The 55,651-nt window shown below is 61.1% G+C and carries 56 protein-coding genes and 1 pseudogene (1 of these 57 cut by a window edge); 37 read left to right on the top strand and 20 right to left on the bottom strand.

Features of this window, described 5'->3' with window-relative positions:
• The 6 genes from rph to BMZ42_RS11995 all read left to right on the top strand — a co-directional run.
• Positions 1-615: the 3' portion of a ribonuclease PH gene (rph, locus tag BMZ42_RS12020; RefSeq protein ID WP_091522661.1), read on the top strand. It extends 102 nt beyond the left edge of the window; only the last 615 of its 717 coding nucleotides appear in the window; its start codon lies beyond the left edge, outside the window; the stop codon is at positions 613-615.
• Positions 616-683: 68 nt separating this feature from the next.
• The gene (locus tag BMZ42_RS12015; RefSeq protein WP_091522659.1) at positions 684-1,094 is read left to right on the top strand and encodes a VOC family protein; all 411 of its coding nucleotides are present in this window, start codon (positions 684-686) and stop codon (positions 1,092-1,094) included.
• Positions 1,095-1,730 (top strand): non-canonical purine NTP pyrophosphatase, encoded by a 636-nt coding sequence (locus BMZ42_RS12010; protein WP_091522656.1) that lies wholly within the window; start codon positions 1,095-1,097, stop codon positions 1,728-1,730.
• The gene (gene hemW / locus BMZ42_RS12005; RefSeq protein WP_091522654.1) at positions 1,727-2,887 is read left to right on the top strand and encodes a radical SAM family heme chaperone HemW; all 1,161 of its coding nucleotides are present in this window, start codon (positions 1,727-1,729) and stop codon (positions 2,885-2,887) included. Before BMZ42_RS12010 ends, hemW begins: the two co-directional genes overlap by 4 nt.
• A 60-nt stretch (positions 2,888-2,947) precedes the next feature.
• Positions 2,948-3,847, top strand: a complete 900-nt coding sequence (gene rsmI / locus BMZ42_RS12000; RefSeq protein WP_091522812.1) for a 16S rRNA (cytidine(1402)-2'-O)-methyltransferase — start codon at positions 2,948-2,950, stop codon at positions 3,845-3,847.
• Positions 3,837-4,214, top strand: a complete 378-nt coding sequence (locus BMZ42_RS11995; RefSeq protein WP_091522652.1) for a YraN family protein — start codon at positions 3,837-3,839, stop codon at positions 4,212-4,214. Before rsmI ends, BMZ42_RS11995 begins: the two co-directional genes overlap by 11 nt.
• A 26-nt stretch (positions 4,215-4,240) precedes the next feature.
• Here the strand turns inward: BMZ42_RS11995 and BMZ42_RS11990 are convergent, their stop codons facing one another.
• Positions 4,241-5,611: a cytochrome P450 gene (locus BMZ42_RS11990; protein WP_091522809.1), complete on the bottom strand. Its 1,371-nt coding sequence runs from the start codon at positions 5,609-5,611 to the stop codon at positions 4,241-4,243.
• 205 nt (positions 5,612-5,816) lie between these two features.
• Between BMZ42_RS11990 and gyrB the strand changes: the two genes are divergently transcribed.
• The 4 genes from gyrB to BMZ42_RS11970 all read left to right on the top strand — a co-directional run bounded on the left by gyrB (position 5,817) and on the right by BMZ42_RS11970 (position 13,149).
• Entirely contained in the window at positions 5,817-8,267 is a 2,451-nt protein-coding gene (gyrB, locus tag BMZ42_RS11985; protein ID WP_091522650.1) for a DNA topoisomerase (ATP-hydrolyzing) subunit B, read from the top strand.
• Between the two features lie 333 nt (positions 8,268-8,600).
• Positions 8,601-9,866 carry a Glu/Leu/Phe/Val family dehydrogenase gene (locus tag BMZ42_RS11980; protein WP_091522807.1) on the top strand — a complete coding sequence of 422 codons (1,266 nt, stop codon included), beginning with the start codon at positions 8,601-8,603 and terminating at the stop codon, positions 9,864-9,866.
• A 274-nt stretch (positions 9,867-10,140) separates the two neighbouring features.
• Positions 10,141-12,336 carry a transglycosylase domain-containing protein gene (locus BMZ42_RS11975; protein ID WP_091522648.1) on the top strand — a complete coding sequence of 732 codons (2,196 nt, stop codon included), beginning with the start codon at positions 10,141-10,143 and terminating at the stop codon, positions 12,334-12,336.
• A gap of 63 nt (positions 12,337-12,399) precedes the next feature.
• Positions 12,400-13,149 carry an SDR family NAD(P)-dependent oxidoreductase gene (locus BMZ42_RS11970; protein ID WP_091522646.1) on the top strand — a complete coding sequence of 250 codons (750 nt, stop codon included), beginning with the start codon at positions 12,400-12,402 and terminating at the stop codon, positions 13,147-13,149.
• A gap of 34 nt (positions 13,150-13,183) precedes the next feature.
• Here the strand turns inward: BMZ42_RS11970 and BMZ42_RS18245 are convergent, their stop codons facing one another.
• Positions 13,184-13,741: a PAS and helix-turn-helix domain-containing protein gene (locus BMZ42_RS18245; RefSeq protein WP_091522644.1), complete on the bottom strand. Its 558-nt coding sequence runs from the start codon at positions 13,739-13,741 to the stop codon at positions 13,184-13,186.
• Between the two features lie 121 nt (positions 13,742-13,862).
• Between BMZ42_RS18245 and BMZ42_RS11960 the strand changes: the two genes are divergently transcribed.
• From BMZ42_RS11960 to rpsU, 7 genes are all read left to right on the top strand, one after another.
• Positions 13,863-15,059: a substrate-binding domain-containing protein gene (locus tag BMZ42_RS11960; protein WP_091522641.1), complete on the top strand. Its 1,197-nt coding sequence runs from the start codon at positions 13,863-13,865 to the stop codon at positions 15,057-15,059.
• Positions 15,060-15,147: 88 nt separating this feature from the next.
• Positions 15,148-15,915: an ABC transporter ATP-binding protein gene (locus tag BMZ42_RS11955; protein ID WP_091522639.1), complete on the top strand. Its 768-nt coding sequence runs from the start codon at positions 15,148-15,150 to the stop codon at positions 15,913-15,915.
• Positions 15,912-16,631: an ABC transporter ATP-binding protein gene (locus BMZ42_RS11950; protein ID WP_091522637.1), complete on the top strand. Its 720-nt coding sequence runs from the start codon at positions 15,912-15,914 to the stop codon at positions 16,629-16,631. Before BMZ42_RS11955 ends, BMZ42_RS11950 begins: the two co-directional genes overlap by 4 nt.
• A complete protein-coding gene (locus tag BMZ42_RS11945) occupies positions 16,631-17,629 on the top strand; it encodes a branched-chain amino acid ABC transporter permease (RefSeq protein WP_091522634.1) in 999 nt (332 codons plus the stop codon). Before BMZ42_RS11950 ends, BMZ42_RS11945 begins: the two co-directional genes overlap by 1 nt.
• Positions 17,626-18,738 (top strand): branched-chain amino acid ABC transporter permease, encoded by a 1,113-nt coding sequence (locus tag BMZ42_RS11940; RefSeq protein WP_091522632.1) that lies wholly within the window; start codon positions 17,626-17,628, stop codon positions 18,736-18,738. The genes BMZ42_RS11945 and BMZ42_RS11940 overlap by 4 nt, the downstream gene beginning before the upstream one ends.
• Positions 18,735-19,574: an alpha/beta fold hydrolase gene (locus BMZ42_RS11935; protein ID WP_091522629.1), complete on the top strand. Its 840-nt coding sequence runs from the start codon at positions 18,735-18,737 to the stop codon at positions 19,572-19,574. The genes BMZ42_RS11940 and BMZ42_RS11935 overlap by 4 nt, the downstream gene beginning before the upstream one ends.
• Positions 19,575-19,812: 238 nt before the next feature.
• Complete coding sequence (rpsU, locus tag BMZ42_RS11930) at positions 19,813-20,079, top strand: 30S ribosomal protein S21 (RefSeq protein WP_091522628.1); 267 nt, start codon at positions 19,813-19,815, stop codon at positions 20,077-20,079.
• 48 nt (positions 20,080-20,127) lie between these two features.
• On the opposite strand, the gene BMZ42_RS18020 is transcribed toward rpsU, so the two are convergent.
• A complete protein-coding gene (locus tag BMZ42_RS18020) occupies positions 20,128-20,298 on the bottom strand; it encodes a hypothetical protein (RefSeq protein WP_175556705.1) in 171 nt (56 codons plus the stop codon).
• A 256-nt stretch (positions 20,299-20,554) separates the two neighbouring features.
• Here BMZ42_RS18020 and BMZ42_RS11925 point away from each other — a divergent pair, with 256 nt between their 5' ends.
• A complete protein-coding gene (locus BMZ42_RS11925) occupies positions 20,555-21,838 on the top strand; it encodes a molybdopterin molybdotransferase MoeA (protein WP_091522626.1) in 1,284 nt (427 codons plus the stop codon).
• A gap of 75 nt (positions 21,839-21,913) precedes the next feature.
• On the opposite strand, the gene BMZ42_RS11920 is transcribed toward BMZ42_RS11925, so the two are convergent.
• Genes BMZ42_RS11920 through BMZ42_RS11910 form a run of 3 tightly spaced genes read right to left on the bottom strand, consistent with a single transcriptional unit; the run spans position 21,914 to position 24,376 of the window.
• Positions 21,914-22,978 (bottom strand): 4-oxalomesaconate tautomerase, encoded by a 1,065-nt coding sequence (locus BMZ42_RS11920; protein ID WP_091522624.1) that lies wholly within the window; start codon positions 22,976-22,978, stop codon positions 21,914-21,916.
• A complete protein-coding gene (ligK, locus tag BMZ42_RS11915) occupies positions 22,971-23,645 on the bottom strand; it encodes a 4-carboxy-4-hydroxy-2-oxoadipate aldolase/oxaloacetate decarboxylase (protein ID WP_091522621.1) in 675 nt (224 codons plus the stop codon). The genes BMZ42_RS11920 and ligK overlap by 8 nt, the downstream gene beginning before the upstream one ends.
• Complete coding sequence (locus BMZ42_RS11910) at positions 23,645-24,376, bottom strand: PIG-L deacetylase family protein (RefSeq protein WP_091522618.1); 732 nt, start codon at positions 24,374-24,376, stop codon at positions 23,645-23,647. The genes ligK and BMZ42_RS11910 overlap by 1 nt, the downstream gene beginning before the upstream one ends.
• Positions 24,377-24,613: 237 nt before the next feature.
• Here BMZ42_RS11910 and BMZ42_RS11905 point away from each other — a divergent pair, with 237 nt between their 5' ends.
• From BMZ42_RS11905 to BMZ42_RS11890, 4 genes are all read left to right on the top strand, one after another.
• Entirely contained in the window at positions 24,614-25,345 is a 732-nt protein-coding gene (locus BMZ42_RS11905) for a DUF1428 domain-containing protein (protein WP_091522614.1), read from the top strand.
• Positions 25,338-26,126 carry a VOC family protein gene (locus tag BMZ42_RS11900; RefSeq protein WP_091522612.1) on the top strand — a complete coding sequence of 263 codons (789 nt, stop codon included), beginning with the start codon at positions 25,338-25,340 and terminating at the stop codon, positions 26,124-26,126. The genes BMZ42_RS11905 and BMZ42_RS11900 overlap by 8 nt, the downstream gene beginning before the upstream one ends.
• Positions 26,123-26,599: a VOC family protein gene (locus tag BMZ42_RS11895; protein WP_091522609.1), complete on the top strand. Its 477-nt coding sequence runs from the start codon at positions 26,123-26,125 to the stop codon at positions 26,597-26,599. The genes BMZ42_RS11900 and BMZ42_RS11895 overlap by 4 nt, the downstream gene beginning before the upstream one ends.
• A 169-nt stretch (positions 26,600-26,768) precedes the next feature.
• Positions 26,769-27,128, top strand: coding sequence for a septal ring lytic transglycosylase RlpA family protein (locus tag BMZ42_RS11890; protein WP_091522606.1), 360 nt, complete (start codon positions 26,769-26,771; stop codon positions 27,126-27,128).
• On the opposite strand, the gene BMZ42_RS11885 is transcribed toward BMZ42_RS11890, so the two are convergent.
• Complete coding sequence (locus tag BMZ42_RS11885; protein WP_175556704.1) at positions 27,120-28,490, bottom strand: putative bifunctional diguanylate cyclase/phosphodiesterase; 1,371 nt, start codon at positions 28,488-28,490, stop codon at positions 27,120-27,122. The two genes, BMZ42_RS11890 and BMZ42_RS11885, sit on opposite strands and share 9 nt — an antisense overlap.
• A gap of 105 nt (positions 28,491-28,595) precedes the next feature.
• Positions 28,596-30,401 carry a GtrA family protein gene (locus BMZ42_RS11880; RefSeq protein WP_139207914.1) on the bottom strand — a complete coding sequence of 602 codons (1,806 nt, stop codon included), beginning with the start codon at positions 30,399-30,401 and terminating at the stop codon, positions 28,596-28,598.
• Positions 30,402-30,505: 104 nt separating this feature from the next.
• Between BMZ42_RS11880 and BMZ42_RS11875 the strand changes: the two genes are divergently transcribed.
• From BMZ42_RS11875 to BMZ42_RS11860, 4 genes are all read left to right on the top strand, one after another.
• On the top strand, positions 30,506-31,504 hold the full coding sequence (locus BMZ42_RS11875; RefSeq protein WP_091522602.1) for a glycosyltransferase: 999 nt from the start codon (positions 30,506-30,508) through the stop codon (positions 31,502-31,504).
• A 70-nt stretch (positions 31,505-31,574) separates the two neighbouring features.
• The gene (gshB, locus tag BMZ42_RS11870; protein WP_091522601.1) at positions 31,575-32,516 is read left to right on the top strand and encodes a glutathione synthase; all 942 of its coding nucleotides are present in this window, start codon (positions 31,575-31,577) and stop codon (positions 32,514-32,516) included.
• Between the two features lie 68 nt (positions 32,517-32,584).
• A complete protein-coding gene (locus tag BMZ42_RS11865; RefSeq protein WP_091522598.1) occupies positions 32,585-33,052 on the top strand; it encodes an SRPBCC family protein in 468 nt (155 codons plus the stop codon).
• A gap of 177 nt (positions 33,053-33,229) precedes the next feature.
• Complete coding sequence (locus BMZ42_RS11860; protein ID WP_091522597.1) at positions 33,230-34,765, top strand: YifB family Mg chelatase-like AAA ATPase; 1,536 nt, start codon at positions 33,230-33,232, stop codon at positions 34,763-34,765.
• Between the two features lie 31 nt (positions 34,766-34,796).
• On the opposite strand, the gene BMZ42_RS11855 is transcribed toward BMZ42_RS11860, so the two are convergent.
• The 9 genes and pseudogenes from BMZ42_RS11855 to dnaK form a co-directional block, all read right to left on the bottom strand.
• Positions 34,797-35,420 (bottom strand): transglutaminase-like cysteine peptidase, encoded by a 624-nt coding sequence (locus tag BMZ42_RS11855; protein WP_091522594.1) that lies wholly within the window; start codon positions 35,418-35,420, stop codon positions 34,797-34,799.
• Between the two features lie 156 nt (positions 35,421-35,576).
• Positions 35,577-36,863: a polyhydroxyalkanoate depolymerase gene (locus tag BMZ42_RS11850; RefSeq protein WP_091522591.1), complete on the bottom strand. Its 1,287-nt coding sequence runs from the start codon at positions 36,861-36,863 to the stop codon at positions 35,577-35,579.
• A 207-nt stretch (positions 36,864-37,070) separates the two neighbouring features.
• A complete protein-coding gene (locus BMZ42_RS11845) occupies positions 37,071-37,358 on the bottom strand; it encodes a DUF1330 domain-containing protein (protein WP_091522589.1) in 288 nt (95 codons plus the stop codon).
• 28 nt (positions 37,359-37,386) lie between these two features.
• Positions 37,387-38,082 carry an orotidine-5'-phosphate decarboxylase gene (pyrF, locus tag BMZ42_RS11840; protein WP_091522587.1) on the bottom strand — a complete coding sequence of 232 codons (696 nt, stop codon included), beginning with the start codon at positions 38,080-38,082 and terminating at the stop codon, positions 37,387-37,389.
• Between the two features lie 13 nt (positions 38,083-38,095).
• Positions 38,096-38,671 (bottom strand): histidine phosphatase family protein, encoded by a 576-nt coding sequence (locus BMZ42_RS11835; RefSeq protein ID WP_091522584.1) that lies wholly within the window; start codon positions 38,669-38,671, stop codon positions 38,096-38,098.
• A complete protein-coding gene (locus BMZ42_RS11830; protein ID WP_420492465.1) occupies positions 38,668-39,258 on the bottom strand; it encodes an NADPH-dependent FMN reductase in 591 nt (196 codons plus the stop codon). Before BMZ42_RS11830 ends, BMZ42_RS11835 begins: the two co-directional genes overlap by 4 nt.
• Positions 39,259-39,345: 87 nt before the next feature.
• Positions 39,346-39,792: pseudogene (locus BMZ42_RS11825) on the bottom strand (class I SAM-dependent methyltransferase); the annotation flags it as partial.
• 129 nt (positions 39,793-39,921) lie between these two features.
• Positions 39,922-41,049 carry a molecular chaperone DnaJ gene (gene dnaJ, locus BMZ42_RS11820; protein WP_091522576.1) on the bottom strand — a complete coding sequence of 376 codons (1,128 nt, stop codon included), beginning with the start codon at positions 41,047-41,049 and terminating at the stop codon, positions 39,922-39,924.
• Between the two features lie 194 nt (positions 41,050-41,243).
• Positions 41,244-43,166, bottom strand: a complete 1,923-nt coding sequence (dnaK, locus tag BMZ42_RS11815) for a molecular chaperone DnaK (protein ID WP_091522802.1) — start codon at positions 43,164-43,166, stop codon at positions 41,244-41,246.
• A 331-nt stretch (positions 43,167-43,497) separates the two neighbouring features.
• Here dnaK and BMZ42_RS11810 point away from each other — a divergent pair, with 331 nt between their 5' ends.
• The 3 genes from BMZ42_RS11810 (at position 43,498) to BMZ42_RS11800 (ending at position 44,750) form a co-directional block, all read left to right on the top strand.
• Positions 43,498-43,929: a DUF1801 domain-containing protein gene (locus tag BMZ42_RS11810; protein WP_091522574.1), complete on the top strand. Its 432-nt coding sequence runs from the start codon at positions 43,498-43,500 to the stop codon at positions 43,927-43,929.
• Between the two features lie 11 nt (positions 43,930-43,940).
• Positions 43,941-44,327: a DUF1801 domain-containing protein gene (locus BMZ42_RS11805; protein WP_091522571.1), complete on the top strand. Its 387-nt coding sequence runs from the start codon at positions 43,941-43,943 to the stop codon at positions 44,325-44,327.
• A 66-nt stretch (positions 44,328-44,393) separates the two neighbouring features.
• The gene (locus BMZ42_RS11800; protein ID WP_091522569.1) at positions 44,394-44,750 is read left to right on the top strand and encodes a DUF423 domain-containing protein; all 357 of its coding nucleotides are present in this window, start codon (positions 44,394-44,396) and stop codon (positions 44,748-44,750) included.
• A gap of 151 nt (positions 44,751-44,901) precedes the next feature.
• Here the strand turns inward: BMZ42_RS11800 and BMZ42_RS11795 are convergent, their stop codons facing one another.
• A complete protein-coding gene (locus BMZ42_RS11795; protein ID WP_091522567.1) occupies positions 44,902-45,105 on the bottom strand; it encodes a hypothetical protein in 204 nt (67 codons plus the stop codon).
• Positions 45,106-45,207: 102 nt separating this feature from the next.
• On the opposite strand from BMZ42_RS11795, the gene BMZ42_RS11790 reads away from it, so the two are divergent.
• From BMZ42_RS11790 to BMZ42_RS11760, 7 genes are all read left to right on the top strand, one after another.
• Positions 45,208-46,029, top strand: a complete 822-nt coding sequence (locus BMZ42_RS11790) for an IclR family transcriptional regulator (RefSeq protein WP_091522564.1) — start codon at positions 45,208-45,210, stop codon at positions 46,027-46,029.
• Positions 46,026-46,787, top strand: a complete 762-nt coding sequence (locus BMZ42_RS11785; protein ID WP_091522562.1) for an ABC transporter permease — start codon at positions 46,026-46,028, stop codon at positions 46,785-46,787. The genes BMZ42_RS11790 and BMZ42_RS11785 overlap by 4 nt, the downstream gene beginning before the upstream one ends.
• A gap of 38 nt (positions 46,788-46,825) precedes the next feature.
• Positions 46,826-47,830: an ABC transporter substrate-binding protein gene (locus BMZ42_RS11780; RefSeq protein ID WP_091522560.1), complete on the top strand. Its 1,005-nt coding sequence runs from the start codon at positions 46,826-46,828 to the stop codon at positions 47,828-47,830.
• A 76-nt stretch (positions 47,831-47,906) separates the two neighbouring features.
• Positions 47,907-48,740, top strand: a complete 834-nt coding sequence (locus BMZ42_RS11775; RefSeq protein WP_175556703.1) for an ABC transporter permease — start codon at positions 47,907-47,909, stop codon at positions 48,738-48,740.
• Positions 48,741-48,776: 36 nt separating this feature from the next.
• A complete protein-coding gene (locus tag BMZ42_RS11770; RefSeq protein ID WP_091522554.1) occupies positions 48,777-49,604 on the top strand; it encodes an ABC transporter ATP-binding protein in 828 nt (275 codons plus the stop codon).
• Positions 49,605-49,612: 8 nt separating this feature from the next.
• Complete coding sequence (locus BMZ42_RS11765; RefSeq protein WP_091522552.1) at positions 49,613-50,428, top strand: sugar phosphate isomerase/epimerase family protein; 816 nt, start codon at positions 49,613-49,615, stop codon at positions 50,426-50,428.
• Positions 50,425-51,252, top strand: coding sequence for a shikimate dehydrogenase family protein (locus tag BMZ42_RS11760; RefSeq protein WP_091522549.1), 828 nt, complete (start codon positions 50,425-50,427; stop codon positions 51,250-51,252). Before BMZ42_RS11765 ends, BMZ42_RS11760 begins: the two co-directional genes overlap by 4 nt.
• 19 nt (positions 51,253-51,271) lie before the next feature.
• Here BMZ42_RS11760 and BMZ42_RS11755 read toward each other — a convergent pair whose 3' ends face one another.
• Together BMZ42_RS11755 and BMZ42_RS11750 are read right to left on the bottom strand one after the other, a co-directional pair.
• Entirely contained in the window at positions 51,272-52,078 is an 807-nt protein-coding gene (locus BMZ42_RS11755; protein ID WP_091522548.1) for a shikimate dehydrogenase family protein, read from the bottom strand.
• A complete protein-coding gene (locus tag BMZ42_RS11750; protein ID WP_175556702.1) occupies positions 52,072-54,042 on the bottom strand; it encodes an FG-GAP repeat domain-containing protein in 1,971 nt (656 codons plus the stop codon). Before BMZ42_RS11750 ends, BMZ42_RS11755 begins: the two co-directional genes overlap by 7 nt.
• 89 nt (positions 54,043-54,131) lie before the next feature.
• Here BMZ42_RS11750 and BMZ42_RS11745 point away from each other — a divergent pair, with 89 nt between their 5' ends.
• On the top strand, positions 54,132-55,073 hold the full coding sequence (locus BMZ42_RS11745; RefSeq protein WP_342028952.1) for a dihydrodipicolinate synthase family protein: 942 nt from the start codon (positions 54,132-54,134) through the stop codon (positions 55,071-55,073).
• Positions 55,074-55,651 lie beyond the last annotated feature (578 nt).

The raw sequence follows: 55,651 nt of genomic DNA, 5'->3' as shown, positions 1-55,651 counted from the left end.
ACGCATGTGCTGTGCACCGCCAGCCTCGAAGAGCGAGTCCCGCCATGGTTGCGCAATTCCGGCAAGGGCTGGGTCACGGCAGAATACGGCATGCTGCCGCGCTCCACAGGCGATCGGATGCGTCGCGAGGCATCTTCCGGCAAGCAGGGCGGACGCACGCTCGAGATCCAGCGCCTGATCGGTCGCTCTTTGCGCGCTGTCGTTGACCTGCAAGCGCTCGGCGAAGTCCAGATTACAGTCGACTGCGATGTCATCCAGGCTGATGGCGGCACCCGCACCGCCGCGATCACCGGTGGTTTCGTCGCGCTCTATGACTGCCTGAAGTGGATGGAAACCCGTCAGATGGTCAGCGTGCAGAAAGTCCTGAAGGACCATGTCGCTGCAATCTCCTGCGGCCTCTACAATGGAACGCCTGTCATCGACCTCGACTACGACGAGGATTCGTCAGCCGATACCGACGCCAACTTCATCATGACCGGCAAGGGCGGCATCGTTGAAGTTCAGGGCACCGCCGAGGGCGAGCCGTTCAGCGAAGAGCAGTTCGCCGCCCTGATGGGCCTTGCCAAGAATGGCATTGCCCGCCTCGTCAATCTGCAGAAGATGGCGATCGCCTGATCCGTGGCGTGCGCCCTTCGAGCCTCGAAGAGCGCACCCCACATTCAACCCGTCGTTGGGACAGCTTCATGACCCCGTCCGGCATTCTCGAATCTGCGCTCTACGTCGACGATCTCGACGCGGCAGAATCGTTTTATGCCACGGTGATGGGATTGGAGCGGATTGCCAAAGTGGCAGACCGGCACGTGTTCTTTCGCTGCGGCGACGGCGTTCTATTGCTGTTCAATGCGCAAAAGACTGTAGAGCCGCCCGCACCCGATGCCCGCCTCGCCGTCCCGCCGCACGGCACCAGCGGCGCAGGCCATCTGTGTTTTCGTGGCACGGCCGCTGAAATCGAACACTGGAAAGCCCATCTGCGCCGGCATGATGTCGGCATCGAGGCCGAACTGAAATGGCCGCAAGGCGGGCGTTCAATCTATTTTCGCGATCCGGCGGGCAACTCGCTCGAGATCGCCGAACCGAAAATCTGGGGACTTTGAATGCGTCAGCTCGAAAACCGGAAGATTGTCGTGGCCAGCCACAACAAGGGCAAACTTGTCGAGATCGAGGAACTGATCGGCCCCTACGGCTTTGAAGCCAAGTCGGCTGCCGACTACGGCCTACCGGAGCCTGCCGAAACCGGCACCACCTTCGAGGAAAACGCTTACATCAAGGCGTTCGCCGCCGCCTCGGCGACCGGGCTGCCTGCCCTGTCCGACGATAGCGGCCTTGAAGCTGACGCGCTCGCCAAGGCGCCCGGCGTTTACACTGCAGACTGGGCGGAAACCGGCGACGGGACGCGCGATTTCGATATGGCGATGCGCAATACGCAGGAAAAGCTGGTCGCCGTCGGCGCGCTCACCCCGGAAAAGCGCACAGGCCGGTTCGTCTCGGTGCTGTGCCTTGCCTGGCCCGATGGCCATGCCGATTATTTCCGTGGCGAAGTCGAGGGCCATCTGGTGTGGCCGCCGCGCGGTGGCAAGGGCTTCGGCTACGACCCGATGTTCCAGCCGGAAGGCTTCGACGTGACCTTCGGCGAAATGGAGCCGCACGAAAAGCACGGCACAGATACGCCGCTGTCGCACCGCGCCCGCGCCTTCGAGAAATTCAAACACGCACTTCTGGGCGAAAAATGATCCCCGACGACCGTCAGCCGGGCTTCGGCATCTATGTCCACTGGCCGTTCTGCGCGGCCAAATGCCCATATTGCGACTTCAACAGCCATGTCCGCCATCACAAGATCGATGAAGAACGCTTCGCTGCTGCCTTTGCCCGTGAAATGGCAACGATGCGCCAGCGCACCGGCCCGCGTGAGGTGACGTCGATCTTTCTTGGCGGCGGCACGCCATCGCTGATGCAACCGCAGACCGTGGCTGCTGTTCTCGACGCGGTTGCTGCCAACTGGAGCGTGCCGAACGGCATCGAGGTCACGCTCGAAGCCAACCCCTCATCGGTCGAAGCTGCCCGCTTCAGAGGATACCGTGATGCGGGCGTCAATCGCGTCTCGCTCGGCGTTCAAGCACTCAACGATGCGGATCTGCGTTTCCTCGGACGGCTGCACTCGGTCGAGCAGGCACTGGGTGCGATCCGGCTGGCGCGCGACACCTTCCCGCGCCTGTCGTTCGACCTGATCTATGCCCGCCCCGGCCAGACGCTTGAAGCGTGGGAACAGGAACTGGAGCAGGCCATCGGCCATGCCGCAGATCATCTGTCGCTCTACCAGTTGACGATCGAGGAAGGCACGCGATTCCACCTGCTGCACAAGGCGGGAAAGTTCGAAATGCCCAGCCCCGACCACTCCGCCGACCTCTATCAGGTCACGCAAGAGGTCACGGCTGCGGGTGGCCTGCCGGCATACGAGATTTCCAATCACGCAAAGCCGGGCGCAGAAAGCCGACACAATCTGGTCTACTGGCGTTATGGCGAATATGTCGGCATCGGCCCCGGCGCGCATGGCCGTTTCCTTCAAGATGGCCAGCGGATCGTCACCTTCACCGAGAAGTCACCGGAAGCCTGGGCCGCGCTGGTGGAGGAACATGGTCACGGCATCATCGGCGGCGAGACGCTGACGCGCTCGGAGGAAGCCGACGAGTTCCTGATGATGGGCCTGCGCCTCACCGAAGGCATCGACCTTGCCCGTTTCGAGCAGCTTTCGGGGCGGCCGCTTTCGTCAAAGCGGATCGCCACGCTGCAAGATGAGGCGCTGGTCGCGCCCGTCGGCAATTCGCGCCTGCGCGCCACCTCGGCGGGGATGATCGTCCTCGACGCGGTCGTCGCAGATCTCGCCATCTGACACATCTGCCTTTCAGGCCCAAGGCTTTGAAAGCATCGCCAGACATGGCAAGGAATGATCATGAGCGAGATCGACGGTAAGCGGGGATATGTAATCGGTCAGGCGTCCTTCACGCCGCGCGCGATCGAGCCTGCGCTTTATCTCGTCGCGACCCCGATCGGCAACCTTTCCGACATCACCGTGCGCGCACTCGAAACGCTGGCGGCTGCCGATATCCTTGCCTGCGAGGACACACGGGTGACCCGCGTGCTGCTGGACCGCTATGGTATCCGCCGCAGGTCAACGCCCTACCATGAGCATAATGCGGCAGAGGCTGGCCCCCGCCTTGTCGAGGCTGTGCTGTCTGGTCAGAGCGTCGCGCTGGTGTCGGATGCGGGCACGCCGCTGGTCTCCGATCCGGGTTTCCGTCTCGTTGGCGAAGTTGTGGCAGGCGGTGGCAAGGTGATCCCGATCCCCGGCGCCTCGGCGTTGCTTTCAGCCCTGACGGCATCGGGCCTCCCCTCCGATACGTTCCTGTTTTCCGGGTTTCTCCCCGCCAAGTCGAGCCAGCGCAAGACCCGGCTCGAACAACTTCGCGCCACCCCGGCAACGCTGATCTTTTACGAATCGCCACGCCGTCTTGCCGATACGCTGGCCGACATGCTGGAGGTACTGGGCGACCGCCCTGCCGCCATCGGTCGCGAACTGACCAAGGCATTTGAGGAGTTCCGCCGCGGCTCCCTGACAGAGCTCGCCGACTTCTATTCAAAAGCCGACACGCCCCGGGGCGAGATCGTCATCTGCGTCGGGCCTCCGCTTGAGGCCGAGGCACCGAGCGGCGATGATATCGACGCACTCCTGTTGTCGCTGGCATCTGAGATGGGTGCCTCCAAGGCAGCGGGAGAGGCAGCCCGAATGACAGGCGCTCGCAAGGCTGATCTTTATCGTCGCCTCATGGAACTGAAGGGCGATGGGAGCTAGCCGGCGCACCGACCGGCAACTCAACGAACGTCGCGGCCATCGCGGCGAGTTCTTCGCCTCAATCGCGTTGATGCTCAAGGGCTATCGCATCGTCGCGCGACGCTACAAGACGCGTCTTGGCGAGATCGACCTGATTGCGCGACGCGGCGATCTGGTGCTGGTCGTGGAGGTAAAACTGCGCCCCACCCTCACCGCCGCGATGGACGCGGTCACCCGCATGTCAGAGAAGAGGATTGAGGCCGCCGCGGACCTCTGGCTCATGCGCCAGCCGGATCATGCACGCCTGTCCATCCGTTTCGACATGGTCGCCGTCCTGCCGCGTCGCTGGCCCGTCCACATCCCCAATATTTTTGAAGGCAGGTCATAGACGGCGAGCAGCGCGGCGCAGTCCGCTCAACGTCGGCTCACTCGCATCGGCAGCCCGCCTTGCGGCTGTGTGGTCAGCTTCTGGACCGGCCACGGTCTGGTCCGCGGGAGCGTGTCGAAACGCCATTGTCGCAGGAGTACGGCAAGCGCGATGATTGCCTCTTGCATGGCAAATGAAGCGCCGATGCACACGCGCGGGCCCGCGCCGAACGGCAGATATTGATAGCGATCGATCGCTTCGCGATTTTCAGGATGAAACCGTTCGGGCAAGAAGGCGTCCGGATTTTTCCAGAGCCTGCGGTGCCGATGTATTGTCCATGGCATGATCTGGAACTGGGCTCCCTTGACGATATCCAGATCGCGCCAGCGCTCCGCCTCGATCGCTTCACGGCTGATGGATGCCGCCGGTGGATAAAGCCGCATCGCCTCCTCGAACACGGCGCGCGTCAACGGCATTTTCCCAAGCCAGTCTCCAGGGTCCGGGGTGCTGGCGAGCACCGCCTCAACCTCCGTCTCGACACGCTCGCGCTCCCACGGCGCTTCCGCAAGGCAATACAAGGTCCACCCCAACGCCCGTGCCGTCGTTTCGTGTCCCGCCCCAATGAACGTGATGATGTTGTCTTCGATCTCGTCCGCGCTCAGGCCGCCTGCTCCTTCCGCCTTGAGGAGCAATGTCAGGAAGTCGTTCGGCGAACCGTCCGGATCACGCGCCAGCTTATCCTTGCGCATCCTGATCGTCTTGCCGACGAGATCTCGAAAGAAGCGAAGAACGCTGTAGCCGCGCAATCGCGTCAGGCGTGGCAACCAGTCCGGCGCGCCGATCAGATCGAGTGGATCGATCCGTCCCATCGTCTCGAACAGATGATCAACCTGCTTGCCAAATTCGCTCGGATTGCCGGCAATTTCGCCAGAAAACAGCGTTTCCGCGAGAATTTCATAGGTCAACATGGTCATGTCGCGAGCAATATCGACGATTGCTCCGTCGCGATATCGCCCGGCGAAGTCCTCGCTGACCCGTAGCATCGGTTGTGCGAAGCCGGCTATGTGGCGCGGTGTGAAGACCGGTGCCATCGCCTTGCGCGACCGCTTCCAGACCTCTCCCTCGGCAGTCAAAAGGCCATCGCGCAGGATCGGGCGCAGCACTTTCTGGCGCACCCGCGCCATGCGATAGTTTTGCGCGTTATCGACGAGAATATGCCGGATCAGCGCGGGATCATTCGCGATCACGAGCGGTCCGCCGATCCCGGTTCTGATCGAAATATAGGGCTCGTTGTAGGAAGGCTCGCCCCAGAGTTCGAGCGGATTTCGATAGACAATCCGCAACATCTGCAGCGTCGATGGCGGGCTCGTTCGCGGCTTGGGCGCCGGCGGGATGAACGGTCGAGGCTTCATGTCCATGACAGTCTCCATACCAGCCGGGAACGATTCGGCCCGGCTCGCCGCATTCAAATCGCGAATATGGGCCAGAAACAGGCACATCCCCAGCCGAATCAGCGCTAAAACTTGGAAAACGGCGCCCCAGAGCCTATATCTTGAGTATCTTTCGGCGGTGATTCGAACCTGCTTGATCCGCCGTCTCCAGGAACGGCAGAAACGGAATTTAATGAGCGACGAGACCGAACACGGCAACGGCGAGAGCGCCGAATATGGCGCGGATTCGATCAGGGTCCTTAAGGGCCTCGATGCGGTGCGCAAGCGTCCCGGCATGTATATCGGCGACACTGACGACGGCTCCGGCCTGCACCACATGGTCACCGAGGTCGTCGACAACGCGATCGACGAGGCGCTGGCTGGCCATGCCACGCTCGTCACGGTGACGCTCAATCCCGACGGCTCCTGCACCGTGACCGACAACGGGCGCGGTATTCCCACCGACATCCACCAGGGCGAAGGCGTCTCGGCGGCCGAGGTCATCATGACCCAGCTGCACGCCGGCGGTAAGTTCGACCAGAACTCCTACAAGGTTTCTGGCGGCCTGCACGGTGTTGGCGTTTCCGTCGTCAACGCCCTGTCGGTCTGGCTGCGCATGAAGATCCGCCGCAAGGGCGAGATCCACGAAATGTCGTTCACCCACGGCGTTCCGGATGGTCCGCTTGCCGTCACCGGCGATGCCGGCAGCGATACAGGCACGGAAATCTCGTTCCTGCCCTCGCCCGAAACATTCACCATGGTCGAGTTCGACTACAACGTGCTGGAGCACCGCCTGCGCGAGCTGGCGTTCCTGAATTCCGGCGTTCGCATCGTGCTCACCGACGCGCGGCACGCCGATCTGAAGCAGCAGGAACTGCACTACGATGGCGGCCTCGAAGAATTCGTCAAATATCTCGACCGCGCCAGAAAGCCGCTGATCGCAGCACCGATCTCCATCCGCGCCGAGCGTGATGGCATTTCGGTCGAAGTCGCGATGTGGTGGAACGACAGCTACCACGAGAACGTGCTGTGCTTCACCAACAATATCCCGCAGCGCGACGGCGGAACGCACCTTGCCGGATTCCGTGGCGCTCTCACGCGCCAGATGACTGGCTATGCCGATAAGGCCGGCATTTCGAAGAAGGAAAAGGTGTCACTCAACGGCGATGACTGCCGTGAAGGTCTCACCGCCGTTCTTTCGGTGAAGGTGCCTGACCCGAAATTCTCCTCGCAGACCAAGGACAAGCTTGTCTCCTCGGAAGTGCGCCCCGTGGTCGAAGGTCTCGTCAACGAGGCGCTTGGCATGTGGCTCGAAGAGCATCCCGGCGAAGCAAAAGTGCTGATCGGCAAGGTGGTCGAAGCCGCTGCGGCGCGCGAGGCTGCGCGACGCGCGCGTGAACTGACGCGCCGCAAGGGCGCCCTCGACATCACCTCACTGCCAGGCAAGCTGGCGGACTGCCAGGAACGCGATCCCGCCAAGTCTGAACTGTTCATCGTCGAGGGTGACTCGGCAGGTGGTTCGGCAAAGTCAGGCAGGTCACGCCAGAACCAGGCGATCCTTCCGCTGCGCGGCAAGATCTTGAACGTCGAGCGCGCGCGCTTCGACCGCATGCTCTCGTCCGACGCGATCGGGACGCTGATCATGGCGCTTGGCACCAGCATCGGCAAGGACGAGTTCAACGCCGACAAGCTGCGCTACCACAAGATCATCATCATGACTGACGCCGACGTCGACGGCGCTCACATCAGAACCCTGCTTTTGACGTTCTTCTTCCGCCAGATGCCGGAACTGATCGAACGCGGCCATCTCTACATCGCCCAGCCGCCGCTCTACAAAGTGACGCGCGGAAAATCCTCGCAATATGTCAAGGATGAACGCTCCTTCGAGGAATACCTGATCTCCTCCGGGCTCGATGAAGCGTCGCTGCAGATGGGCAATGGCGAAGTTCGCGCCGGCCAGGATCTTCGCGCCGTCATTGATGACGCGCTTGCAGTGCGCACGCTGATGAATGGCCTGCACACACGCTATTCGCGCATCGTCGTCGAACAGGCGCTCATCGCCGGCGCTCTGAACCCCGAGATCTTGGGTAATCTTGAGAAGGCTCAGGAAGCAGCTTCCGACGTAGCGCGGCGTCTCGACCTGATTTCCGAAGAGACAGAACGTGGCTGGGAAGGCCGCGTGAAGCCGACAGACGACGAAGGCATCGGCGCTTTGCTTGTGGAGCGTACCGTGCGCGGCGTCAAGGAAACAGTGAAGCTGGATGCCGCCCTGCTCGCTTCTGCCGACGCGCGCGCTCTGCACCGCTACACTGATCGCCTGCAGGAAATCTATAACCAGCAGCCAGTCCTGCGGCGCAAGGACAACTCCGAAACCGTCAACGGCCCGATGGGCCTCCTCGACGCGGTTTTTGCAACCGGTCGCAAGGGACTGTCGATCCAGCGCTACAAGGGACTGGGCGAGATGAATGCCGACCAGCTGTGGGAAACCACACTCGATCCCAATGTGCGTTCGCTCCTCCAGGTCAAGGTGCCCGATGCAACAAATGCCGACTCGCTGTTTGCCCGCCTGATGGGCGACGAGGTCGAACCGCGTCGCGAATTCATTCAGGACAATGCGCTGTCGGTCGCCAATCTGGACGTCTGACCGGAAAACCGATCACTTTTTGCGAAAAATCTGAAATCCTCCTTCGCCTCCCGCTTATCGGGCAATGCGAGGGGGGATTTTTTCGTTTCGCGGGGGCGCAATTCCGGCATTTCCTTAGCTTTTCTTGCGATGCATGAGAAAGTGCGGAAACCGCCGGAATTTGCAGTTTGAGGCATTTTCCGCTTATTTGACTGGAGGAAAATGGACAAATCTGATCGATAACGCGGCGAAAAAGCAATAAAATTAGGTCAGCATTGCTGACCCCTCTTGCGCTCCGGCTGCCTCTATTTTATGCAGTGCACCTACGTTTCTCTAACCACGTCAGGAGCCATGATGTCGGAAGACAGTCTTCTCGATAACGCGCTCGTCCGCTTGGATGCAGCTGCAGCCCACCTCAACATCGACGCCGATGTGATCGAGAAACTGAAATTCCCGCGAGAAACTACCAAAGCCCGTCTCATGATACGCATGGATGACGGCTCACGAAAATCGTTCCTGGCATGGCGCTGCCGCTATGATGACACACGCGGACCGACCAAGGGAGGCATCCGCTTCCACCCCGATTCAACCGACGACGAAGTCGAAACCCTCGCCTTTTGGATGACCTTCAAATGCGCGGTGATGAACCTGCCCTACGGCGGCGGCAAGGGCGCGGTACAGGTTGACCCGCGCAAACTGTCGAAGACAGAACTGGAGCGCTTGTCGCGCGCCTATATCCAGGCATTCTCGCGCATCATCGGGCCGGACAGAGACATTCCTGCGCCCGACGTCTACACCAACTCCATGATCATGGGCTGGATGGCGGATGAATACGCCCAGATCGTCGGCCAGACGGTTCCCGCCGTCATTACCGGCAAGCCGATTGCACTGGGCGGTTCGCTTGGTCGTGGCGATGCTACCGCACGCGGCGGCTATTACCTCGTCTCCCATCTGAAGGAAGACCTCAACTTCGGCGCCTCGATCCGCGTTGCGGTGCAGGGGTTCGGCAATGCCGGCCAGCACATTTCCAGCCTGCTTGCCTGTGATGGCCACAAGATCGTCGCTGTGTCCGATTCCGAAGGGGGCGTTTACTGCGCATCCGGGCTCAACCTGGACGCACTTCTGGCTGCGAAAGCCAGTGGGAATTCGGTTGTTTCCACGGTGGGACAGCATGGCCACGAATTTCTCGCCGGACACGATCTGGTCGGCGTCGAAGCAGAGCTTCTGGTGCCATCGGCGCTTGAGAACATGATCGATGAGGACAACGCAGGCTCCGTGAAGGCCCAGCTTGTTCTCGAACTGGCCAACGGTCCGATCACCGCGGAAGCTGATGAAATCCTGGCACAGAACGGCGTCATCGTCCTCCCGGACATCCTGGCAAATGCCGGTGGCGTCACGGTTTCCTATTTCGAATGGGTGCAGAACCGCCAGGGCTTCTACTGGTCCGTCGAGGAAATTCATGAACGCCTGCGCACCATCATGGAGCGCGAAGGTCGTGCGATCTGGGAAGTGTCCCAGCAAAAGGGCGTGACCATGCGGACCGCTGCCTATGTCCATGCTTTGAGCCGTCTTGCCGAGGCAATCGAAGCACATGGAACGCAAAACTTCTTCGCCAGCTGAGCAAGAATAACACACCTCGCGGACACCATTCCGCGGGGTGTTTCATCGCCCGGACCAGCGGCCTCAGGCGATGCTTAGTAGATTATTAAATTGCCGCATTTAACCTCTATCGCCACCGATGCCGGAATGTCGGGCGTGTCAGCGCCCTGCTGACCTGCTCCACCTTTTTGGTTATGCCGCATGCGCGTGTCCCGAGAAAATCAGGCGGGCGCGGCATGCTCTAGCGATCGGACAGCGGGCGCGGCATGCTCTAGCGATCGGACAGCGGGCACGGATGAGCGGCCGAAAGACATCAAACCGGATAGAGCCCCGCTTCGATCAACCCAGCGACGACAAGCTGCCATCGGGGTTTTTCGTCGGCGAAGACGATCGCGTGATGCCTTCGCGCGCCAAACGGACAGGCTCCGGTAAAAAACAGAAGGCGGCTGCACCCCGTCGCAAGAGTGAGCCATCGCTCGACAGCTTCGATAGCTCGCCCAGACGGAGCGCGCCGAAGTCGCGCCGTTCCTCCCGCAAGCGCCGCGGTTTTTTCGGCGTCCTGCGCAGCGCCGCCTATTGGGGCATGGTCATGTGCCTCTGGGGCGGCATCGGCGTGGTCGGCATCGTCGCCTATTACGGCGCCAAGATGCCGGCAGCGACAACATGGACGGTTCCTGACCGACCGCCGAATGTCCGAATCGTCTCCGTCAGCGGACAGTTGGTCGCCAATCGTGGCATGACCGGGGGCGAAGCCATCGGCCTACATGAAATGTCGCCGCACATACCGCAAGCCGTGATGGCCATCGAGGATCGCCGGTTCTACTCGCATTTCGGCATCGATCCGATCGGCCTTGGCCGCGCTGTTGTCTCCAACCTGGTTGATCGCAGATTTGGCCAAGGCGGATCCACGCTCACCCAGCAGCTGGCCAAAAACCTCTTCCTCAAGCCCGACCGCACCATCGAGCGCAAAATCCAAGAATTGCTTATGGCTTTCTGGCTCGAGCACAAGTTTTCCAAGGACCAGATCCTCGAAATGTACCTTAACCGGGTGTATTTTGGCTCGGGCTCTTATGGGGTGGAAGCGGCCTCGCGACGCTATTTCGGCAAGTCGGCCCGTGACGTCTCCCTGCCAGAGGCAGCGCTTCTTGCCGGCCTTCTCCAGGCCCCTTCGCGGCTCTCGCCCGCCCGCGACCCCGCCGCCGCGGATCGCCGCGCCCAACTCGTCCTTGCCGCCATGCGGGATCAGAACCGCATCGGTGAAAACGAGCTCAGCGTTGCGATGAACACGCCGGCAGTGCGCGCGCCCACATATTGGACCGGGTCCGAGCATTATTTTGCCGACCGCGTGATGGAACAACTGCCGCAACTGATCGGCGAGGCCCGTCAGGACATCATCGTCGAAACCACCGTCGATCTGGTCTTGCAGACATTCGCGGAGGCATCGATCCGTCGCCTGATCGATGCCGAGGGAAAGAAATACAATGTCCGCCAGGGCGCGCTGGTGTCGATCGATGGCACCGGAGCGGTCCGCGCCATGGTAGGCGGTTACGACTATGCCACCAGCCAGTTCGATCGGGCTTCGGAAGCACGACGCCAGCCTGGCTCGGCATTCAAGCCCTTCGTGTTCATGGCAGCATTGGAGAATGGCTTCTTCCCCGACACGCTCGTCAACGACGCCCCGGTCAAATATGGCAAATGGGCGCCGCGAAACTACAATGACAAGTATTTCGGCAATGTCACGCTGACTGAGGGATTGGCGCGGTCACTCAATTCGGTTGCTGTGCAGCTTGCCAACCGGGTCGGCCCCGCCGCCGTGGTTGAAGCCGCCTGGCGTATGGGGATCGAATCCAACCTGCAGCCAAATCTGTCGATTGCACTGGGAACGTCGGAAGTGACGCCGCTGGAGCTGACAGCCTCCTTTGTTCCGTTTGCCAATGGCGGCCACAAGCCGGACATTCATTTCGTGCGGCGCGTGACGTCCTCCAAGGGCGAGGTGCTTTATGAGCATCGCCCATCCGTTGGCCCAAGGATCGCTCGCGCCGACGTGATCGGCATGATGAATGCAATGATGGCGCAGACGGTTTCTGACGGCACCGCCCGGCGCGCAGCTTTCGGCTGGCCCGCCGCCGGCAAGACCGGCACGACGCAGAATGCGCGCGATGCCTGGTTCGTCGGCTATACGGCCAACCTGACCACCGGTGTCTGGTTCGGCAACGACGACGGGGAGGCCACCAAGAACATGACCGGCGGCTCCCTGCCGGCAATGGCCTGGAACGAATTCATGACCGCTGCCCATGAGGGCGTGCCGGTGGCACAGCTTCCCGGTGGATGGAATGGCCGCGTTCTGTCTGACATTGAAGACTTGCTGCGACGGAGCCCGGAGCAATCTCAGCACACTGGATCGGTGGAACAGCCGATTCCCCCCGGCGCGGTGGGCGAAACCGTCCCGCGCGGTGTCGGTTCGATCATGGACATCATTCTGGGCAACTGAGCTTCGGCGTCTCTCGCTATCTGCCCGCGCTTCGGCTAGACAGGCTTGCGCAGGAGGATCGCAATGACCAACTCACAACCGCGCAAAACCCTGGTTCTGACCGGCGCGAGCCGCGGCATCGGCCATGCGACCGTCAAGCGGTTTTCACAAGACGGCTGGCGGGTCATCACCTGTTCACGCCAGCCCTTCGCCGACAACTGCCCGTGGCCGTCCGGACCGGAGGATCACATCAAGGTCGACCTGTCCGACCCGGAAGATGTCGGCATCGCGGTGGCGGAAATCCGTCACCGCCTGCAAAGCGACGGCGGACGTCTGGATGCGTTGGTCAACAACGCCGCCATTTCACCCAAGCTGGAGGGTGGCGCGCGCATGAACTCCATCGACACGCCGATGCATGTCTGGCGTGACGTCTTCCAGGTGAATTTCTTCGCGCCGATCATGTTGGGACGCGGCCTGTTCAAGGAACTTGCCGCCGCGAAGGGCTCGATCGTCAATGTCAGTTCGATTGCCGGTACGCGCGTCCATCCGTTTGCCGGAACCGCCTATGCGACATCCAAGGCAGCACTGGGATCGCTGACCCGTGAGATGGCCGGGGACTTCGGGCCGCACGGCATTCGCGTCAACGCCATCGCGCCCGGCGAGATCGACACCGCGATCCTGTCACCCGGCACGGAAAAGATCGTCGAGACCATCCCGCTGCGCCGCCTTGGCGCCACTTCAGAAGTGGCCGACATCATCTTTTTTCTCTGCTCCGAACAGGCCTCTTACGTCACCGGCTCGGAGATCCACATCAATGGCGGCCAGCACGTCTGAGCGTCGTGCGTCCTTCACGGACGCAAATCTCAAATCAATGCGGCATTGAACTGAGATGCGAAAGCAGTTCGGCGACATTGGCAGCACCGCATTTCTTTAGCAGCTTTGCCCGGTAGGCTTCGACCGTGCGCGGCGAGATCGACAACGTCCTGGCGATTTCCTTGGACGTGCGTCCTTCTCCCAGATGCATGACGATCTGGCGTTCCCGCATTGTCAGGTCCATGACGACGCGCATTTCCGAAAGATCGGCAAAACTCCACACCGCACGCCGCAACGGGTCATCATCGCGGGTCAGCGAATGGCCGCGCACGCGGCACCAGAACAAGGAACCGTCCTTGCGCGCCATGATCCGCTCGTCAGAGTAGCGGTTGTTCTTCTTCAAGGGCTCGACGCCGACATCGCGGATACGCACGAATTCTTCCTGCGAAGGATAGAGCACCATGAAGGACTGATCGACCAGTTCGTCGCGCCCATAACCGAACATCTCGGCAAATCGCGGATTGCAGGCACGGATGATGCGGCTTTCCGTCACCACCAGCCCTACCAGTGCATGTTCAAATGCAAGTTCGTGAAAGTTTCCCCCTGAACCCATGCCCGTATTTCTACCCTTGGTATTCCTACGATATTGCCGCAAACCTCTTCGCGGCGCGATAATCGACGTCAGTTCGAAGTGCGCCATCCGCCGCTTCATCTTACTCTGGGAGGAGAACATCATGAAGTCGCTTTTTGCTGCGCTGGCCGCAGCGACCGCGCTGATGGGCACACAAGCCTTGGCGCAGGAAGACCCGGTAAAGATCGCGCTCTTGCACGGCCTTTCCGGCTCACCCTTGGAAGCCTATTCCAAGCAGACCCATGCTGGTTTCCAGCTCGGCCTTGAATACGCCACCGAAGGCACACTCGAGGTCAAGGGCCGCAAGATCGAACTGATCATCAAGGACACCCAGTTCAAGCCTGACGTGGCGCGCGCGCTGCTGGCCGAAGCCTATGGCGACGACGACGCGCTGATCGCGGTCGGTGACACCTCATCAGGGGTGGCGATGGCGCTGCTGCCGGTCGCGGAAGAATACGAGAAAATCCTTCTCGTCGAGCCAGCCGTCGCCGACAGCCTGACTGGCCCCGATTCCAACCGTTTCGTGTTCAAGACCTCGCGCAACTCGTCGATGGACATGCAGGCGCAGGCCCTCGCCCTGCAGCCGAACGAAAAGCTTTACGTCGCGACGCTGGCGCAGGACTATGCCTTCGGCCGCGACGGCATCGCCGCCTTCAAGTCGGCGCTCGATGGCACCGGCGCCAATGTAGTTGCGGAAGAATATGTGCCGCAGCAGACGACCGATTTTACCGCCACCATCGAGCGCCTGTTCAATGCGCTGCGTGACAAGGACGGCCGCAAGGTCATCTTCATGAACGTCGCCGGCATCGACGCGATGACACCTCTGGCCGCCGCGGATCCGGGCCGCTACGGCATCGAGCTGTCGTCAGGTGGCAACATCCTACCCGCGCTGGTTGCCTACAAGCAGGTGCCGGGCATGGAAGGCGCGATGTACTACTATTACGAAGCGCCAAAAAATCCGGTCAATGACTGGCTGGTCGAACACCACAAGGAGCGCTACGGCACGCCGCCAGATTTCTTCACCGCCGGCGGCATGGCATCGGCCATGGCCATCGTGACCGCGCTGGAAAAAGCCGAGACCTGGGATACCGAAACCCTGATCGCGACCATGGAAGGCATGACCTTCGATACGCCAAAGGGACCGATGACCTTCCGCCCCGAGGACCATCAGGCGTTGCAGTCGATGTACCACTTCAAGATCAAGGTCGAGGATGGCGTTGATTGGGCGGTCCCGGAGTTCGTCCGCGAGATCAAGGCGGACGAGATGAACATCCCGCTCGGACGCAACAACCAGCAATAGTCCGTGTGAGGCCTCTCACCGACTATTCCCCCTCACCGTGTCTGGCCCGGCGCGGTGAGGGACACCTCTTGCCTTTGGCACAAGCATCATGACAACGTCCTCCATCCGCACTGAAAACCTGACGATCCGCTTTGGCGGTCACGCGGCTGTTCACAATGTCAGCTGCGCCTTCCATCCCGGCGAACTGACGGTCATCGTCGGCCCCAACGGCGCTGGCAAGACGACATGGTTCAACCTCGTCTCCGGCCAATTGACGGCAACGGAAGGCCGCATCTTCAAAGGCGAGCAGGACATCAGTGCCCTGTCCCCATCCGCGCGCGCCAAGGCCGGGATCGGTCGCGCCTTCCAGTTGACCAATCTGTTTCCGAAGCTGACGGTACTGGAAAATGTCCGTCTGGCGGTGCAGGCCAAAGCAGGACAGGGGCCGCACATTTTCAAGCGTGCTGCGGCAATGACCGAAATTCGCGACAAGGCTTTCCACTTTGTTGAGGCCACGCGCCTTTCTGCCGTTGCCCACCTTCCGGCCGCCGCACTCCCGCATGGCGACCAGCGCAAGCTGGAAGTCGCGCTGCTGGCGGCGATGGAGCCCGACATCTTCATGTTCGACGAGCCAACCGCCGGCATGTCGGTCGATGAAGCACCCGTCATTCTCGAGCTGATTGCCGACATCAAGAAGGACCGTTCCAAGACGATCCTTTTGGTCGAGCACAAGATGGACGTCGTGCGCGCGCTCGCCGACCGCATCGTCGTCCTGCACAATGGCGAGCTCATCGCCGATGGAAAGCCGACCGAAGTGATGGCGCTGCCGATTGTGCGCGACATCTATCTTGGCATCGGCACGGAGGAGGTGGCGTGAGCGAATCCCTCCTGCGTCTCGAAGGCGTCCACACCGATATTGCGCAATATCACATTCTGCACGGCATCTCGCTTGACGTGCCCGCCGGTGGTGTCCACGTGCTTCTGGGTCGAAACGGTGCCGGCAAGACCACGACCCTGCGCACCATCATGGGCCTCTGGCGCGCCCGCCAGGGCACGATCCGGTTTCGCGGCCAGGACATCACCGCGATGCAGACGCCCGACATTGCCCGTCTTGGCGTGGCTTTTGTCCCGGAAAACATGGGCATCTTTGGCGGTCTGACGGTTGAGGAAAACATGCGCCTGGCCGCCCATGGTGGACGGTTCGACAGCCAGCGGCTCCGCCATATCTTCGAGATCTTTCCGGCAATGGAAAAGTTCTGGCACAACCAGGCCTCTTCCCTTTCAGGAGGGCAGAAACAGATGCTCGCGATTTCCCGCGCGATCATCGAAAAGCGCGACCTGATACTGATCGATGAACCCACCAAGGGGCTCGCCCCGGCCATTATCCGCGCCATGATCGAAGCGTTTCGCGAAATTGCAACCGAAACGACAATTCTGCTGGTTGAACAGAACTTCCATTTTGCCAGCGCGCTCGGCCAGAGCGTTGCGGTCATCGATGACGGGCGCATCGTCCACCACGGACTGATGTCAGACCTCGTGGCAGATCAAGCCCTGCAAAACCGCTTCCTGAGCCTGTCGATGGAGGCGAACTGATGCCCAAGAACCTGTCCTCCATTTTCGAGCGTTTCGGCGGCGTCATGCTGCTGCCTGTCGCGCTTGGTCTCATTGCATTTGTCCTGATCGGCCGCCCGTCGACCTGGATCACGCTGACGGCGGCCGGGCTTGCCATGGGGATGATGATCTTTCTGATGGCGTCTGGCCTTTCGCTGATCTTCGGCCTGATGGACGTGCTCAATTTCGGCCACTCCGCCTTTGTCTCCTTTGGCGCCTTCATCGCCGCGAGCGTTCTGGCATGGTCGGGCGTCTGGGTGTCGGGTGGCAATGCCGGGCTGAACATTCTGGCACTGATGAGCGCGATCGCCGCAGCCACCGCCTTTGGCGCGCTGGCTGGCTGGGCGTTCGAGCGCATCATCGTCAAACCCGTCTACAAGGACCATCTGCGTCAAATCCTCATCACCATGGGGGCCCTGATTGTCGCTGAAGAACTGATTTTGATGGTGTGGGGCGGCGCGCCGATCCCGGTGCCGCGTCCTGCCGTGCTGACCGGCTCGCTCGTCATTGGCGACGTTGCCATCGAGGTCTATCGCATCTTCGCGTTTGTGCTGGGTCTGGCGGTCTATATCGCCATGCATCTTGCGCTGAACCGAACCCGCATCGGCCTTCTGATCCGCGCCGGCGTGGAAAATCGCGAGATGGTTGAAGCCCTCGGATTCCGCGTTGACCGACTGTTCATCGCCGTGTTCATGGCAGGCTCCGCCCTTGCGGCGGCAGGCGGGGCGATGTGGGCGGGCTATCAGGGCCTCATCACCACCGCCATAGGGTCCGAAATGATGATCATGGTGTTCATCGTCGTCATCATTGGCGGCCTTGGCTCCATCGAAGGCTCGCTGCTTGGTGCCATCCTTGTCGGCCTGATGGCGAACTATGTCGCCTTCCTGTTTCCAAAGATGTCTCTCGCCTCGAACATGATCCTGATGATGGCGATCCTGTTGTGGCGCCCGTTCGGGCTGAAGCCTGCGGTGAAGGGATGAGTACTGTGACCATTTCCAATCCGATCACGACAACCGCGCAACGCCGTGTGCCTGCTGGTCGCCTTTTCGTCTACGCCATCGTGCTTGCCATCGGTGCCGTTCTGATGTTCGCCCCGTTCCTGTTCCCAGATGTGCGGGCGCAGGAAGTGGCAGCGCGCATCTGTGTCTTCATCGTTCTGGTCGCCAGCTACGATCTTCTCATCGGCTACACCGGGATCGTCTCGTTCGCGCACACAATGTTCTTCGGTCTTGGCGCTTACGGAACAGCCATCGCGCTGAAAACCATGGGGCCCGGCTTCGACGCGATCCTGCTGGGTGGCTCGCTGGGTGTCCTTGCGTCGCTGGTTCTTGCGGTGCTGATCGGGCTTTTGTCCCTGCGGGTGAAGGCAATCTTCTTCGCCATGATCACACTTGCAGCTGCGTCGGTGATGATGGTTCTGGCCAGCCAGTTCTTCGAATACACCGGCGGCGAAGACGGCATGACCTACACCATTCCCCGGTTCTTCTCACCTGCCAACACGCTCATTGCCGACGAAAACGGCAAGGCAATTCGCATCTTCGGCGTCGCCGCAAACGGCAGGCTCGCGCTCTACTACTTCATCTTTCTGTCGAGCCTTGTCCTGTTCCTTGCAATGTTGCGAATTGTCGCCTCCCCGCTCGGAACCGTCCTTGAGGCGATCCGTGAAAACGAGATGCGTGCCGAGGCAATCGGCTACCGCGTGGTTGCCTATCGCACCTCGATCTTCTGCATCGGCGCCGTCATCGCCGCGCTTGCGGGCATCCTGCGCGCTGTCTGGCTCCGCTACACCGGGCCGGACGTCACCTTGTCGTTCGACATCATGATCGACCTTCTTCTGATGGTCGTCATCGGCGGCATGGGCACGATGATGGGTGCGGTGATCGGCGTCGTCATCATGACGCTGGCCCAGTTCTACCTGAAGGACCTGATGGCAAGCGGCGCGGCGGCCACCTCGAACGTCCCGCTCCTCCCTGACCTTCTCAATCCGGATCGCTGGCTGCTCTGGCTCGGCGTCCTCTTCATCCTCCTCGTCTATTTCTTCCCCGCAGGCATCGCAGGCACTCTCATGGGCAAGGGCGACCACAAATGACCACTCCCCGCTCCACCTATGTTGAGGCCGCAGGCTTTGAGATTCACGTCACCGAATGGGGCAACCCGACCAATCCGGCGCTGGTGATGTGGCATGGCCTGGCGCGAACCGGCCGCGACTTCGACGAAGCGGCTGCAGCGCTTGCAGACAGCTATTTCGTCCTCTGCCCCGACACGCTTGGGCGCGGCCTTTCGGGTTGGGCGCGCGACTATACAACGGACTATTCCTACAGCAGCTTCGGGCGCATCGCACTGGATCTGCTCGACAAATACAAGGTTGATCGGCTGCGCTGGGTCGGCACCTCGATGGGCGGCCTCATCGGCGTCACGCTGGCTGCCGGGGCACTGAAGGGACGCGTGACCCATCTTGTGATCAACGACATCGGTCCGGACATTCCGGCCACCGGCACCGGGCGCATCTCGTCCTATGTCGGCAATCCTCCTGTCTACGACACCGTTGTCGAGATGGAGCAGTGGCTGCGGGAAAATTACGCCCCCTTCGGCGACAATACCGATGCTTTCTGGCGACGGATGACCGACACCTCGGTGCGGCGCACCGATGATGGCCGTGTCACGGTTCACTACGACCCTTCAATCGTCTCGCAATTCACACACCACCAGGCCGATCTCAACGTCTGGCCTGCCTATGATGCGATTGAAGCCAAGACACTGTTGTTGCGTGGCGAGACGTCGGATGTGCTCTCGGCTGATGTTGCGCAACAGATGACCCTGCGCGGCCCGCGCCCGCATCTGGAAGTTCTCCCAGGCTGCGGTCATGCGCCGACTTTGGCCTCCAGCCGGGAGATCGAGATCTTGCGTCAGTTCGTTGGAACGTGATCGCGCGGTGGAGAAAGCGCAGATCCCGGATACTTGAAAGCGGCTTTTCGACCAAAAGGGTTGCATATCTGGCCCAGAGCTCTATATCGAGTTCATCTTTTGGTGCGCAGGCGTCGCGACGATCTCATTCGTTCATTTTTTGCCAGCGCCTCCGCCACAGGATCGCACGGACGGTCCTCTTCCATACCCATCATGCCGAGAACATGCCGGGTGAACCCGTTAGAAGTCAGGAAATCCATTGCAGGTTATTGTACGCGACAACAACGTTGACCAGGCCCTCCGGGCTCTCAAGAAGAAGTTGCAGCGTGAAGGTGTCTTCCGCGAAATGAAGGCACGTCGCGCTTACGAAAAGCCATCCGAGAAGCGTGCCCGCGAAAAGGGTGAAGCAGTGCGCCGTGCGCGCAAGCTGGCCCGCAAGCAGGCGCAGCGTGAAGGTCTGCTGCCGGCACCGAAGAAGAAAATGCCAGTGCGCAGCCCGCGTCCAGCGGCTCCTTCGGCAGCCTGATTTAAGTTTCTACGAACGTCGACCGCCGGCCCCAAGCCGGCGGTTTTTTTATGAACTCCAACGCTTTCTTTCTGCGTTGTCGAGTTGTCGCAACAGATCCTGCAGCCGATCGGGGAGCCCCCGTTCAAGCTTGAATGCGCTCATGCGATTCAGGAAGCGCCGGTTGGTCTCCGACGTCAATTCCTGATGGATCAGGTCCCGTGCCTGACGTTGTTTCATCGTCTCTTCTTTCCGGGTAGACATAATTAACGTTCCGATTGTGTACAGAAAGAAACATTCGCCGGAAAAGTTCCCGCAACGGCCAGATTGACGTTACGTCAGCGCCAGCATGGTAAAGTTTGAATTAAATCTTCCTGAATAAAATCGGCTCCGAGTGCGATATTTCCACACCCCGGCGCAATAAATCGGCAAAATGTGTGCCTGATGCTACAGCTAGGGCTCAAAATAGTGCCTGTGGGCGAAGGAGGATCCTGCGATGGCGACGACAGATGACAGCTTCCTGACGCAGGGCCGCCACGCTTCCACAAGCGGCAGCGCCCGCTCTGCCCCGGTCGCCCCCGATATCGCAGCGGCGCGCGCGGTTGCCTTGGCGGCCACCGTCACGGAAACGGAGGTTCTGCCATTGCTTGATGCGGCAGGCCGTGTTCTTGCCGGTGCGGTGCTGTCGCGCAATGCCGTCCCGCCGTTCAATGCATCAGCAATGGACGGCTATGCTGTCCGCACTGAAGAATTCCATGGATCAGGCCCATGGACCTTCACAGTCGAAGGCCGGCGTGCTGCGGGCGACAAGCCGCTACATTCGTCGCATGGCCCTGCGACGGCTTTGCGTATTTTCACCGGCGCGCCGGTGCCCGACGGCTTTGACGCGGTCGTGATGCAGGAACGTTGTCTGCGCAGCGGCGATCACGTCACTTTCAGCTCCCGTCCGGCCAGCGGACACAATATCCGCTTTTCCGGCGAAGACGTCGCGTCCGAGGCAAGCCTCTTGGCAAAAGGCATATTGTTAACCCCAACCCGGCTAGCCCTCTTGGCAGGCGCCGGACATGGCAAGGTAGCAGTCGCCCGCAAAGTTCGCATCGCCCTGATTTCCACCGGCTCCGAGTTGCGCGAACCGGGCGAGGCCCTGTCTGCGGGGCAGATCCACAACTCCAACCGCGTCCTGCTGCGTGCCATGCTGGCCGAAAGCAAATGGGCTGACGTTGAGGATTTCGGGATTGTGGCGGATGACCCGGACGCACTCAGGCACATGCTCGCAAAGGCTGCCCTTGCGTGCGACGCCATCATCACCACTGGCGGAGTCTCGGCCGGCGAGGAAGACCACGTCGCTTCGGTGCTGCAAGACAGCGGCGGGGAGCTGGATGTGGTTCAGGTCGCCATGCGCCCTGGCAAGCCGGTGAAGATCGGGCGCATCGGCCAGTCCCTGTTTGTCGGCCTGCCCGGCAACCCCAACGCCGCCCTTGTCACCTTCCGCCGCATCGCGCTTCCAGCCTTGCGTGCAATGGCCGGCCTTGCAGAAATCGACCCCGTCGCCCAGCCGGTGATTACCGGTTTTTCACACGCGGCTCGCCACGGGCGCACCGAATTCGTGCCCGCGCGCTTTTCCGGGCGGACCGTCGACGGCCTGCCTGTCATCGAGCGGCTGGCACGCGGCTCCTCCGCCAGCCTCAGCGCCGCCGCCACCGCCGACGGCATCGCCCTGCTCCCGCCGGGGGATGACGCGATCGATGAGGGTACGCTGGTTCAGTTCGAGCCGTTCTGAGCGAGAACATTTCCGGCGAGAGTGCGAAGAAACAAGGAGAGCTTTTCCTTGCTTTCGGCGGCAAGCGGAAATGTCCTAGTCTGCGAAGACCACGCCATCGAACAGCTTGCGCGCCGTGCGCAAGATTGCGGCACTCGCGACATTTCCCTGGTCATCCAATGTGGCGACAACGGTCATTTCACCGGTGGGATGCTCGATCGACAGGCTCCGGCGCGCGCCTTGCCCTGCGGAAGCCAGATCAGCCACTGGCGAGCCCGGAAGCAGGCACGCTGTTGCAACGCTGACCGCGCCCAGTACGCCAATGGACGAATGGCACCGATGCGGGATGAATGTTCGGGTGGCAATCGCGCCGCCATGTTGGGCTGGCGCCACCAGCGTCATTTTCGGCACCGACTTGTCGCTGACATCGCCAAGATTCATCAGCGGCCCGGCCTTGAGCCGGATCGCTTCAAGCCTTTCGCGCAGCGCCAGGTTGTCTTCCAGTTCTTGCGGCGTTTCATATCCGCTGACGCCGAGATCATGCGCGCGCATCACGACGCAGGGCATGCCGTTGTCGATCATCGTCAGTTCAACGCCGTCGATCTCATCGAAGGAATTGCCGGTTGGCAGCAAAGCACCGCAAGAAGAGCCAGCCGTGTCCTTGAACTCGATCGGCACCGGCGCTGCTGTGCCCGGAACCCCATCGATCCGCGCATCGCCCGCATAGGTGACGTGTCCACGTGGCGTTGCCACCGTCGCAATGGCGATCTGCCCGGTATTGTCCATGTGAATGCGAACGCTGGTTTCGCCGTCCTGAGCATCCACCAGCCCGCGCTCGATCGCGAACGGGCCAACGCCTGCAAGAATGTTACCGCAGTTCTGCACATCGGTGACAACCGCGCGGTCGACGAACACCTGCAGGAACAGATAGTCGACATCAACGCCGGGGCGCTGCGAGCGGCGCACCACCGCCACCTTTGACGTCAGCGGATCTGCACCGCCCATGCCATCGATCTGGCGCGGGTCGGGCGAGCCCATGATCCGCAGCAGGAACGCGTCGCGTTCCGCTGCATCTTGCGGCAGATCGTCGGCGAGAAAATAGCCGCCTTTCGACGTGCCGCCGCGCATCCACATGCATCGAGCCTGAGAGGGCTCAGACATATTTGAGGCCCTTTTCGGCAAGGCGGCCGCGCATGTTGTAGATGTCGAGACCGAGTTCGCCCTCGGCAAGACGGCGGCGCTTTTCCTCCTCCAGCGCGACGCGTGCTTCAGCCTTTTCGGCTACCGCCGCGGCGTCTTCGCGCGCCACGACACAGACACCATCGTCGTCAGCCACGATCACGTCGCCCGGATTGATCAGCGCACCTGCGCAGACGATCGGCACGTTCACCGAGCCCAGCGTCTCCTTGACCGTGCCTTGCGCAAAGATCGCTTTCGACCAGACCGGAAAGCGCATGTCGGTCAGGTCGGCAACGTCTCGCACGCCCGCGTCGATGATCAGCCCACGGCATCCACGTGCCTGCGCCGAGGTCGCCAACAGGTCGCCAAAATAGCCGTCTTCGCACGGGCTTGTCGGAGCCAGCACAAGGATATCGCCTTCCTGCAACTGCTCGATGGCCACATGCACCATCCAGTTGTCGCCAGGCGGGGCTGAAATGGTCACCGCCGACGCCGCAACGCGCGCCCCGCTGTAAATGGGGCGCAAATTACTGGCCAGAAGCCCGGTCCGCCCCTGCGCCTCGTGAACCGTCGCAACCCCGCACAGCGCAAGCCTGTCGATCACCGATTGGGCCGCGCGTTCAATGTTCCTGACGACGATCCCTGCCATCACAGTTCATCCACAGTGCGCGGAAAGATGCTCTCGAAACCTTCGGCATATTTTGCGGCACGCCCACCCGACTGGCCGCCGGAATTGCGCTGGAAATGATTGGCGCGATTTTCCGCAACATTGCGATAGTAGTGCCAGAGGTGCTCCTGACCTTCCATGCACTGGATCGCCGCCCACTTCTTCTCCCACACCGGCGTGATGTCGAGGAAAGTATCAGGCTTCCAGTTCATCTGCTCGGTCTGGTGTGGCTCGAACAGATAGACCTGCGGCGCACCGAGGATCTTCTGCCCGGGATTGTGCCCCCAGGCCTGCGCAATGGCGCGGCATTCCAGCGTCCATTGCGACACATACATGTGGTCGGTGTTGTAAGGATCGTATTTCGAGTGGGTCATCATGAAAGACGGCTGCACCGCCCGCATGACATCGACCAGCCGATCCTTGGCGGCGCGATCCATCTCGAGCGGATAATCGCCGAGGTCGAAGAACTGGATGTCATGAACATCAAGCGCTCGTGCGGCGTTTTCGGCCTCACGGCGACGCTCGGACTTCACCTTATCCAGCGTCATTCCCGCCTGCTTCCACAGTTTGGCACTTTCGCCGCGCTCGCCGTAGGACAGGCACACAACAGTGACATCAACGTCCTTTTGCGAGTGCAGCGCGATTGCGCCACCGCATCGCCAGACAAAATCCGCCGAATGCGCACTGACAACCAACGCCGTCTTTTTCGTCATAACGTCCTCCCTGTCTCCACCTCTCAAGGTATGTATACAATTCCGAACCAAGTCAATCTGACCATATGCAGCCTCTCGCCCCGAAAAATCATTGAGCGGCAGCCGGTTTATTCAGGACGTGTGTGAACCCGAGGCGTCGCCATGCGTTGTTAGTCACTTGCGGCATGTCGAGATATGCAACACGTTGCGACAGCTACGTTGGTATCAACCTGCCGACTGAAATCAGGAGGACCCGTCATGACCTATATTGAAGGTTTTGTTGTAGCCGTCCCGGCTGCAAACAAGGAGGCATACCGCCAGCATGCGGCAACCGCTGCCCCGCTGTTTCTGCAATTTGGCGCCACGCGTCTGGTCGAGTGCTGGGGCGACGATGTCCCGGACGGCAAGATCAACGATTTCAAGGGATCGGTGAAAGCCAAGGACGACGAAATCGTCCTCTTTTCCTGGATCGAGTTTCCTTCCCGACAGGTCCGCGATTCAGCCCATCAGAAGATGATGGCCGATCCGCGCATGGAAGAAATGAGCAAGACCATGCCGTTTGATGCCATGCGGATGATCTTTGGCGGCTTCGAAGTCGTCGGCGACGACGGCGCGACGGCAACGATGGGTTATGTCGACGGCATGGTCTGCGCGGTTCCGCACGACAACCGTGCCGCCTACGAGAAATTCAGCAGCCGCAACGGCGATCTGTTGAAAGAGTTTGGCGCAACCCGCGTGGTTGACGCCTGGGGTGACGACGTGCCCGTCGGCAAGATCACCGACTTCCAGAGAGCGGTGATGGCGCAAGAGGGCGAGAAAGTGGTGTATTCCTGGATCGAATGGCCCTCGCGCGAAGCCCGCGACGCCGGTTGGGCGCGCGCAATGTCAGACCCAAGGATGATGGAAGGCGAGATGCCGTTCGATGGCAGCCGCATGATCCATGGCGGCTTCCGCCCGATCCTCGACGTGCAGGAGACGGGACATGCGTAACCGACAAGGCGATTTCATCTGGTACGAATTGATGACCTCGGACCCAGAGGCCGCCCGCGCGTTCTATCAGGCCGTGATGGGGTGGTCGTCCGACAAATTTGGCGACCCCGCAAGCGACTATCAGGTATTTTCGGCCAGCGACATGCCTGTGGCGGGACTCCTGCAAACGCCCAGCGAAGCGGCCGACAACGGCGCTCACCCGTCCTGGTTCGGCTATATCGGGGTTGATGATGTCGATGCCACGTCCCTTCGCATGGCGCAAGCTGGTGGCACCGTTCACCTCGCGCCACGCTCCATTCCTGGCGTTGGACGCTTTGCCATGCTGTCGGACCCGCAAGGGGCCGCGCTCTACGTCATGCGCGGCGAGCCCGACGAGACGAGCGGCTCATTTGACGCTCAGAAGCCCGGTCACTGTCAATGGAATGAACTGGCAACCCGCGATCCCGAAGCAGCGCTCTCCTTCTACGGCGAGCAGTTCGGCTGGCAGAAGGGTCAGGCAATGCCGATGGATGACCTCGGCGACTATCAGATGTTCCAGCAGAACGGCGTCGACATTGGCGCGGTAATGAAGGCGCAAAGCGGCATGCCATCGACCTGGGTTTTCTATTTCGGTGTTGACGACATCGACAACGCTGCCACGTCTATCGCCGCACATGGCGGACAGATTCACCACGGCCCCGCCGACGTGCCGGGCGGCAGCAGGATCATCGTCGCTACCGATCCGCAAGGTGCGATGTTTGGTCTTGTCGGTCCAGCTCAGGACGTGAAGGCCCAGCCATGACCCGCGTCACCCAGCACCTCTGGTTCGAACGCGGGATGGAGGAGGCTGTCACCTTCTACACCTCGCTGATCCCAGGTTCGGCGCTTCACTGGGTGTCGTCCCTTCCTGCCGACTCGCCGAGCGGGCCGGCCGGCAGCGTGCGGCTCGCAGGCTTCACCCTTGGCGACCAGAACTATCAGGCGATCGAAGCCGGGCCACTCGATCCGTTCAACCACAGCTTTTCGATCATGGTCGAGTGTGACGAGCAGGCGGAGATAGATTTTCTCTGGGAAGAGCTGGGCAAGCATGGCAGCTATGAGCAATGCGGCTGGTTGCGCGACCGCTGGGGACTGTCCTGGCAGATCACGCCGCGACGGCTTGGCGAACTGATGATGGACGCCGATCCGGCACGCGTGAAGCGCGTTGCCGAAGCGATGATGCAGATGGACAAATTCGACATCGCCGCGCTCGAAGCCGCCGCCGACGCAGGCTGAGACCGGCAATGTCCGGTCCTTAAGAACAGCGCGATGGCGGTCGCGCTGCCTCCATGCGCATGACCTAATGTTTCATTGAGTCGGCATAAGTGTTCGGCCGTGACCTTGCCCTGCCCCATTCGCTCGGTAGCCGCTCGGCTATCTTCAATGGCACAGGACATTTTCCAGCATGACAGCCAGACGAGCACGGGTCGCCTTCGCGACCGTTGCCGCCGCGACCTTTGTCGCTCTTTCCGCCACCGCAGCCTCCGCCCAGTGCGGCAGTGCGTCCTGGTATGCCCTGTCCTCCAAGACGGCTTCCGGCGAGCGGATGAACGCCTCGCTGATGACTGCCGCTCATCGCAGCCTTCCCTTTGGCTCAAAGGTAAAAGTCACCAACCAGCGCAACGGCAAATCCGTCGTCGTGCGCATCAATGATCGCGGCCCGTTCATCAAGGGCCGGGTAATCGATCTTTCAAAGGCTGCCGCCAGCAAGCTCGGCTTCGTCAGTTCTGGTCACGCACCTATCTGCATCAGCAAGTCAAGCTGAGCTGGAAGCGCCATCTGCCGGCAAATCCGCGCGGTAATGATCGCGCAGATATCTCATTGTGGCCGCGGCATTGACCGGCTTGCCGAACATATATCCCTGGCCGCCGGCGCACCCAAACTGCAGAAGGCGCGCAGCCTGCTCTTCCTCCTCGATCCCCTCGGCCACCACATCCATGCCCAGACCCTCGCACATCGCAAGAATTGCGCGAATGATGTGCTCGGAAGGTTTGTCTTCGAGGATCGAACTGACGAAAGCGCGGTCGATCTTGAGCTTGTCGAAGTGAAATTCTCGCAGCCGTCCGAGCGATGACTGGCCCGTCCCAAAATCGTCGAGAGCGACCCGGATGCCAACCGCACGCAGCTCGCCTACGATCTTCTCTGCCGAGTCCGGATCGGTCATGAGGCCGGTTTCGGTGATTTCGATTTCCAGCCGGCGGGCATCGAAGCCCGTTCGTTGGAGAATGTCGAGAATGTGGCGTGCGGTGTTCTGGTCCACCAGTTGCGACGGCGACAAATTGAACGACAGGAACAGCTCGTCCGGCCAGTTGCAGGCAGCTTCGGTTGCCTGGCGCAGCAACAATTGCGACAGCTGGCCGATGATACCCCGCTCTTCGGCAATCGGAATGAAAACATCCGGTGGAACCATGCCGAGATCCCGGTCGTTCCAGCGCGCCAGCGCCTCGAACCCGACGACCTGCCGGGTGGAAAGATCAACGATCGGCTGAAAGAAGGGTTCGACCTCGCCGGCCGCGACCGCGCGACGCAGCGCCTGCTCGATGCGGGTCACGCGCTTGGCCGCTTCCTCCATCTCACGGGTGTAAACCATCACCTTGCCGCGACCGGACTGTTTGGCATGATAGAGTGCAGTTTCGGCCTTGGAGACTAGCGTCTCGGTATCTTCTTCGCCCGAATAATACATGGAGCAGCCAACCGATGCCGACAGACGGGCCGTACGGTCCCCGACATCATAAGGCGCGGACAGGATCTCGATCAGCATCAACGCGCGCTCGCGCGCTGCTTCTTCGCTGAACACCATTGGATACAGAAAGGCGAACTCATCGGCGCCGACGCGTGTGACGGTCGAGTGCTGATCCATCGACGCAGAGAGCCGCATTGCCACCTGCTGCAGAATGTTATCACCCGAACGACGCCCGAACAGATCATTGATCGGGGTGAACCCGTCGAGATCGAGAATGCCTACCGTAAACGGCGCCGGATCGTCAGCTCGCTCCTCGATCAGCCGATCGATCTTGTCGAAAAAACGACGCAGATTGCCGAGCCCGGTCAGTGGATCCGTGAAGGCAAGATCCACGCCCTCCGTGTTGCTGATGTGGCCGCTCCCCTTTCGGCTTGGCACCGGCATGATGTTCTCTTTCCAGTCGTCTATGTTTTGCCCGAGACGGGCGGCAAGCTGTCACAGATTTCTTTAATGAAAGGTATCCGCCCGATCTGTTGTGAGGCTGACTTCTCAAGGGCTTACCCGAAAAATTTGCAAAGGCGATGTTTCGCTGCCTGTCAACGGCTCGAGCCAGTCCGGAATGCTTCCATCCAGCATCACTGCTGCAAGACCCGCTGGTGCCCAATGCGCCAATGCCACTGTTTCAGGATTGCCGGGGCAGAAGGCAACATAGTCGATCCCACGCGCCCGCGCGCCGCGCCCGTCGTCAGCTGGCGGAGCCATCAACAGATCGAGCGCCGCCCGATTGCCGTCATTGTTACGGTGGTAAGGACCGTTCAGCACCCGGTGCCCCGTCTGACGCAGCACAATCGAGCCGAGATTCGAGATCGTCAGTACCGTTCCTGCCGGCAATTGCGCCAGCTCCGCTAGATCGCTGAGCGAATAGCACCAGCTCTGCTGCTGCGGTTCGGCCAGATCGGAGTTGCGCGCAAGATCCGCCGTTTTGGGCTCAGCCGCGGCTCCAACAGCTTGCCACAGCAGACTGACGGACAGGAGCCAGACTGCCGCCATCGGCAATTGTGCCCACAGGTTGCGTTGGTCCAGCGCAGCAATGCGCAACCTGCCGATCCAGGCAGCCAGAACAATGGCAGCAAATGCCACAGAAAACACACCGCCGCGCACCTGCCAGCACGAAACAGCCACCGCCAGCGTCAGGAAAACCGCAAGTACCAACGCCGGTGCGGTGAACCCTCGGCGCAGCGCTGCTACGGCCAAAACCATCAGCGCAAGGAGAGGCGTGGCGTAGTAGCCTGCAATCGTGCTGTATCCGCGCGCGTCTATCAATGCAGACAAGGACTGCGCCTCGGTGACCGAACTCAGCCAATAGCGTCGCAGCAAGGGGTCGAGGTCGGCATAAGGATCGCCAAGACATTGAGGGAAAGCGCTGACCGCAACGAAGGTGGCGAACAGGCCGAGCCCCACCAAGGCAGAAAGACGCATCGCAAATGTGCGTGACAGCGACGGGATGAATGTTACCAGTGCCAGCCCGCCACCACCAAGGACGGCGAGCGTGGTCTGCGGCAATGACAGCGCGTCACACGCGACCAGAAACCAGTTTTGCGGTGGCACGGTCGCGCCAAGGCAAAGCGCTGCGGTGCCTGCAAAAGCAAGCCCGAACCAACGCGCGACCGTCACATTTCGAGTGCCTCCAGCGAGAAATCCGCCCGCGGCAACGGCACAGGCCGCCGCGGCATAGGGCGCTGCCTCCATCCCGATGGCCACCATCAGGGCAGCGCAGATAGCTGCCGCAGCCCCACCGGAAGCGGCAGATCTGCTGCCTGCCTGTAGTGCGGTCATCATCGCGTAGATCGTGCCAAGCGCCAACGCCAGCTGGGCATTATGGTGGTCGAGTGCGCCGGGCACAAAGACGTTGACGAAGAGCAGCGCCAGCCCGCCGGTCACGGCGGCCGGCAAAATTGCCGCATCCCCACCAATCAGATGCGTCGCGCGAATGATCAGAAAAAGGCTTAGCGCAAACAAGAGCATCGGCCATATCACCAATGCAGCCGTTTCGCCGACTGTCAGGATGAGCACCGCGATCGGCAGGTCGATCAACCGCGACCAGTGCATCTCAAAACCGCCTTCCAGCCCCATCCGATATTGGTTCAGATCGAACCATGACTGACCGGCCAGAAGGTCGCGGACCTGCACCAGTCGTAACAGGCTGTCATTGTCGCCCTTGCTGTCAGTCAGCGTCGGAAATCCACGCGCTGCATGGAAAGCCAGAAAGGCCAGCGTCACCGCGATGGCGATACCAGCATGGCGGACCGCCGCAGACCGCCCGTCGGTCCGAAATAACGAGGAAACGCTGCTCAAGTTGAAATCCGCCTCTGCCAAGCTGTCGCCTAACCTGACCTTAACCCGTTCAAGAAATAGTAAAGCCGACGTCGCAAGCGCGTTTCCTTCTCGGAGTGCTCCATATGCAAGTGCTGTCCCGGCCCGACCCGACCATTGCGGTGGTGCTGCCCTGCTACAACGAGGAGCAGACTATCGGCGCGGTTGTGCGCGGATTTCGTGACGCGCTGCCGCAGGCCGCCATCTATGTCTACGACAACAATTCCAGCGACCTGACCGCCTTGCAGGCGCGCGCTGCCGGCGCGATCGTCGTGCGCGAACCGCGCCAGGGCAAGGGCAACGTCGTGCGCCGCATGTTTGCCGACGTTGACGCGGACATCTACATTATGGCCGATGGCGACGGCACCTATGATCCGCACGACGCGCCGCAACTCATCAACGCGCTGGTGACCGAGCGGGTCGACATGGTCGTCGGCACCCGCAGAGGCGTCACGGACGATGCAGGTCGCGCCGGTCACGCCTTCGGCAACAGCATTTTCAACCTGCTCTACCGGTCCCTGTTCGGACGCGACTTCACCGACATCTTTTCCGGCTACCGTGTGTTTTCCCGTCGCTTCGTCAAAAGTTTCCCGGCAGTGTCAACCGGGTTCGAGATCGAAACCGAAATGTCGGTGCATGCCTCGATGCTGCGCATCCCGGTCTGCGAGATGACGCTCGACTACGGCCGTCGCCCCGAAGGTTCGCAATCGAAGCTGTCGACCTTCCGTGACGGCGCGAAGATCCTCTGGATGTTCGCCATGCTGATGATGGAGACGCGCCCGGCGCGCTTTTTCGGCGCGTTGTCGGCAGTTTTTCTGGGCGTGAGCGGTGTGTTCGCCATTCCGGTGCTGTACGAATACGCGCTGACCGGCCTCGTGCCACGTATGCCGACCTGGATCCTGTCGATGGGTCTGCTGTCGCTGTCGATGATCATGATGGTCGCCGGCCTGATCCTCGATTCCGTCGCCCGTGGCCGCGCCGAGCAGAAACGCATCCACTATCTCAGCCTCGCCCCGGCACATGGCGTGCCGCTGCAGGACAATGCTGCGGTTGCCCCGGCGCTGCCGCTCAGCCGCGCCGGATAGATGGCGATTGGCAACAAACCCGCAACCTTGTAGAGCATCGCAGACATCAACCGAACAGCGAGAGTCCGCCATGGCCCTGAAGGTCGCGGTCCAGATGGACCACATCTCCACCGTCTCGATTGCAGGCGACACGTCTTTTGCCCTGTCGCTCGAGGCGCAACGACGCGGCCACAAGCTGTTCCACTACACGCCCGACCGGCTTTCGATGGAAGGCGGCAAGATCTATGCCCGCATCGAGGCCATGGAGGTGCGCGACGTTCAGGGCGACCACTACACGCTTGGCGAAGAAGTGCGCACCGACCTGTCGGAAATGGACGTGATCCTGCTGCGCCAGGACCCGCCCTTCGACATGAACTACATCACCACCACGCATCTTCTGGAGCGCATCCACCCGCAGACGCTGGTGGTCAACGATCCGGCCTGGGTGCGCAACAGCCCGGAAAAGATCTTCGTCACCGAATTTCCCGACCTGATGCCGGAAACGCTGATCACCAAAGACCCGCGCGAGGTCGACGCGTTCCGTAAGCAGCATGGCGACATCATCGTCAAGCCGCTCTACGGCAATGGCGGCGCTGGCATCTTCCACCTGCACGAAGCCGACCGCAACCTGTCCTCGCTCCTCGAAATGTTCGATCAGATGTTCCGCGAACCCTATATCGTGCAGCGCTATCTCAAGGACGTGCGCAAGGGTGACAAGCGCATCATCCTGATCGACGGCGAGCCGGTCGGCGCGATCAACCGTGTACCGGCCGAACACGACGCCCGCTCCAACATGCATGCAGGCGGGCGCGCCGAGCCGACCGAACTGACCGCGCGCGAACGTGAAATCTGCGCCCGCATCGGCCCGTCGCTGAAGGAACGCGGCTTCATCCTCGTCGGCATCGACGTCATCGGCGACTACATGACCGAGATCAACGTCACCTCGCCGACCGGCATCCGCGAGGTCAAGCGGTTCGGCGGCGCCGACATCGCGGCCTTGTTCTGGGACGCGGTCGAAGCCAAGCGCGCCTGATCGCGCCTATCGGGAACTCTCTTCCTCCTGTGACGTTTGGGTAAACCCCATTTCATCAGGAGGAAGACATGTCGGGCTCCGAAACCGTTCACGAACTGGTTCTGACACGCCTTATCGATGCGCCGCGTGACAAGGTCTGGCGCTGCTGGACCGAGCCCGACCTGCTGGTGAAATGGTTTGCCCCCCGTCCCTGGGAGACGGCATCCGCTTCGCTCGACCTGCGTCCTGGCGGCGCCAACCTGATTACCATGCGCAATCCTGACGGTGAGGAGTTCCCGTCACGCGGCGTCTATCTGGAAGTCGTTCCAAACGAAAAACTGGTGTTCACCGACGCCTACACCGATGCCTGGACCCCGGCGGAAAACCCCTTCTTTACCGCCGTCATCTCCTTCGAGGACGAGGGCGACAAGACCCGCTACACCGCGCGGGCTCTGCACTGGAAGGAAGAAGACCGCGCGGCTCACGAAAAGATGGGCTTCCACGAAGGATGGGGCCAGTGCGCCGAACAACTGGAGGAAGTCGCACGCACTCTATAGTTCGTATCTTTCCGGACCTCGCAACACTCGCTCCATTGTTACAAATGGACACAACTATCGATATTTATTGAATTTGATATGTTCTTATTTTGTTCTTGAAAGACTCCGCTTTTTATGCTTCATTGGTGTCGCTAGAGAACTCGCATTGTAGCCTTTGTGGCCACGCTGGAGGGGGCGGTGGTTTCTCGCGTCACGACAATCGCATTCAACGGTGTGGAGGCGGTGCCGGTCGATGTGCAGGTCATGGTCGGACCGGGCAAGGTCGGGATGCACATTGTCGGCCTCGCCGACAAGGCCGTAGGCGAAAGCCGCGAGCGCATTCAGGCCGCCTTATATGCCTCGGGGCTCTCGATGCCCGCCAAGAAGGTCACAATCAATCTAGCACCTGCCGACCTGCCGAAAGAAGGCAGTCACTACGACCTGCCGATCGCACTCGGGCTGATGAGCGCGATCGGTGTCCTGCCCGCTGACGCGCTTGCCCCCTATGTCGTCATCGGCGAACTGGCGCTCGACGGAACGATTGCACCAGTGGTCGGTGCGCTGCCGGCGGCCATCGGCGCCAATGAGATGCACAAGGGCCTGATCTGTCCGCACTCCGTCGGTGCAGAGGCGGCCTGGGCCGGCGAGAATATAGACATCCTCGCGCCACGCAGCCTGATCGCCATCGCCAATCATTTCCGCGGCACCCAGGTGCTGACGCGCCCACAACCTGCCGTTCACGCACCTCCAAACGACCTGCCAGACCTTTCGGACATTAAAGGTCAGGAGGCGGCCCGTCGCGCACTGGAGATTGCCGCCGCCGGTGGCCACAATCTTCTCATGATCGGCCCTCCCGGTAGCGGCAAATCGATGCTGGCGCAGAGACTGCCGTCGATCCTGCCACCGCTTTCCCCGCGCGAACTTCTGGAAGTGTCGATGGTCGCCTCGGTGGCCGGTGAAATCGCCGGAGGCAAGCTGTCGGACCGTCGCCCGTTTCGCGCGCCGCATCATTCCGCGACCATGGCTGCCCTGACCGGTGGTGGGTTGCGCGTGCGTCCCGGAGAAGCCTCTCTCGCCCATCATGGCGTGTTGTTTCTGGATGAACTGCCCGAATTCACGCCACAGGCACTCGATTCGCTGCGCCAGCCACTGGAGGCGGGTGAATGCGTCGTTGCGCGTGCCAATGGCCGCGTGACCTACCCGGCCCGCTTTCAGCTGATTGCGGCGATGAACCCATGCCGCTGCGGGATGGCAGGTGAGCCGGATCATCGTTGCGCGCGTGGTCAAAGATGCCAGTCCGACTATCAGGCGCGCATCTCCGGCCCGCTGCTCGACCGCATCGATCTGCGCGTCAATGTACCCGCCGTCTCAGCCGCCGAGTTGATCGGCCCGGCGCGCGCCGAGACAAGCGCAACCGTCGCTGCGAGGGTTCAACAGGCGCGGGACATACAAGCTGCGCGCTATGCCAGCCTCGGCTTCGAAACCGTGACGGTCAACGCCAACTGTCCCACGGCACTGATCGAGGAAATCGCCGCCCCGGACATTGCCGCCATCACGCTTCTGCGCGACGCCAGCGACCGGCTTGGCCTGTCGGCACGCGCCTATCATCGTGTCTTGAAGGTTGCGCGAACATTGGCAGACCTGCAAGGGAACGCCGTTGTGGGACGGCTACATGTCGCCGAGGCGATCTCCTATCGGATTGCCGGCGAGCGCCTGTTGCAGCAGGCTGCGTGAATAGAAGTCTGCGGTGTGGTCGCAGTTCAGCCTACTGGACGGCACCGACGAGCATGTTCTGATCTTCACGCAAGGAAACCCAACGGCCTGTATGGGTTGCTGCCTGTCGCTTGAGAAACTGATAGCCCGTCTTGTACCAGAGCTTGACATCGTCATTCAGGTTGTCGAGCACGAAATCACCGCGATCCGTACGTACGGTGAGGACCGCATGACCTTCCCCATCCGGCTTGCGCAGAACGGTGATCAGCAGGTTGGACAGTGAAATACCTTCTGACGCAAGCTGGCGACGCTTTTCCAGAACATAGTCTTCGCAATCACCGACGCCCTGGTCAGGATAAGCCCAATGCTCTTCCTTACCATAGATGTCGAAGTCGCTCATCGGCGTGACGGCATCGTTCACCGCCCTGTTGATGCGTGAGATCAGTTTCCAGTTGTCATCCGTCAGCGTCATCGGTCCACTATCGAGGACACGGATCGAGCATTCTGCTGAATTGGTCTGGCAGAACTCATAATGACCGATCGGCTGCGACGTCAGTCCGCCGGTAATCATCGAGTGAACGCCGGACGCCTGGGAAGTGCTGCTGGTCGTGGCGGCAAAGAACAGCGCTGAGGCTGCCAGCGGCCACAACCGCCATCCGTCCTTGTTGGCTTTCATTCTCGCCACCCCGAGCTCACTGAATCTGTAGGTCGTTAATGAAACGTTAACCGTCCAGTCAGGGGCAAGTCAATCGAAGCTGCGGGCGTCAATGCGAACATGGTTACCGTGAGTGTGCCGGTGTGACAGCAATTCCACACCGACAGACGACGACCATCATTTTCTCGTTGAAACAAGGCGCGGTTTGGCCGCCGCTTTTGGTTTCTGCGCGTCTGCCATCGCATTGGCCGCGATGAAATCGACGATCCGGGGTACGATCTGCGCGCGGAAACGCGAGCCGTTGAACACGCCATAATGCCCAACCTGCGGCTGCATGTAGTGGGCACGCTTTTCCGGCGGGATATTGCTGCACAGATCGTGTGCAGCCTGCGTCTGGCCGAGGCCGGAAATGTCGTCGTTCTCGCCTTCGACCGTGAACAGCGCGACATTGCGCACCGCGCTCGGGTCAATTGCCTGGCCGCGATGCATCATCGTGCCTTTTGGCAGGTCGTGATTGCAGAACACCGTCTCGACGGTCTGCAGATAAAACTCCGCCGTCAAATCCATCACCGCGAGATATTCATCATAGAAATCGCGGTGTTTCTCCGCCGAATCTCCGTCATTTTTCACCAGATTGACGAAGAAATCCTTCTGCGCGATCAGGTGGCGGTCAAGATTCATGGTCATGAAACCCGACAATTGAAGAAAGCCGGGATAGACGTCGCGCATGAAGCCGGGATTGGGAAACGGCACCTGCATGATGACGTTGTCGCGAAACCAGTCGATCCCTTTCTCTTCGGCCAGCTTATTGACAGCGGTCGGATTGCGGCGCGTGTCGATGGGCCCGCCCATCAGCGTCATCGAAGCCGGCGCCATGCGATCACCCCGACTTTCCATGACGGCAACTGCCGCCAGCACCGGCACAGAAGGCTGGCACACCGCCATGACGTGTGTACCGGGGCCAATATGGTGCAGCATGTCGATGATGTAGTCGATATAGTCGTCGAGGTCGAAACGCCCGTCCGACAGCGGCACCATGCGCGCGTCCGTCCAGTCGGTAATGTAGACGTCGGCGTGCTGGCTCATCGCCTCGACCGTGCCGCGCAGCAGCGTCGCGTAGTGACCGGACATCGGCGCCACGATCAGTAGCTTCTGATCGGGCTTGCGCTCGCGCGGCAGATCCCGCTCGAAATGCACCAGCTGGCAGAACGGACGCGACCAGACCACCTGTTCGCGCATCGCAACCAAATCGCCATCGACAGTCGTGCAGTCCAGCCCGAAGGCCGGCTTGGCATAGCGACGTGTGGTGCGTTCGAAAACTTCGGCGGCGGCGGCGGCGGAGCGACCGAACGGCGTCATCGAGAACGGATTAAGCGGGTTCTGGTAGAACAGCTTCAGCGCGTCTGCGCCGGCGCGATATGGCTGCAAGATGGCATGGTTCAGTTCGTAAAGCTGATAGTACATCGGTACCCTCGGGCCGCGGCCGGCAGCGGCAATGGGAGCCGGTCGACATTCGTGCAATTGTGCAAAAGCTAACAGTCTTTTGCTGCGATGCAACAGAATATTTTGCCAGCAACAACGAGGAACCGGAGCGTTTGTTCCGTTTCTGCTACCTTCAAGGCGATGTCGTGCACCCTTCTCGATGCACGACGAAAATAGCTTCAAGGAAGGCTACGCACCCTCGACGATGGTGATTTCACCATCAGCGACAGTCACGCGGATCGCTTTTGCCGCCTGATATTCGGGCGAGTTGTAGCAATCAAGCGCCGCCTGAAGCGAGGGAAACTCTATTACGACATTGCGCGCGAACGCGCGCCCTTCAAGCGTCTGATAAGCCCCGCCCCGCGCCAGAAAATTGGCACCATAGCGTTCGAAAGCAGGCTTTGCGGTCGAGACATAGTCCTTATAACGCTCGGCATCGCGCACATTGACATGAGCGATCCAGTATCCCTTTGCCATGTTCCGGTTCTCCTCCCAATGTTGAATTTTACGCGCTCGCCATGTCGGCGAGAATGGCCTGCGCCGCCGCACGACGATCAGGCGCTGCAATGATCGGACGTGCCACGACAAGATGGCTCGCGCCCGCAACCAATGCATCGCGCGGCGTCATCACGCGCTTCTGGTCACCCTGATCGGCACCCGCCGGACGGATACCGGGCGTGACCACCGCCATGTCCGCGCCGACGATCTGCCGCACGGCAGCAGCTTCGGTCGCCGCACAGACGATGCCGCCCATGCCGGCGTCGAGTGCTTGACGGGCACGGCGCAGCACCAGCGTCTGCGGGTCGTCCTGGTAGCCTGCCTCCTTGAGATCCTCGGCATCCATCGACGTCAACACCGTGACGCCGAGAAGCGTCAGGTCCGATCCCTTGGCAGCAGCCACGGCGGCCCGCATCGCCTTGGGGTAAGCATGCAGCGTCAGCATCCTGAAGCCCATCTTGGCGATGTTCTCCACGCCTTCCGCCACCGTATTGTCGATGTCGAGCAGCTTCAGATCGAGAAACACGCTCTTGCCGTCACGCACGAGATCGCGGGCAAATTCCAGGCCGCCATTATAGGCAAGCCGATATCCGACCTTGTAGAAGTGCGCGACGCCGTCCAGTTCCTTCACCACCTTCTCGGCGTCAGCGACATGCGCCAGGTCCAGACCCACGATCAGGCGATCAGCAACAGCATCAGTCATCTGAGGCACTCCTTCAATATTGTTCCATCGCCGTCCAGTCGCACAGCACCCGCTCCGCTGCAACATCGAATGCAAAGAGATTGCCCCCGCCAGCCGGCTGATCGTGGCGGCGATCAATCTCTTGCCCGGCAATCCGGCATTTCAGCAATGTGCCAACCGCCCCATGACCGACCAGAAGGACCGGTCCTGCCCCTGCCGGCGCCGCCAGCGCAGCACGAACCGAAGCTTCGATACGATCTGCGGCGTCCACTGCCCGCTCCCAGCCGTTCCAGCTTGTTTGCGGCGCACCGAAAAAGCAGTCGGCTGCGGCCTCGAACGCCTTTGGCTCAAGAAAACCCGTCGATGAGCGGTCATTCTCTCCCATGTCTTCATGAAACTCGACAGCGATGCCGAGATGCGCGCCGATGATTGATGCCGTCTCGACCGCCTTGGTCTCGGCACTCGAGATGATCCGTTGAACGTCGCTGACCCACTTGCGCCCCAGCACCGAGTGCACACGGGCACGCCCGACCTCAGACAGCCGCCAGAGCGCGACGGGCCGGTCCGGTTCCATCTGCACCTGCGGGTGAGTAAGATAGTAGACGATCATCGGTCAGCGTGCCGCGAGACCTGCGACGCCCGATCGATCAGATTGGTTGCAACGCTCCTCATCGAGCGGCGGTTGCGCTCTTCGCGAAACTCGCCATCATCGTCGAAAGCTTCCTCGGCATTCGGTATCGAGCACTGCGTGGCGATGACCTCAGCCTGCAAATGTGCCAGGATCTGACGCAGATGCGAGGCCGCGCGAATTCCGGCAAAGTGCCCAGGTGAGGACGAGCAGATCGCCATCACCTTGCCCGGCAGCGGCCGCAGCGGCCGGTCTGCGTCAGTCTTGATACGACTGATCCAGTCGAGCACGTTCTTCACCAGTGGCGGGATCGAACCATTATATTCCGGCGTCGCGATCAGGATTGCGTCGTGGGCATCGAACAGCCGCGCCAGCTTATAGGCATTGTCCGGGATGCCTTTTTCTTTTTCGAGGTCCTGATCCATGATCGGCAGCGGATAATCGGCCAGCGAGATGCGCGTCACTGCCGCCCCTTGCAGCGCCAGTTCCTTTTGCGCCACGTCAGCGGTCTTGCCGCTGAATGCGCCGGTGCGGTTCGAGCCCGCAAACACTAGAATTCTAGGATTCATGTAGATCTCCGCCCAACTCTGTCGTCTCGGCTATAGGCCAAATCGCGACAAAGCGGAACTCACCCGGAGAACGGGCATAACGCTTGGTCAGGACGCGTGAGCGCGCCGGTAGATCCACAGTTGTGTGGGTGGAATGTTGCGCAGGATAAAGTCGAAATGCTCGACAGTGTAGTTGCCAAGCCCGGGCGGCACCGGCGATTTGGGACCATAGGTGAGCTGCACCACAGGGCGGCCCGCCGGCAGGCGAGCGAGCAAATCCTCGATATAGGCAACACGCTGGTGCACCGGGAAATTGAGAAGCGGAACGCCCGAGATGATGCTGTCGAAAACAGTATCGCGCTTGTCAGACAGGGTATCATCGAGGTTGAAGGCGTCGCCCTGAATGATATTGACGCCGGGATAATTGGCGCGCAAATGACCAACGAACTCCGGGGAAAATTCCACGCAGATCAGTTTTTCAGGCGCAATCCCGGTCGCCAATATTGCCTTCGTGATGACGCCGGTGCCGGGGCCCAGCTCAAGCACCGAGCGACCTACGTGGTGTGTCTGCCATCCGTGTGTCGCCTCCTGATCGAACTTACGGTCCCCAAACTAGGTCTTGCGTTTCCCCGCGCAAGACCTTCGTAGAAACTATCAGGGGACCACGACAATTCTGTGTCGAATTCAGCTCCGTTCACCGAAAGTTTCGAAAAAGTCCTTCATGCGCGAGAAAAACCCGGTCGACTGGGGGTTGTTCTCGTGCGACGAAATCTGCTCGAACTCCTGCAGCAGCTCGCGCTGCCGCTTTGTCAGATTTTGCGGCGTCTCAATCGCCACCTGGATGTAGAGATCGCCGACCGCCGCTTGCCGCAGGATGGGCATGCCCTTGCCCTTGAGACGGAACTGCATCGCATTCTGGGTGCCCTCCGGCACCTTCACGCGCGCCTGTGAACCATCCAGCGTCGTGACTTCGAACGCACCTCCCAATGCCGCGGTCGTCATTGAGATCGGCACCTTGCAGAACAGGTCTGCACCGTCGCGCTGAAAGAACTCATGCGGTTTCACCGACAAGAAGATATAGAGGTCTCCTGACGGTCCGCCGCGAAGTCCGGCTTCTCCCTCGCCCGAGAGGCGAATGCGGGTGCCGTCCTCGATACCCGCCGGGATATTGACGGACAAAGTCCGTTCTTCCGTGACACGGCCCTGCCCCGCGCATTTCGGACACGGATCCGCGATCGTCTGGCCACGGCCCTGACACTGGGGGCAGGTGCGTTCGATCGAGAAGAAGCCCTGACTGGCGCGGACCTTGCCATGGCCGGCGCACATGGAGCACGTCACCGGCTGGGTTCCTGGCTTGGCGCCGGAACCTGAGCAATCGTCGCACGTGATCGACGCGGGCACATGGATCTGTGCCGTCTTGCCGGTGAACGCTTCTTCCAGCGATATTTCCATGTTGTAGCGCAGGTCCGCCCCGCGCTCGCGTCCGCCGGAAGAACGGCGTGAACGACCCATCATGTCGCCGAAAATGTCTTCGAAGATGTCGGCGAAGCCGCCACCGCCAAAACCCTGGCCGCCACCCATGCCGCCGTTTTCGAATGCGGCATGGCCGAAGCGGTCATAGGCAGCACGTTTCTGGGGATCCTTCAGCGTTTCATACGCTTCATTGATCTCTTTGAACTTGTGCTCTGCCGCGTCATCGCCGGGGTTGCGGTCGGGATGGAACTTCATCGCGAGCTTGCGGAACGCGCTTTTCAGTTCCTTCTCGTCGGCATCCTTCTGGACACCCAGCGTTTCGTAGAAATCAGCCTTCATCGTCTTCCCTGGGCGAGGAGCCCGCCTTGGTTCTGAGCGCAGGACGCATGGGGTAGATCATCCGCATGGCTGCACCGCCTTGGTGGGCCTTACCAGAAACACCATCTTTCGAAAGCACCGGGCCAGCGTTGCCGCATCGGCCACCTATGGAAAACCCGGCGCTAGGCCGGGTTTTCGTCTTCAGCCTGACCGGATCAGGCCGACTTCTTGCCATCGTCGTCGTTGATTTCCTCAAAGTCGGCGTCGACAACGTCGTCGCCGGACTTTGCGGCATCGGCCTTGGCATCAGCTTCAGCAGCTTCCGCCTGGCTTGCTTCATACATCGCCTGACCCAGCTTCATCGACACTTCCGCCAGCGTATTCGCCTTGGCCTTGATGTCTTCTGCATCAGGCTCGTCGCCTTCAAGCGCCCCCTTCAGCGAAGCGATTGCATCTTCGATCGCCTTGCGGTCGTCAGCCGAGACCTTGTCGCCATATTCAGACAGCGACTTCTCGGACGAATGGACGAGCGCCTCTGCCTGGTTGCGCGCCTCGACGACATCGCGACGCTTCTTGTCGGCTTCGGCATTGGCCTCGGCGTCCTTGACCATCTTCTCGATGTCGGCGTCGCTCAGACCACCCGATGCCTGGATGCGAATCTGGTGCTCCTTGCCGGTGCCCTTGTCCTTGGCCGAAACGTTGACGATGCCGTTAGCGTCGATGTCGAACGTGACCTCGATCTGCGGCACGCCACGCGGCGCTGGCGGAATACCGACCAGGTCGAACTGACCGAGCATCTTGTTGTCGACGGCCATTTCGCGCTCGCCCTGGAAGACGCGGATCGTCACAGCCGACTGGCTGTCTTCTGCGGTCGAGAAGGTCTGGCTCTTCTTCGTCGGGATCGTCGTGTTGCGCTCGATCAGGCGGGTGAACACGCCACCCAGCGTCTCGATGCCCAGCGACAGCGGCGTCACGTCGAGCAGCAGCACGTCCTTGACGTCGCCCTGCAAGACGCCCGCCTGAATGGCCGCTCCCATGGCGACGACTTCATCCGGGTTGACGCCCTTGTGTGGCTCCTTGCCGAAGAACTGCTTCACGACTTCCTGGATCTTGGGCATGCGGGTCATGCCGCCGACCAGAACCACTTCGTCGATCTCGCCCGCCTTCAGGCCGGCATCCTTCAGCGCTGCCTTGCACGGCTCGATGGTGCGCTGGACGAAATCGTCGACCAGGCTTTCGAACTTGGCGCGCGTCAGCTTCAGCGTCAGGTGCTTCGGGCCAGTCGCATCAGCGGTGATGAACGGCAGGTTGATTTCGGTCTGGGTCGTCGAGGACAGCTCGATCTTGGCCTTTTCCGCAGCTTCCTTGAGGCGCTGCAGGGCAAGCTTGTCGTTCTTCAGGTCGATGCCCTGTTCCTTCTTGAACTCGGCGGCAAGATACTCGACCAGACGCATGTCGAAATCTTCACCACCCAGGAAGGTGTCGCCGTTGGTCGACTTCACTTCGAACACGCCATCGCCGATTTCCAGCACTGACACGTCGAAGGTGCCGCCGCCAAGGTCGTAAACGGCAATGGTCTTGCCGTCCTTCTTGTCGAGGCCATAGGCGAGGGCCGCCGCAGTCGGCTCGTTGATGATGCGCAGCACTTCAAGACCGGCGATGCGGCCAGCATCCTTGGTGGCTTGGCGCTGGGCGTCGTTGAAGTAGGCCGGAACGGTGATGACGGCCTTCTCGACCTTCTCGCCGAGATAGGCTTCCGCCGTTTCCTTCATCTTCTGCAGGATCATGGCCGAGATCTGGCTCGGGGACTGCTTGCTGCCGCCGGCGTCGACCCAGGCGTCGCCATTGTCGCCGTTGACGATATGGTAGGGGACGAGGCCCATGTCCTTCTTGGTCACCGGATCGTCGAAGCGACGGCCAATCAGACGCTTGATCGCAAACAGGGTATTTTCCGGATTGGTCACCGCCTGGCGCTTGGCCGGTTGGCCGACGAGGCGCTCGCCATCGTCAGTAAAGGCAACCATCGATGGCGTCGTGCGCGCACCTTCCGCATTCTCAATGACCTTGGGGTCCTTGCCGTCCATGACGGAGACACAGGAATTGGTCGTTCCCAGATCGATACCGATAACTTTCGCCATGTTCATTCTCTCCTTTAGCAGACCGTCATGGACCCAATCAGGCGTTCCGGGGACGGCCCCTTACAACTCGATATTCACCGGCGCGTCGTTCTGACGTTCCCGTGATGTTGCGGCGTATATAAGAACCGTCGTTTGGGGGTGCAAGCGGCTTTAGCACGTTGATCGATGGCAAAAGCTGCATGTGAGCACCCAAACCGGCTTCTTCTAGATTGCGCAGGTCGCGGGGGCAACACAGCCTCTTCGGAAACCCGGCCACATCTCTTCATCTGCCGCGTGCAGACTCCGCCAACAACATGCTTTATTCTGGTCCGGGCGAGAGATAGGAAGCTGCATGGCGCAGGACAAGCCACCAAACCCGGATACCGTCGTGCTGTTGTCCGGCGGCAATCCACAGATCGCCAAAGGCTTTGGCGACGCACCCGTGCAGGCCTATATCGCCGCCATGCCGGGCTGGAAGCGCGATCTCGGCGCGCACCTCGACGCCATCGTCACGCGCACTGTTCCAGACGTTGCCAAGGCGGTGAAATGGAACTCACCGTTCTATGGCACCAGGAATGACCTCTGGTTCCTCAGCTTTCACTGCATGACGAAATACGTGAAGGTGGCGTTCTTCCGCGGTGCGGCGCTGACGCCACTGCCGCCGGGCAAGTCGAAACAACAACATGTGCGCTATCTCGACATTTACGAAGACGCGCCTTTTGACGAAGCCCAGTTTGCCGACTGGGTGGAACAGGCAAGCCAGCTACCCGGCGAAAAGATGTAGGAAGCAGGCCGATGACAAACCCGACCGCTGCCGCACAGATCGACGCCAAGATCGAGGCGCTCTCCGACTGGCGCGGCCAGACGCTGGCCGCCATGCGCAGCATCATCCTGCAAGCCGATCCCGACATCGTCGAGGAAATCAAATGGCGCGGCGTGCCGGTGTGGTCGCAAAGCGGCATCATCTGCACCGGCGAAGTCTACAAGGCGGTGGTCAAGCTGACTTTCGCCAAGGGCGCAGCGCTCGCCGATCCGGCCGGCCTGTTCAACGCCAGTCTTGACGGCAACACCCGCCGCGCCATCGACCTGCGCGAAGGCGAGACCGTCGACGCCGCCGCATTCACCGCGCTCATCCGCGCCGCCATCGCGCTCAACCTGCCAAAGCCCGCCAGGCGCAAATGATCTCGCTCCGGCGCCGCGATGTTGCTATGCACAGCGTACCATTCCTGCCGCGACCGGAGTTTACCGATGACAACCATGCGCACCGTCTTCACCCTTGCCGGTGGCCTCTTCGGCGCTGCCGGCGTTGCGCTGTCAGCGGCGGCGGCTCATGCTGGTGGCGGCAATGTCGCGACAGCGGCGAGCTTCCTGCTGGCCCACGCCCCGGCGCTGCTTGCCATCGGACTGTTTGGACGCGGGCGGGTGCTGGCGATTGGCGGCGCGATCCTGCTGGTCGGCGTGCTCTTGTTTGCCGGCGATTTGCTGATCCGCCACTATGTCGGAACCCGGCTGTTTCCGATGGCCGCTCCGCTCGGCGGCACATCTATGATACTCGGCTGGCTGGTACTCGCCGCCTCCGCTGTGACGCTGCGCGAGAAAAGCTAGATCATTTCCGTTTTTCAGCGCAATTCCAAACGCAAAGCGGCTTCGCACCTTTGCTGGAATCGCTCTAGACTGCAGCAACAAATTCAGGTTTCAGGACGGCGCGACTTCCGCACAGAACGGTTCGCCCCCTATCAGACGGCCAACGGCGCCTCTACCGCTGGATCGAGATGACGGTGTTCGACCAGCCGCTTGAGGCAATAGCCGGCGATCTGGAATCGCTGGCCGCCACATTCCTCGACTTCATCAAAATCGTACCATGCTTTGGCTCAAATGATTGAATCGTCACTGCAGCCTGGCGCAGATTTTCGACCAACCATCGTGCACCACCAGAGCCGATCCAAAAAGCTGTCGTCATGATAGGACATCTTTCCGATTGCCACTCAACAAAACATAAAACTGGAATGCTATTCCATTTTGGAATCAGTTGATCTAGAATTCTCTCCAGGAGGAACCTGTCTTGACCGTTGCCGCCGTAAGCCGATGCTTGGCCCTGCTCGAAGTCCTTGCCAACGAGCGTGAACCCGTCGAGGTGACAGAACTTGCTGTCCGTCTCGATATGCCGGCCAGTGCCGTTCACCGGCTGATCGTCACGCTGTTGAACCATGGCTGGGTCGTTCAGGATCCGCTCAGCCAGAAATATTCGCTGTCGCTGCGCATGAGCACGCTGGCATTTCGCAATCTCGATGCGCGTGCGGTGCCCGATATCGTGCAGGCGGTGCTCGACAATCTGGCGCGCGAGACGCGCGAATATTGCCGCCTTGCCATCGTCGAGGGCGAAGACCTCGTCTGGGTCGCGCGTGCCCAGGGGGCAACCTCGGGCCTGCGCTACGACCCGGATATGGGGCAGGAAATCATCCTCCACGCTACCGCGAACGGCAAAGCCTGGCTGTCGACCCTGCCGGAAGATGAAGCGGTGCGCATCGTGTTTGCCCGTGGCTTTCAGGCCAACCGACCGCTGGGGCCGAACAGCGCGCAAACCATCGACGAATTGCGGGACCGCCTACGGGTCGCGCGCGAGCGCGGCTATGGGCTTTCACTGGAAGAAGCCGAACAGGGCACGGCAGCGCTTGCCGTTCCGTTTTTCGCCAGCCCGCTTGTCGATGCGCCCGTCGCCGGCACAATCAGCGTCGCCGGCCCCGCCATCCGGATTGCCCCCGACCGCTACGACACGCTCGTCGCTGCCTTGCACAAGGCGGCGCAGGATATCGCCGCCATCTGGGCCGTACGGTCGCGGCAGCGTGCAAACGTGGTCAGCGTCAATGAAAGGCCTACGCCTTGAAGAGCCCCCTTTCATCCGCCCGCCAGATTGCCGAACCGATCATCTGGTTTGCCGGATTGCTTCTGATCTGGGAATTCCTCGTCCGCTGGTTCGAGGTGCCCAGCTTCATCCTGCCCGCCCCGAGCGCGTTCCTCTCGCAACTCGTCATCGACCACGAACGGCTCGCCCGTCACGGCCTGATTACGACCAAGCTCATTCTCTACGGCTTTGTCGCCGGGGCCATCCCCGGCATCATCCTCGCCTATCTCATCGCCCGTTTCCGTCTCGCCGACCAGATTCTCTATCCGATCGTCGTGTTCATTCAGGGCATGCCCAAGATCACGCTGGCGCCGCTGCTGCTGGTCTGGTTCGGCTTTGCCGATTTCCCAAAAATCCTGTTGACCGCGCTGATCACGTTTTTCCCGGTGCTGGTCGACAGCGCCACAGGGTTTCGCGCGATCGACAAGCGGCAATATTATCTCAGCCGCTCGATGGGCGCGTCGTGGTGGCAGACGTTCACCAAATTCGAGCTGCCCTCGGCTGCACCCTACATCTTTTCGGGCTTCAGGATCACCGCCGTTGTGGCCGTCACAGTGGTGATCGTCGTCGAATGGCTCAATTCCCAGAGCGGGCTTGGCTATCTCGTGCTGCGCGCCATGGACAGTTCCAACACGCCGCTGCTTTTCGCCATCCTCATGGTCGCCTCGATGATCGGAGTGGTGCTGAGCGGTCTGGTCACATTGGTTGAAAGGTTGCTCCTGCCCTGGCGGAGCGTTTGATGCCGGGCACCAAAATCTGCTTTCTAGGAGGATATTAAATGTCAAAAATTCTATCGAAAAAGACGCTTGCGATGCTCGCAGTCGTGTCCGCCCTGCCATTTGGCAGCGCCTATGCGCAGGACAAGATTTCGATGCAGATGAACTGGACCGCTGATTCCGCGCATCTCGGCTTCGTCATGGCTGAAAAGCTCGGCATCTATGACAAGCACAATCTCGACGTGACGCTGATCGAGGGCCGCGGCTCGGCCGTCGCCGCGCAGCTGGTCGCAAGCGGGCAGGTCGAGCTTGGCTTTGCCGACACGGTTGCCGCTATCAATATCGCGGCGCAGGGCGCCCCGATCCGCATCATCTCGACGATCTGGAAGTCAGGCCAGTTCGGTGTTCAGTCGCTTGAGACAGCAAACATCAATGAGCCCAAGGATCTCGTCGGCAAGCGTCTTGCCGTCAATCCAGGCGCAGCCGCTGTGCCGCTGATCCCCGTCTTTCTCAAGGCCAACGGCATCAGCGAATCCGATGTCGAGATCATCAACGCTTCCGACACGGCCTTCATCGGTCTGTTGACTTCCGGTCAGGTCGACGCGGTGGCGCGGACGCCGGAGAACGTTGTCGTGCCGCTGGCCGCCGAAGGCTACAAGGCCAGCAACATGTATTTCTACGATCATGGCGTGCCGCTCGCCAGCCTCAGCCTTGTCGCGCTCGACGACAAGCTGAAGGAAAACCCGGACATGTTCCGTCGCTTCATCGAGGCGACCGCACAAGGCTGGCAGGAAGCGATGAAGGACCCGAAGACGGCCGTCGATACGCTGAAGGAAATGTTCCCGGAGACGCAACTGACGCATGATGCGCTGATGCAGGGCGCGGTCTACAGCTTCAACTCGGTCTGCCCCGGCGGTGCTGGCGACAGCATCGGCGTCACCGACGCCGCGACATGGGACAAGATGTACGACGTCATGACCACCGCCATGGGTGTCCCAGCCGACCGTCCGGTGACCGACTACTACACCAACGACTACGTCCCGCAGACGCCGGTCACCTGCCAGTAAGGCAGCGCCACAAGCGCTCGCGGGAACTTATTTCCCGCGAGCCATTTCGGAACAGAACACAGGATCCATGCTGGTCATGCCTGATCACGCCCTCACGAAGGTGGTCGCCGCCTCTCCCCAACGCAGCCTGTGGCACAGCGTCGACAGGTTGCGACAGTCCTTTGTCGGATCGGCCATTATCGCTGTTCTCTCGGTCGCCGCACTGCTGGGATTGTGGGAGCTTCTGGCATGGGCCTATGACGTGCCGCGCTGGCTGTTCCCGCGCCCGTCCGATTTTCTCAACCGCCTCGTCACCGACTGGCAGATGATCGGTCACCACGCCCTTGCAACGTCGGTGACGATCCTGAAAGGGTTCGGCTTGGGCGTTTTGATCGCGGTTCCGCTCGCGCTCGCTATTGCCTCGGTCCCGGCGTTGGAGCGAGGGCTTTACCCCGTCATCGTGTTCCTCAACATCATGCCGAAAACCGTAATCGGGCCGATCCTGATCGTCTGGTTCGGCATCAGTCCGCTGGTTGCGGCGCTGATCGTGTTCCTGATGTGCTTCTTTCCGATCCTGGTGGACGCCATTTCAGGCTTCAAGTCGATCGATCCGCGCCTGTTCTACATCTCGCGCACCATGGGCGCGTCGTCCTTGCAGGGCTTCTTCAAGTTCCGTCTGCCCGCCGCGATGCCGCATATTTTCTCCGGCATGCGCATCGGTGTCGTCAAAGCCGTCGAAGGCGTCATCGTCGCAGAGTTCATCGCCTCCAATGCCGGCATCGGCTTCATGATCCTGCAAGCCTCCGCTTACATGGATGTCTCGCTGATGTTCGCCGGGCTGATCGCTGCGGCCATCGTTGCGCTAGCGTTCAACAGCCTGATGAGCATTGCCGGCAGGATCCTGATGCCGTGGGCAAATACCGCCTACTGATTCCATAACCCGTTTTTCGAAGTTTCAGGACAGACCATGACTGAAAACGCATCCCCCAACAGCGCCTTGTCGAGCGGCCAGACCTCCCATGCGGGGGCCTCGATCGTCGCCACCAACATGACCAAGGTCTACGGCTCCGGCGATGCGGCTTTCCATGCCCTCGGTCCGATCGACCTCGACATCAAGCCCGGCGAATTTGTCAGCCTGATCGGCCCGTCGGGCTGCGGCAAGAGCACGACATTGCTGATGGCCTCCGGCCTCGAGCCCTGCACCACCGGCACCATCAAGGTCGACGGCAAGGCGCTGACCAAGCCGCTTTCCGAAGTCGGCATCGTGTTTCAGGACCATCTGCTGCTCGACTTCCGCACCGCCATGAACAATGTCATGCTGCAGCAGGAAATTCGCGGTCTCGACAAGGCGCAGACCCGTGCCCGTGCCGACATGCTGTTCGACCGGCTGGGCCTGAGCCATGCCAAGGACCGCTATCCACGCCAGTTGTCGGGCGGCATGCGCCAGCGTGTCTCCATCGCCCGCGCGCTGGTTCATGACCCGTCGATGCTGTTGATGGACGAGCCGTTCGGCGCGCTCGACGCCATCACCCGCACCCAGATACGGCACGACCTCGAAATGCTCTGGCTGGAAACCCGCAAGACGGTTCTGTTCATCACCCACTCCATTGAAGAGGCCGTCGGCCTGTCCGACCGCGTGCTGGTGATGTCGAACAATCCTGGCCGGATCGTCGAGGAAATCAAGATCGACCTGCCGCGTCCCCGCCCGGCCCATCTTGGCGAATATCCCGAGTTTTCGGCCTATGCCGAGCGCATCTACAAGATTTTCGCGAAGCTCGGCGTCTACAAATTCTAGGGACCTTTATGACCCGCGACATCGCGATCAACCACGCCACCGTGCGTGAGAAGGCAGACATGCTGGCCTTCATCGATTTGTGCGCCGCGCGCAATCTGCGCGCTGTCTCGATCTGGGGCGACGAGATCGACAAGGTCGGCGAAGCCGCCGCGCAGGCAGCTCTGCAGCAGGCCGGCATGACGGTGTACGGCTATAATCGCATCGGTCCGTTCATTGCCACAGAACTCGACAAGGCGCCCGCCCAGCTGGAGCAGGCCGCGCGCTTCGGTGCCGATCATGTGCTGGTGTTCACCGGCGGTCTGGTTGACGGCGAACATGACCTGAAGGCCGCGCGACGCCGGCACGAGGACATCATCGGCGGCCTGCTCGATCAGGCGCGGCAGATCGGCGTGAAGCTGGCGCTGGAACCGCTGCACCCGATGCTGGTCGGCGACCGTACGACCCTGGCCAGCCTGTCGCACGCCAATGCGATCTGCGATGCGCTGGGCGATGGCATCGGCATCGTCATCGACGTCCACCATGTCTGGTGGGACGAGCGGCTGGAAGAAGAAGTCGCGCGCGCCGGGAAAGCCGGGCGCATCCTTGGCTTCCACGTCAATGACTGGCTGGTGCCGACACGCCATCTGCTGCGCGACCGTGGCATGATGGGCGATGGCATCATCGACCTGCCCTATATCGACGGGCTGGTCCGCGCCACCGGCTTCAACGGGCCGGTCGAGGTCGAAATCTTCTCCGACGACTGGGCCGCGCGCGACCCGGCCTTTGTGCTCGACACGGTCGTCCAGCGTTGCACGCAGATATTTCCAGATCTGGTGACCCCATGACCGACACGATCCCGAACCTGAATGGTAGCACCCGGACCTATGCGGTCTTCGGCGACCCGGTGGCGCAGGTCCAGACCCCGCGTCTGATCAATCCGCTCTTTGCCAATGCCGGCGAAAACATCGTCGCGGTCCCGTTCCATGTCCCCGCCAGCCTTTTCGCGCAGGCTTGGGCGACGTTTTCCGCGATGCCGAGCACGGCTGGAATCGGCGTCACCGTCCCGCACAAGATCGCCGCTGCGCAATTATGCGACACGCTGACACCGACGGCGCAAGCAGTCGGCGCGGTTAACTCGATCCAGCGCGCAGCCAATGGCAGGCTGCATGGCGCATTGTTTGATGGCGACGGTTTCGTCGCCGGACTGGGCGACAATCGGAGCCGCCTGAAGGGTGCCAAGGTGCTGATGGTCGGCGCAGGCGGGGCCGGACGCGCCATCGCTCATGCGCTGGCATCCGAAGGACTGGCACAACTGGCGCTGCTCGATCTCGATCCAACATCCGTTGCCGCCACCATCGAGATCGTCAATGCCGCTGCGCAGCGCGATCTGGCCGTTGAAGCCGATCTGTCACAAAGCGATTTTGACGTGATCCTCAACGCCTCGCCGATCGGCATCAAGGGCACGGCGACCTTCCCGTTTGCGCCCGAACGCCTCGTGTCCTCGATGCTGGTTGCCGATATTGCAGCGCTTTCCGGCGACACACCCTTGCTGCGCGCTGCCCGCGCAGCCGGCTGCGCAATATCGGATGGCAACGACATGCTGTCGGCGCAAATCGCGCTGATCGCCGGCTTTGCCGCCGGACGTCCGGCAGGAACGCCGCTGGCCTGAAACCAGCGGCAATTTTGCTTTAACCGAGCGCCGCGATCATGTGATCGGCGATCAGGCTGACCTGACCGGTAATCATGTGAATGCCGGAATGAATCGCCGCGCCGCGTTGTTCGGCAGCGCGCAACAGCGCCGTGATCTCCGGTTTTGCAATCACTTCCGCCACCGTCATCCCCGCCTGCAGCATTGACACGTCCAGTGGCAGTGGGTCGCTGTCGTTCAGCCCCAGCGATGTCGCGTTGACGACCAGCTGACCCGACTCAGGCGTCGGCGCACCGGCAGTCGCAAAAGACGTTCCGGTCGCCTCATTGACCGCACGGGCCAGGGCTTCGGCCTTGTCAAAGGTGCGGTTGGCCACCACCAGCCGGGCAATGCCCGCCTGCTGCAACGCAAACGCAATCGCCACCGCCGCCCCGCCCGCGCCGATCATCAGCGCATCGCGCCCTTGCAGGACCACGCCTTGCGCGATCAGCCCGCGCACGAAGCCCTGCCCGTCAAACTGATAGCCGCGAAATCTGCCATCCGGTTCGCGTCGCACGACATTGACCGCACCGATCCGCGCGGCCAGCGGATCGAGACTGTCGCAGAGCTGCGGCACGATCTGCTTGTGCGGCAGGGTCACGCCAAAGCCGATCAGGTTGGGCATGGCTTTCAGCCCCGCCCACACGGTCGCAAGATCGTCCGCCGGCACATGCAGCGGCACACAGACAATGTCGGCGCCTTTGCCTGCAAAGATCGGGTTGATCGCCTGCGGTGTCCTGGCCTGGCTGATCGGATCGCCGATGATCCCCATCAGCCGTGTCGTGCCATCGACGCGCACGCCTACCATGACAGATCTTCCCGCTTGAGGCAGACCAGCGTGCCGTCCTCGACGCCAACGACGAGGTCGAGGCTGCCGGTGCCGCGCCAGTCGACCGCTTCGGGCGAAGCGACATGCATCGCCATCGCGATATATTCGCCGCGATGCTTCATCTGGATCGGCGCTGCAAACACCGGATTATCGGGCGTGCCGACATTGCGGCAGTAGAAGATCGCCGCCTGCTTGGTGGTGTGGCGTGGCGCATTGCCGGGCTTGGGCGGCACGGTGGCACGCGCATTGACACCGACGATCAAATCATGCCGGCCCTGACCTTCCCAGTCGCAGATGCACAATTTGGCACGGCCGCGCCCGCCGCCGACATCTTCGGTGAAGGTGATGATCTCGCCATCTTCCCAGCGCAGGAAGCGCTTGTCGACCAGCTCGGTGTCGGACGCCCGGCGATAATCCGACAGCCGCGCCTCCTCGTCCAGCGCGAGATAGTGCAGCTGGCCATCGTTCTGCCAATCGACCACGGCCGGGCGCACGCGCCACACCGTCTTCAGCGGCTTGCCGCCATAGGTCAGCAATTGCTCTTCGGCAAAACGCGGCGTTCCCTCTCCGCCCAGATTGCGCAGGAAGCGATGATAACCATGCACGTCGCTGAACAGGATGTCGGCCTTGCCGTCGCCATCCCAGTCGGCCACCGTCGGGCAGGAATAGCCAAACATCTTTTCCGACGGTCCCTGGATCGACCCGGTCGGTCCGGCCGCGATGCGAACCGGCTTGCCGCCCGCTTCAATGAATCGCTCCAGCCCGAGAGACGGGTTTCCGGCCGGCCCCATATTTTCATAAAACAGCAATTCGCCCGTGCTGTTACCAACCACAAGGTCGGGCAGACCATTACCGGTGAAATCATGCGCGGCGGGCGATGGCAGCACACCGGCATGGATCAGCGGTTCGGTCGTTTCGACGCGACCGACTTTCTCAAATCTTGGCAGGCCATCGCTGCCGGTGCCGACATTGCGCAGGAAGGTGACATAACCGTCTTCCGCCCCGACGAGAATGTCGAGCTTGCCATCGCCATCCCAATCCACCACGCAGGGCAGATGGATGCACTGGTCCAGTTCCAGCACATTGTCGTCACGGTCGCGAATGAGACGCAGCGGTTCGAAATGGCCATCGTCGCGCTGACGCGCCACATGCAGGATGTTCCAGAACTCGCCCGCCACGACCAAAGGCGCACCGTCATCGAACTTGCCGAACGCCGGGCCAAGCTGGCCATAGACCTCCAGCGGCGTGTCGCCCGCCTTCAGCGCATAGCCCTTCTCCAGCACCGGCGCGGCCAGGCTACCCTTGTTCTTGAACACATAGAGATAGGCGCGCAGCGGCCCGCCGAGCCAGCGATCTGCCGCATCATAGCCGCGATAGCCGAAATCGTTCCACTCCAGGCCGTTCGGCCAATAATCGTCCCAATGGTCGCTGCCGACGACGAGTTCCTTTTCACCGTCGCCGTCAATATCGACGAAGCGCGCCATATGGTAGAACTCGTTGCCCTTGACCCAGTCGGCGTCGAGATCAAGCGCCACCGGCGCACCGAATTCAGGCGCGCCCCTGGTGCCAATGTTGGGGTAGAGATAAATCTGCTTGCGCATGCGCGAGGCCGAGACGAGATGGAACACATCGCCATCCGGCACCGCGGTCACATAGCCGCGCACGCCTTCGATCAGTTCCTCCTTGCCTAGAATCGGCGTGCCATCCGCATTGACGCCGATCTGCTGCCGCAGAAACACGCGTCCGTCATAGCAGGCATCCCAGCTCGACAGCAAAAGATCGCGCCCGCCATCGCCATCCCAGTCGACCACATCGACGCAGGTGATGATCCTGCCCGCCACCGCCGCCGATTTGACGGAAGGATGATAGCGAATGTTGTCGTCGCCATAATCCGGTCCGGACCACACATGAGCGTCGTCTTCCCACCGCAGAACTTTTGACACGCCATCCTCCCTGTTCATGATCATTTTGGAATGCTATTCTGAAATGGAATTGTATATAAATTTTGGCCGGACGAAAGGCAACGGGTGGAATGATGCGCAGAGCGGTTGAAGGTATTGTCCCGGTCATGTTGACCCCCATGGACAATGGCGGGGCGATCGATTGGGAAGGTCTGGAAAACCTTGTCGACTGGTATATCGAGCATCGCTCCGATGCCCTCTTTGCAGTGTGCCAGTCGAGCGAGATGCAGCGCCTGACGCTGGACGAGCGCGTCGCTTTGTCAAAGCGCGTCGTCGAGCTCGCAGGCAGCAAGCTGCCGGTGATCTCCTCCGGGCATATCAGCACCGACCTGGACGAGCAGATCGCCGAGTTGAAGGCGGTCGCCGACACCGGTGTCGACGCGCTGGTGCTGGTCACCAACCGGCTCGATCCCGACAACAAGGGCACGGATGCTTTCCGCGCCCATCTCGATGCGTTGCTGGCGGCCCTGCCTTCGGACATGCCGCTCGGTCTTTATGAATGCCCGGCGCCCTACCGCCGCCTGCTCAGCGACGACGAGTTCAAATTGTGCCGTGACAGCGGGCGCTTTGTTGTTCTCAAGGATGTCTCCTGCGACCTTGAAACCGTTCAGCGTCGCGTCGCCTTGGCTGAAGATTCACCGCTCGCCGTCATCAACGCCAATGCCGCCATCGCCTTCGACGCGATGCGTTCGGGATCAAAGGGCTTTTCAGGCGTCTTCACCAATTTCCACCCCGACCTCTACGCCGAACTTTACGCGCGTCGCACCGAGGATGGCGGCGAGATCGAAGAGCTGAAAGTGTTCCTTGCGCTTGCCGCCATGGCCGAACCGATGGGCTATCCCAAACTGGCAAAATTCTACCACAACCGCCTCGGCACCTTCGCCGAACCCGGCAGCCGCGTTATCCAATACGATGTGGAAGAGACCCACTGGGCCGCAGGCGTTCTGCTCGACCACATCCAGGAAGGCACCGAATACTGGCGTGAACGCCTTCACGCCTCCCGCAACAAGTAATAGCTGCCTGGCCCCACGGTCTGGTCTCCATGCAGTTTATCGGCTTCGCTGGCAGCCTCCGACGACGTCGTCGGCTCGATTGCAGCGGTGACCAGATCGAGGACGTGTTCGGATGGCTGGCTACCCTCGAAAAGTCATGCTGTTGCGGCGGCGCAGCAAAAGAGGCTGGCGCGAGGCCGAAATTAGTCGCAGTCAAGCGATCGTCCGGCTGCGGGATCATGCAACCATCAACGCTTACGCTGCCAGCAAGAGGGAAGGGGTAAAACACCTCGCAAGCAAATCAGGAAGGAGATGCTGTCACCCGCCGGGTTCGAACGGCAGTAGAAAATGCCACTCGAAGGCCAATCAAAGTGACATCACCCGTAGGAAGCTGTTCAAAACGCAAGCACGGATTTCATCCGAGATATGATGGATGATCGTTGGCACCTTCACGCGGCCTCCAGCCAGCTTTCCCGATTGGGCCGCACAAAAGCGTCATCGTACAATGTGATTTTTCATGGAATGAGGACCCTGTTTAAGGGGTGATTTTCGTCCAAACGGGACCCCTTAACGTGGGGTCATCAAAATGCCTCCGGTTT

The organism is Aquamicrobium aerolatum DSM 21857 (genome assembly GCF_900113935.1).
Taxonomy (GTDB): Bacteria; Pseudomonadota; Alphaproteobacteria; order Rhizobiales; family Rhizobiaceae; genus Aerobium; species Aerobium aerolatum.
The sequence above is the reverse complement of the archived record's forward strand: the minus strand, read 5'-3'. Positions and strand labels throughout refer to the sequence as shown.

Excerpts from the sequence above, each read along its gene's own strand:
- BMZ42_RS11995 (WP_091522652.1), top strand. The coding sequence starts at position 3,837 with ATGGGAGCTAGCCGGCGCACCGACCGGCAACTCAACGAACGTCGCGGC.
- BMZ42_RS11970 (WP_091522646.1), top strand. The coding sequence starts at position 12,400 with ATGACCAACTCACAACCGCGCAAAACCCTGGTTCTGACCGGCGCGAGC.
- BMZ42_RS11760 (WP_091522549.1), top strand. The coding sequence starts at position 50,425 with ATGACCGACACGATCCCGAACCTGAATGGTAGCACCCGGACCTATGCG.
- BMZ42_RS11920 (WP_091522624.1), bottom strand. The coding sequence starts at position 22,978 with ATGTCTGAGCCCTCTCAGGCTCGATGCATGTGGATGCGCGGCGGCACG.
- BMZ42_RS11835 (WP_091522584.1), bottom strand. The coding sequence starts at position 38,671 with ATGATCGTCTACTATCTTACTCACCCGCAGGTGCAGATGGAACCGGAC.
- BMZ42_RS11770 (WP_091522554.1), top strand. The coding sequence starts at position 48,777 with ATGACTGAAAACGCATCCCCCAACAGCGCCTTGTCGAGCGGCCAGACC.
- rsmI (WP_091522812.1), top strand. The coding sequence starts at position 2,948 with ATGAGCGAGATCGACGGTAAGCGGGGATATGTAATCGGTCAGGCGTCC.
- BMZ42_RS11850 (WP_091522591.1), bottom strand. The coding sequence starts at position 36,863 with ATGTACTATCAGCTTTACGAACTGAACCATGCCATCTTGCAGCCATAT.
- BMZ42_RS11955 (WP_091522639.1), top strand. The coding sequence starts at position 15,148 with ATGACAACGTCCTCCATCCGCACTGAAAACCTGACGATCCGCTTTGGC.
- BMZ42_RS12015 (WP_091522659.1), top strand. The coding sequence starts at position 684 with ATGACCCCGTCCGGCATTCTCGAATCTGCGCTCTACGTCGACGATCTC.
- dnaJ (WP_091522576.1), bottom strand. The coding sequence starts at position 41,049 with ATGAAGGCTGATTTCTACGAAACGCTGGGTGTCCAGAAGGATGCCGAC.
- BMZ42_RS11885 (WP_175556704.1), bottom strand. The coding sequence starts at position 28,490 with ATGCCGGTGCCAAGCCGAAAGGGGAGCGGCCACATCAGCAACACGGAG.
- pyrF (WP_091522587.1), bottom strand. The coding sequence starts at position 38,082 with ATGACTGATGCTGTTGCTGATCGCCTGATCGTGGGTCTGGACCTGGCG.
- BMZ42_RS11830 (WP_420492465.1), bottom strand. The coding sequence starts at position 39,258 with ATGAATCCTAGAATTCTAGTGTTTGCGGGCTCGAACCGCACCGGCGCA.
- BMZ42_RS12010 (WP_091522656.1), top strand. The coding sequence starts at position 1,095 with ATGCGTCAGCTCGAAAACCGGAAGATTGTCGTGGCCAGCCACAACAAG.
- gyrB (WP_091522650.1), top strand. The coding sequence starts at position 5,817 with ATGAGCGACGAGACCGAACACGGCAACGGCGAGAGCGCCGAATATGGC.
- BMZ42_RS18245 (WP_091522644.1), bottom strand. The coding sequence starts at position 13,741 with ATGGGTTCAGGGGGAAACTTTCACGAACTTGCATTTGAACATGCACTG.
- dnaK (WP_091522802.1), bottom strand. The coding sequence starts at position 43,166 with ATGGCGAAAGTTATCGGTATCGATCTGGGAACGACCAATTCCTGTGTC.
- BMZ42_RS11960 (WP_091522641.1), top strand. The coding sequence starts at position 13,863 with ATGAAGTCGCTTTTTGCTGCGCTGGCCGCAGCGACCGCGCTGATGGGC.
- BMZ42_RS11925 (WP_091522626.1), top strand. The coding sequence starts at position 20,555 with ATGGCGACGACAGATGACAGCTTCCTGACGCAGGGCCGCCACGCTTCC.
- BMZ42_RS11765 (WP_091522552.1), top strand. The coding sequence starts at position 49,613 with ATGACCCGCGACATCGCGATCAACCACGCCACCGTGCGTGAGAAGGCA.
- BMZ42_RS11890 (WP_091522606.1), top strand. The coding sequence starts at position 26,769 with ATGACAGCCAGACGAGCACGGGTCGCCTTCGCGACCGTTGCCGCCGCG.
- BMZ42_RS11875 (WP_091522602.1), top strand. The coding sequence starts at position 30,506 with ATGCAAGTGCTGTCCCGGCCCGACCCGACCATTGCGGTGGTGCTGCCC.
- ligK (WP_091522621.1), bottom strand. The coding sequence starts at position 23,645 with ATGGCAGGGATCGTCGTCAGGAACATTGAACGCGCGGCCCAATCGGTG.
- BMZ42_RS11755 (WP_091522548.1), bottom strand. The coding sequence starts at position 52,078 with ATGGTAGGCGTGCGCGTCGATGGCACGACACGGCTGATGGGGATCATC.
- BMZ42_RS11990 (WP_091522809.1), bottom strand. The coding sequence starts at position 5,611 with ATGGACATGAAGCCTCGACCGTTCATCCCGCCGGCGCCCAAGCCGCGA.
- BMZ42_RS11800 (WP_091522569.1), top strand. The coding sequence starts at position 44,394 with ATGACAACCATGCGCACCGTCTTCACCCTTGCCGGTGGCCTCTTCGGC.
- BMZ42_RS11905 (WP_091522614.1), top strand. The coding sequence starts at position 24,614 with ATGACCTATATTGAAGGTTTTGTTGTAGCCGTCCCGGCTGCAAACAAG.
- BMZ42_RS11895 (WP_091522609.1), top strand. The coding sequence starts at position 26,123 with ATGACCCGCGTCACCCAGCACCTCTGGTTCGAACGCGGGATGGAGGAG.
- BMZ42_RS11980 (WP_091522807.1), top strand. The coding sequence starts at position 8,601 with ATGTCGGAAGACAGTCTTCTCGATAACGCGCTCGTCCGCTTGGATGCA.
- BMZ42_RS11795 (WP_091522567.1), bottom strand. The coding sequence starts at position 45,105 with ATGACGACAGCTTTTTGGATCGGCTCTGGTGGTGCACGATGGTTGGTC.
- hemW (WP_091522654.1), top strand. The coding sequence starts at position 1,727 with ATGATCCCCGACGACCGTCAGCCGGGCTTCGGCATCTATGTCCACTGG.
- BMZ42_RS11910 (WP_091522618.1), bottom strand. The coding sequence starts at position 24,376 with ATGACGAAAAAGACGGCGTTGGTTGTCAGTGCGCATTCGGCGGATTTT.
- BMZ42_RS11780 (WP_091522560.1), top strand. The coding sequence starts at position 46,826 with ATGTCAAAAATTCTATCGAAAAAGACGCTTGCGATGCTCGCAGTCGTG.
- BMZ42_RS11775 (WP_175556703.1), top strand. The coding sequence starts at position 47,907 with ATGCCTGATCACGCCCTCACGAAGGTGGTCGCCGCCTCTCCCCAACGC.
- BMZ42_RS11810 (WP_091522574.1), top strand. The coding sequence starts at position 43,498 with ATGGCGCAGGACAAGCCACCAAACCCGGATACCGTCGTGCTGTTGTCC.
- BMZ42_RS11935 (WP_091522629.1), top strand. The coding sequence starts at position 18,735 with ATGACCACTCCCCGCTCCACCTATGTTGAGGCCGCAGGCTTTGAGATT.
- gshB (WP_091522601.1), top strand. The coding sequence starts at position 31,575 with ATGGCCCTGAAGGTCGCGGTCCAGATGGACCACATCTCCACCGTCTCG.
- BMZ42_RS11745 (WP_342028952.1), top strand. The coding sequence starts at position 54,132 with ATGATGCGCAGAGCGGTTGAAGGTATTGTCCCGGTCATGTTGACCCCC.
- BMZ42_RS11975 (WP_091522648.1), top strand. The coding sequence starts at position 10,141 with ATGAGCGGCCGAAAGACATCAAACCGGATAGAGCCCCGCTTCGATCAA.
- BMZ42_RS18020 (WP_175556705.1), bottom strand. The coding sequence starts at position 20,298 with ATGAAACAACGTCAGGCACGGGACCTGATCCATCAGGAATTGACGTCG.
- BMZ42_RS11900 (WP_091522612.1), top strand. The coding sequence starts at position 25,338 with ATGCGTAACCGACAAGGCGATTTCATCTGGTACGAATTGATGACCTCG.
- BMZ42_RS11855 (WP_091522594.1), bottom strand. The coding sequence starts at position 35,420 with ATGAAAGCCAACAAGGACGGATGGCGGTTGTGGCCGCTGGCAGCCTCA.
- BMZ42_RS11845 (WP_091522589.1), bottom strand. The coding sequence starts at position 37,358 with ATGGCAAAGGGATACTGGATCGCTCATGTCAATGTGCGCGATGCCGAG.
- BMZ42_RS11865 (WP_091522598.1), top strand. The coding sequence starts at position 32,585 with ATGTCGGGCTCCGAAACCGTTCACGAACTGGTTCTGACACGCCTTATC.
- BMZ42_RS11940 (WP_091522632.1), top strand. The coding sequence starts at position 17,626 with ATGAGTACTGTGACCATTTCCAATCCGATCACGACAACCGCGCAACGC.
- BMZ42_RS11805 (WP_091522571.1), top strand. The coding sequence starts at position 43,941 with ATGACAAACCCGACCGCTGCCGCACAGATCGACGCCAAGATCGAGGCG.
- BMZ42_RS11945 (WP_091522634.1), top strand. The coding sequence starts at position 16,631 with ATGCCCAAGAACCTGTCCTCCATTTTCGAGCGTTTCGGCGGCGTCATG.